A 57,671-nucleotide genomic window follows, 5' to 3' on the forward strand; every position below is an offset into this window, starting at 1 on the left:
AATTAGGCTCAATATTTGGTTCATTTGAACGGATATTTGGTCTAAGAACTGCCGCAAGGATAGATAGTTTTAAGGTATGTCGCCAGAACCAAGAATCCCCACGCCTTTACGCTGGGGAGTGTCAATTGATACTTGGTTTATTGCGAGGAAAGACATGGCAGCAGAATACCCCGATGACTTGAAATACCTAGACACCCACGAATATATCCGACTCGAAGATTCCACAGCCACCATCGGCATTAGTGCCTTTGCTGTTGACCAACTCGGCGATATCGTGTTTCTAGATTTGCCCGAAGTCGGTGCAGGGTTGGAAAAAGGGGAAGCTTTCGGTACAGTCGAGTCAGTTAAAGCGGTTGAAGACTTGAAAGCGCCCGTTACGGGTACAGTCGTAGAACGCAATGATGACATTGTAGAGTCTCCCGAAATTTTGGCCGACGACCCCTATGGCGCTGGGTGGCTGCTGAAAGTGCGCGTTGACAATCCCAGCGAAGTCGATGACGCTTTATCGGCCGCGGAGTACAGCAAAATGGTGGAAGGCGAGTAGGGGAGGGAAAGTAGGGGAGAGTGGGGGAGGGGGAGAATGGGAAAAATCTTTCCTCTTCCCTCGAATCTCGAACCTCAACATCAATCAGCTAAATCGGTTAAATCCTTTCAATCCCGTACATTGCTCCTTGCCGAACTTTCTTCTTGCTTAGCAAAATGTTACAAACAAAGAAGAAAAGTCAATTCAGGAGAATCAGCCTTGGTACTCTACAGCCCTCAAGTTGAACCCAACGAGCAGCAAAACCTTTCCCCCATCGATGGTTTTGCGGCCCGGCACATTGGCCCGACACCCAGCGAAATCAAGCAAATGCTCGATGTTTTGGGGATTTCTAGCCTTGATGAGTTGATTGACAAAACGGTTCCAGCAGCGATTCGCATTTCTGGACCCCTAGTACTTCCCGCAGCGCAAAGCGAGTACAGCGCTTTGGCAGAATTGAAAGAAATTGCTGCAAAAAATCAGGTATTTCGATCGTACATCGGCACTGGATATCACGGCTGCATAACTCCCCCCGTCATCCAGCGGAATATCCTAGAAAATCCCGGCTGGTATACAGCTTACACTCCCTACCAAGCCGAAATTGCTCAAGGGCGATTGGAAGCTTTACTGAACTTCCAAACCATGATAATTGACCTCACGGGTTTGGAAATTGCCAACGCTTCTTTGCTGGATGAAGGGACAGCGGCGGCGGAAGCGATGGCGGTGAGTTACGGCGCCAGCAAAAAGGGGGCAAAAGCGTTTTTTGTTTCCCAAGATTGCCACCCTCAAACTGTGGAAGTGGTGCAAACTCGCGCTAAGCCGTTGGGAATTGAGGTAATTGTCGGCGACCATCAAAGCTTTGAGTTCGATCGTACAATCTTCGGCGCTCTCCTGCAATACCCCGCCACAGACGGCGCAATTTACGACTATAGGGATTTTATTCGATCGGCACACGAAGTCGGCGCATTAGTCACAGTAGCCGCCGACATTTTGAGCCTTTGCTTGCTCACACCCCCCGGCGAATTCGGCGCGGATATAGCCGTAGGAAGCACTCAGCGCTTCGGAGTGCCGATGGGCTTCGGAGGACCCCACGCCGCCTATTTCGCCACGCGAGAAGAGTTTAAACGGCAAGTTCCTGGCAGAATCGTCGGCGTTTCTAAAGATGCCAACGGCAAATCTGCTTTGCGTTTGGCCTTGCAAACTCGCGAACAGCACATCCGCCGCGAAAAAGCCACCAGCAATATTTGTACTGCTCAAGTTTTGCTGGCAGTGATGGCGAGTATGTATGCTGTTTATCACGGCCCGTCTGGACTGAAAGACATTGCTGAGAAAGTAAGGAGTTTAACAGCACTTTTGGCATCCGGTTTAAGAAGTTTCGGATACAAAATTGGTTCTCAACCTTTCTTCGATACTTTGCGGGTAGAATTGGGAGACAAACCGCTCTCAGAACTTCTAGAAGCTGCTAAAGAGCGCCAAATTAATCTCCGAGTTTTTGATGATTCGACAGTGGGAATCACTTTAGATGAAACTGTCACCGCTGAAGATGTGCAAGAGTTGTGGAAAATTTTTGCACAGGATAAGGATTATATCAGGGCTGACGGGCAGAATGCTCTCAACATTCCGCTGGATGCAGACGCATTGAGTTCCTATTTGACCTTACCAGATTTTTGCGATCGCACCAGCAGCTATCTCGCCCATCCAGTTTTCAACAGCTACCACTCAGAAACTGAACTTTTGCGCTATTTGCACCGTTTAGAAGCCAAGGACTTATCGCTAAATACATCGATGATTCCCTTGGGTTCTTGCACGATGAAATTGAATGCAACAGCAGAGATGATGCCGGTGACTTGGGCGGAATTTGGCAATATCCATCCTTTTGCACCCCCCGATCAAACTCGCGGCTATCAAAAGATGTTCGTGCAACTAGAACAGTGGCTGGCAGAAATCACAGGTTTTGCGGGAATTTCTTTGCAGCCCAACGCCGGTTCCCAAGGCGAATACGCGGGCTTGTTAGTTATTCGCCAATACCACGAACACCGACGCGAATCTCACCGAAATATCTGTTTGATTCCCCAGTCAGCCCACGGTACAAATCCGGCTAGCGCAGTGATGGCGGGGATGAAAGTAGTAGCTGTAGAGTGCGATTCCCAGGGCAATATTGATGTCGCAGATTTACAGAAAAAAGCAGAGAAACACAAAAAAGAACTGGCGGCTTTGATGGTGACATATCCATCTACGCACGGTGTTTTTGAGGAAGAAATTAAAGAGATTTGCGAGATTGTTCACAACTGCGGCGGACAAGTTTATATGGACGGCGCAAATATGAATGCTCAAGTGGGTTTGTGCCGCCCCGGTGATTTTGGTGCTGATGTTTGTCACTTAAACTTGCACAAGACTTTCTGTATTCCCCACGGCGGCGGCGGGCCGGGAATGGGACCGATTGGGGTAATGTCTCATTTAGTGGAATTTTTGCCCAGTAATTCTATTCTTAACAGTCAACAGTCAACAGTCAACAGTCAAAAAAAATCTGTTGGTGCTGTTTCCGCAGCGCCTTGGGGAAGTGCTAGCATTTTGACTATTTCTTGGATGTACATTCGGATGATGGGAGGAGTGGCTTTAGCTGAGGCGACAAAAGTAGCAATTCTTAATGCTAATTACATGGCGCATCGGTTAGAATCTTACTATCCGGTTTTGTACAAAGGGAAAGCTGGTTTAGTGGCGCACGAGTGTATTCTGGATTTGCGATCGCTCAAAAAGTCTGCAGCTATTGAAGTCGAAGATATCGCTAAACGGTTGATGGATTACGGCTATCACGCGCCGACGGTTTCTTGGCCGGTTGCTGGTACGGTAATGGTGGAACCGACGGAAAGCGAATCAAAGCAGGAATTAGACCGTTTTTGCGATGCGATGATTGCGATTCGAGGCGAAATTGCGGAGATTGAAAAAGGTAATGTTGATGCGCAAAATAATGTATTGAAAAATGCGCCGCACACCGCAGAATCTCTGATGGTTGATGAGTGGAATCGTCCTTATACTCGCGCGCAAGCGGCTTATCCGACACCTTGGACTCGCGAACATAAGTTTTGGCCGGCGGTGGGCCGCATAGATAATGCGTTTGGCGATCGCAATTTTGTGTGTTCTTGTTTGCCAATGGAGGCTTACACTTAAGATTGTAATCCATGTAAATCTCGTTTATATCTGAGTCTAGATCCCCCTAAATCCCCCTTAAGAAGGGGGACTTTGATTACTTCGGGTCCCCCCCTTCTTAAGGGGGGCTAGGGGGGATCTCCGGGTTTGATAGATGCCAAAATCCACCTCACCCAAAGCCCCAAGAAACCGGGTTTTTTCAACAATTAACTACCACCCACAAACTCCGCAAAAACCCGGTTTCTCAACCTCACGCGATAACTCAACAAAAATTCCCCCGTTTCAGCTACAATCAAAACCATCATCCCCACATCCTCACCACCCACCATGAGGCACTGGCCCCCCGGACAACAACTGCACCAAGGCAAATACCTAATCGAACAAATCCTCGGCTGCGCCGGATTCGGTGTCACCTACCGCGCCCAAAACCTCAAAGAAGGTAAAGCCGTCGCCATCAAAACCCTAAATGCCAACGTTCAAGGTAAGCCAAACTTTCGCGAATTACAAACCAAATTTGTCAACGAAGCTTTATCTTTAGCCAAGTGCAGCCATCCCCACGTCGTGCAAGTTTACGAAGTATTTCCCGAAATGGCAGGAAATATCGAATTGTGGTGCATGGTGATGGAATTAATCGACGGAATTGACTTAGCCAGCCATCTAGAAGATAACGGCATTTTGCCCGAAGAAAAAGCTTTGCCAATTATTCAACAAGTGGGAAGCGCGCTGAGTTTTGTTCACAAGCAAGGATTTACTCACCTCGATGTGAAACCCCAAAATATTATGCTCAGGCAGCGGGGTCTTGAAGCCGTTTTGATTGATTTTGGCATAGCGCGACAGGTGACAGCGCCGGGGAAATTGCGGACAAATAGCAATTCCGGTACAGAGTGTTACGCACCAATCGAATTATTAGAAAAACGCGCCGAACTCGGTGCTTGTACAGATGTTTATTCTCTAGCAGCAACGCTTTATGTAATGTTGACTGGTGAGTTGCCCTTTCCCTCGCAATTCAGGAAGCAAAATATTCCTTTAACTCCGCCAAAGCAATTCAATTCAGAGATTAGTGACAGGGTAAATGCGGCGATTATGAAAGGGATGGAGTTGGAACCGCAAAATCGCCCGCAGTCGGTGCAGGAATGGTTGGATTTGCTGATACCCAAACCAGCGGCCGCTGAAACTACGCGCGTAGTTTCAGCCGTGGGAATGGATTATATAAACTTGCGGAATTTATTGGCGGCAAAAAAGTGGAAGGAAGCCGATGAAGAAACGGCGAGAGTGATGTGTAAGGTGGCGAATAGGGAGGAAGAAGGATGGCTGGATAGAGAAAGTATTGAAAAATTACCCTGCGAGGACTTACTTACTATTGACCAACTTTGGGTACACTACACTAATGGGCACTTCGGCTTTTCGGTGCAGAAGCGCATTTATGAGAGTCTCCCAAAAAATTATAAAATATGGGAAGCTTTTGGCGATCAGGTAGGCTGGAGGATAAAAAATAAATCCGACATCTATCACTCATGGTTAGAAATGAGCCCATCTCCAAAGGGGTGGAGTTTGGAGGCACCTCCAGGGAACCTCCCGAAGCTAAGTACATCGAGGAGATATCTTAACGGTTTATCTTACCTGTGCGCGCTCAACCCAGCCCATGATGGGTGGAGGAGGCTTCTCGAAAGACTTGTAGACTGTAACATCTAAGAGTTTCAGGATTTCATAAAGATTTATAATAAAGCCCAAAACCACGAAACCATGCCCTGTCTAGGTTTCCGACGGGGTTGTCGGGACATAACGAGCAAATAATCAAAGTAAAATCAATCTCAGAAATCGGGTTTCTGCGATAATTTATGTATCATCACCCAGATTCACGAAGAAACCCGGTTTCTACCTCCCCACCAACAGCCTCTAAACTCCATAAGCACCGCGCAAAATCTAAGAAACCGGGTTTCTACGAGTATCTAAACATCCTCACGCCCGATTTAGGAAGAAACCCGGTTTCTGAGCACCATGCTACATCCAAGAAACCGGGTTTTTACTGAAGCTGTTGGTGGGAACGAAATATTGTCGTAAAAAACCCGGTTTCTGAGCACCATGTTACATCCAAGAAACCGGGTTTTTACTGAAGCTGTTGGTGGGAACGAAATATTGTCGTAAAAAACCCGGTTTCTGAGCACCATGCTACATCCAAGAAACTGGTTTTTTACTGAAGCTGTCGGTGGGAACGAAATATTGTCGTAAAAAACCCGGTTTCTGAGCTTACGCACTTCGACTAAAGAAAGCAGTTTTTACTTGATCTGTCGGTGGGAACGAAAGATTGTCCTAAAAAACCCGGTTTCTGAGTCAATCTCAAGGAGTAAGCTGTTGTGCATTTAAATCGTCCTCAGCATCCGAGTGTGTTAGCGGACAAATACAACTCTCCTGTCCCAGCCACTGCGATCCTACTTGATGCAGGGCTGCCATCACCGGTTGAATTTGGCGACCCTTGGGCGTGAGGGAATATTCGACACGGGGCGGAATCTCCGCATAAACACGCCGCTCGACTAACCCTTGAGATTCCAACTCTCGTAGGCGTTGGGTGAGGGTTTTGGTGCTGATGCCAGGAAGTGCCGCGAGTAATTCGTGGGTCCGCCTCGCCCCTCCAAACAGTTCGCGTAGAACTAAAATTGACCATTTATTGTCCAACAAATCCAGCACAAATTGAATCGGACATTTAACCTCTATGCACGGACTTGCTTCCACCATAAACTCTCTTCACAATGGATATTCCAGGGGTAGATAACTGCGCGATCGCAATCTCAAGCTGGGTTGGACTTCTAAAATCTTTGTAACGTTTTTTTGATTTGAAAAACCCGAAAATTAATATTTCTTTAGAAATGGCTCAAGCGTCCTGTTTGCTTCAATGCTTTACCTAAAGTAACTATAGGATACCAGTGGTAACTGACTTGTGGGCGATCGCGGATTAAGGCAATGTGGTTCACAGTCATCAATTCCGAAAAATCTACTCTCCACTCCTATGGTCAGTTCAATTAATAAATCGGAGTCTGCTGGTCTGCCATCCGGCATTAAAGCACCTGTTCAAGAAACCCTGTTAACACCCCGCTTTTACACCACCAATTTTGATGCCGTTGCCGAAATGGATCTGTCCGGGCAACAAGCGGAGTTAGAAGCAGTTGTAGCAGAATTGCGAGCGGACTATAACCGCCACCATTTTGTCCGCAATCAAGAGTTTGAGCAATGCTGGGACAACATTGATGGCGAAACGCGCAAGGCATTTATTGACTTTCTAGAGCGCTCCTGTACCTCAGAATTTTCTGGCTTTCTGTTGTTCAAAGAACTTTCCCGCAAACTTAAGAATCGCCAACCGTTGTTATCGGAAGCCTTTAGCTTACTGGCCAGGGATGAAGCGCGTCATGCTGGTTTCTTGAACAAGGCAATGACGGATTTTGGCTTGTCTCTCGATCTGGGCTATTTAACAAAAAATCGTACCTACACATTCTTCCCTCCAGAATGGGTAATTTATACTGTTTATCTGTCGGAAAAAATTGGCTACTGGCGCTATATTTTGGTGTATCGCCATCTCGAACAACATCCCGAACATCAAATTTATCCCCTGTTTCGCTACTTCGAGAATTGGTGCCAGGACGAAAATCGCCATGGGGATTTCTTTAAGGCATTGTTGCGATCGCAGCCTAAGCTTTGGAATAACTGGAAGGCAAGACTCTGGGCGCGCTTTTTCCTGCTGACGGTGTTTGCCACCCACACAATGACGGTGTTGGAACGCTCCACATTTTATGATTCGATCGGCATCGACCCCCAGGAATATAACAAGCAGGTGATTCATCACACCAATGAAACGGCAAAACGGGCGTTTCCCACTATTTTAGATACCCACCATCCAGAATTCTTTGCCCGTTTGGAGCGATGCGCGATCGCCAATCAGAAGCTAGCAGAAATCTCAAGTAACCAGCGCCCTGCCGCCATCCAATTTTGGCAAAAATTACCCTGGATTGGTGCGATAGTGTGGCAGTTGTTGCGCCTTTATTTACTGCCCTCGATTAATGCTGAATCGTCCAGAACCGCTATTAATTAGGAGATATTGCCATGACTAATCTATCGACACGCCTCCGAGAAGGCACGATGCAATCCCACACCACAGCCGAAAATACGGCATTTATGAAATGCTTTATGAAAGGCATTGTGGAACGGGAACCTTTGCGTAAACTATTTGCCGATTTGTACTTTGTCTACAGCGCCCTAGAAACGGCTTTGCAGAGCCATGTCAACCACCCGATAATCGGGACTCTCTATTTCCCTGAGTTAAATCGCACTGAGAATCTGGCTTGCGATCTAGCTTTTTATTACGGTGAAAATTGGCGGGAGGAAATTACGGCTTCGCCAGCGGGTTGTGTGTATCGCGATCGCATTCAAACCCTCTCAAAAACCGATCCAGTCCTGCTGATTGCCCATGCCTACACCCGCTACATGGGTGATTTATCCGGCGGACAAAGCTTGAAAAACGTAATTCGATTGGCGTTGTCTATGCCGCCGGATCGAGGAACAAATTTCTATGAATTTTCCCAAATCTCGACACCAGAAGCCAGGCGAGTATTTAAGGAACGCTATCGCCACACCCTGGATGAGTTTTCGGTGGATGCTGACACGATCGAGCGAATTGTCGCAGAAGCAAATGCGGCATTTGCCCTCAACCGGGATGTGATGCACGAACTCGAAGCCGATGTAAAAGCGGCGATTGGAGAACATACCTTTGATTTGCTGACTCGGCAAGATCGCCCCGGCAGCACAGAAAGCCGCAGCCGAGGGGCTAAGCGAGAATCTGTAGCGACATAGATCGCCCAAGGAAAACAAGAGCGATCGTATCTCTAAAATATGCCGGGAATCTGAACTTACACACTACCAAGAGGATAAATCGGTTAATGAAACAATTATCACAAACGGTTGAATTTGATGCTGCATTGTTGAATAAATACAACCAGCCTTTACCCCGCTATACCAGCTATCCACCCGCCACAGAATTAAGCACTGACTTCGATCGCAACGCATTTAGAACCGCGATCGCCGTCGGCAATCACAAACAAACCCCCTTATCGCTTTACTGCCACATCCCCTTTTGTGAAACGCCCTGTTATTTCTGCGGCTGCAATACCATCATTACCCAGCGTAAAGAGGTGGTAGAACCCTATTTACGCTATCTCGATCGCCAAATTCGCCAAGTTGCCAGTTTGGTGGATGCCGATCGGCTGGTGCATCAGTTGCACTGGGGCGGCGGCACGCCCAACTATCTCGATCGAAGTCAGGTAGAGTGTCTCTGGAACCAGTTAAATCGATATTTTCGGTTCGATGACGCAGCAGAAATATCGATCGAAGTCAATCCTAACTATATCGATCGCGAATACATTCTCTTTTTGCGACAATTAGGATTCAATCGGATTAGCTTTGGCATTCAAGACTTTAATCCCACCGTGCAGGAAGCGATCAATCGGGTGCAGCCCGAAGCGATGTTGTTTGATGTGATGGATTGGATGCGGGAAGCTGGGTTTGAAAGTGTCAATGTGGATTTGATTTACGGCTTACCTTTCCAGACACAAGCAACATTCCAGGAAACGGTACAGAAGACATTGCAATTAAATCCCGATCGCATTGCCGTATTTAATTTTGCCTATGTTCCATGGCTCAAACCGGTTCAGAAACGAATGCCGGAGTCTGCTTTGCCGACTGCGGGCGAAAAGCTGAAAATTCTGCAAAGTACGATCGCCCAACTGACGCAAAATGGCTATGTGTTTATTGGTATGGATCACTTTGCCAAGCCCAATGATGAACTAGCGATCGCGCAACAAGCTGGGCAACTACATCGTAATTTTCAGGGTTATACCACAAAGCCCGAATCGGACCTGTTGGGCTTTGGCATGACTTCCATCAGTATGTTGCAGGATGTCTATACCCAAAACCACAAGCGATTGAAAGACTTTTATCAGGCGATTGATGGGCAGGAATTGCCGATCGAAAAAGGCGTTAGACTGAATCAGGACGATCTGATTCGGCGGACAGTAATCATGGAATTAATGTGTCAATTCCAACTGTCTGTCCAAGATTTGGAAGAAAAATACCATCTCGGCTTCGATCTCGATTTCAATGACTATTTCGCTCAGGTTTTGCCCCAACTTGATGCCTTAGAAGCCGATGGGTTAATCAAACGTTGGGGCGATGGCATTGAAGTAACGACGATCGGGCGCTTGCTAATTCGCAATATTGCATCCGTGTTTGATAGCTATCTCATCCGAAACTCCAGCAAACGGTTTTCCAAGTCCCTATGAATTATCATCAGATTTGTTAACTCAGATTTGTTAACATAGTCAGGGAGGGATAAATATTTTCATAACCGAGTTGTTGCGTAAATTCTAACCAATTCAACAAGGAAAAATTAATGTTCTGTGAACAATGCGAACAAACAGCAAGCGGACAAGGATGCCATCAGTTTGGTGCTTGTGGGAAAAGTCCCCAGGTGAATGCTATCCAAGATCTGTTGATTTATTATCTGCGCGGGTTGGCTCCGATTGCCCTCAAAGCAAAGGAGTTAGATATTGATACCCATGCAGTGGATGTCTTCACCTGCGAAGCGATCTTTGCCACGATGACGAATGTCAACTTTTCCGAAAAGCGGTTTGTTGAGTATCTCCAGAAAGCGATCGCCCATCGCGCCAACCTCAAGGCTCAAGTGCAGCAAGCAACAGACAATCCACCGATCTGGGCTGCAATTTCCGACTTTGAACCCAACTTTGAGGAGAGCCTGGTTGAGCAGGGTGAGCTGATTTCCATCCAGTTCCTGAGTCAGTCTGCCTCGAATGTGGATATTTTCTCGCTCAAACTCACAGTGCTATATGGGGTTAAGGGTCTTGCCTCCTACACCTTCCACGCATACGAAGTGGGACAGGAAGACGAGCGGGTGTATCGTTTCATTTATGAGGCACTGGTCGCCCTCGATAACCAGACCTTGAGCTTGCAGGAGTGGGTGAATTTTGCTCTTGAGGTGGGAGCCATCAATCTGCGATCTATGGAACTATTGGATGCCGGACATACCACTACCTATGGGCACCCAATTCCCACGCCTGTTCCCCTCAATCCACGGCAAGGGAAGGCGATTCTGGTTTCAGGACATGACATCAAACAACTCGAAGGCTTGCTGAAGCAAACAGCAGATACTGGAATTACTGTTTACACCCACGGCGAACTTCTACCAGCCCACGGCTATCCCAAACTAAAACAGCAGTACCCCCATCTCTACGGTCACTACGGCACTGCTTGGCAGAACCAAACCAAGGATTTTGGCAAGTTCCCCGGTGCGATCGTGATTACGACCAACTGCTTAATGCCAACCCATTCCTATTATGAAGACAAACTCTTTAGCGTTGGCCCAGTCGGCTATCCCGGTCTGATTAACTTGAGTGCGATCGACAATGGCACACCCGATTTTACTCCCGTTATTGAGAAAGCACTGGCACTTCCCGGCTTTACTGAAGATGCACCCCCCAGGGAAGTCACAGTTGGTTTTGCCCACAATACAGTTCTAGGGGTGGCAGATAAAATCATTGAGGCTGTGAAACAGCGTAAAATCCGCCATTTCTTCCTGGTGGGGGGCTGTGATGGAGCCAAACCCGATCGCAACTACTACACCGAGTTTGTCGAAAAAGTGCCTGATGATTGTGTCGTGCTCACCCTAGCTTGCGGCAAGTTTCGGTTCTTCGATCGACAAATGGGCGACATTGAGGGACTACCCCGCCTGATGGATGTTGGTCAGTGCAACGATGCCTACTCCGCGATTCAGATTGCTGTAGCCCTAGCCAATGCCTTTGAGGTAGGTGTCAACGATATACCCCTTTCCATGATTCTGTCCTGGTATGAACAAAAGGCAGTAGCCGTCTTGCTAACTCTCTTGCATTTGGGGATTAAAAACATTCGTCTAGGGCCGACATTACCGGCGTTTATTTCTCCCAATGTATTCAAGCTTCTGTCGGAGAACTATAACTTGCAGGCCATTACCACCCCTGATGCGGATCTGGCAGCTTGCTTGAGCTGATCTTGAGTCCTACTATTCACACCTTTGGGGCTTTGTTTTTGTAGCCGCGATCTTTGCCATTGATATCTCTTCTATAGCAATCCTCGCATCAGTTTCAATAACTGGTTGCCAGGCTAAACGCCTGGGAATCAATGTCCCGAGGCTCTGCCTCGATTTTCGCGAGGCAGAGCCTCCGGATCTGCGTTACCAGGAAGAGCCTGGTAACGAGTAGAATCATTTAGGATTGCTATATAAGTGCAATAGCACCGCATAAGGGGTGCTATTGCACTTATCGAAAACTTGTCGTTCAACCGCTTAGCTCTTAATGACAGGAGTCACTAGGGCGGGTTGAGCTTCTGCTGAAGCTAAATCCAGGGGGAAGTTATGGGCATTGCGCTCGTGCATGACCTCAATCCCTAGATTGGCACGGTTGAGGATATCTGCCCAGGTGGCAATCGGTCGTCCCTGGCTGTCTAGGATGGAATTATTGAAATTGAGTCCATTCAGGTTGAAAGACATGGTGCTAATTCCCAGTGCCGCAAACCAAATTCCGACTACGGGCCAGGCACCCAGGAAAAAGTGCAAAGCGCGGGAATTATTGAAACTGGCATACTGGAAGATCAGCCGTCCAAAGTAGCCGTGGGCTGCATTAATGTTGTAGGTTTCCTCCTCTTGACCAAATTTATAGCCATAGTTTGGAGACTCTTGTTCGGTCGTTTCGCGCACCAGACTAGAAGTTACTAAAGACCCGTGCATGGCACTAAACAACGCACCGCCAAACACGCCGATTACACCCAACATATGGAAGGGATGCATGAGAATATTGTGCTCGGCAGAGAACACAATCATGAAGTTAAAGGTTCCAGAAATTCCCAGCATTAGACCGTCTGAGAAACTGCCCTGTCCGATCGGGTAGATCAATAACACCGATGTTGCTGCAGCCACAGGAGCAGAGTAGGCAACTGCAATCCAGGGACGCATTCCTAAGCGATAGCTCAGTTCCCATTGCCGACCCATGTAGGCATAGATCGCAATCAGAAAATGGAACACGATTAGTTGCCAGGGACCGCCATTATAGAGCCATTCATCCAGGGAAGCGGCTTCCCAAATTGGGTAAATGTGCAAGCCAATGGCATTCGAGCTAGGAACCACCGTCGCCGTGATGATGTTGTTACCGTAGAGCAGCGAACCGGATACAGGTTCCCGCAAGCCGTCGATATCCACGGGGGGAGCCGCAATCATGGCGAGGACAAAGACAATGGCTGCGGTTAGGGCTGTCGGAATTAAGAGGACTCCAAACCAGCCAATATACATTCGATTGTCTGTACTGGCGATCCAGTTGCAGAATCGCTCCCAAACATTAGCGCGATCGCGCTGTTTTAAGATTGCTGTCATGATTTCAAAAAAATGAGGACAAGTGATATTGCAATCTGGCTCAGAAACAAGAATTAAATAACATCGATTTTGGGAAGCTATTTATTTCGCGCTCCTTCAAAAACATTTTTAATTGAATCCTCAATAGTCTACAAGTCAGTTACCGCTGCTGTCTCATAGTTGCTTGGGGTAAAGCATTGGCTCAAATGCTGAAGTTGAGACAATTATAAAAAAAATATTACGAGGTTGTTTTTCCCCGAACGAAAGAACGCTAGAACATTAGACCGCATCAGCAACTCGGTAGTGCATCCAAATCAGTATTGAATGGGTTAATAAGTCATTGCGCTCGTGCTAGGGAAGATTTAACATTTTTTTCAGAATGTCTTTAATCTATTAGCCGTCCCCAATCTTTTACTCGCCGTAACTATAGGGGCTTGAACGTAACTATCTTGTCAGCAAAATTGAGAGATGTAAGATTGTTGATTATCTGGTGGTGGAACTGAACCTGAGTTAAGCTCATCCCACGCATGAAGGCGGTTATGACCCGTTTAAGGATCCTGTATTGCTAGACTGGCGAATCTTGCGTGGATATCTCCGTTACCTGCTCAATTCTCATCACCATCCTGACTTCTTTGAACAACGATCGCCCATCAGAAAATAGTTTTTTCGTATTCACAACCGACCCGATGAACCAACTCAAAAGTAAAAAAAATTCGACTCTCTCAAGGAGGAGCGTCATGTTTAATAATGTCGGTATGCTCGATCGCCTCATCCGCTTTGGTTTAACAGGCGTACTACTTTACCTCGGCTTTGGTGTTTATGGAGGTTCGGCATTAGGAATCGGATTAGGAATTATTTCAATTATTCCTGCCCTGACAGGTTTAATTGGAACTTGTCCACTCTATAGCTTGCTAGGCATTGATACTAAAAGCCAGCATCCCCAAAAACATTAAGTCTGCACCCGGAGATGAGAAATGGAAGAAAGTATCCCACTCGAAAATCCTTTAATGTCCAGAAGGCAACTACTCAACTTTCTCGCAGGAGCCGCTGTCGCCACCACAGCTACTGCAGCTCTTTATCCTGCCGCCAAATTCTTTGTTCCGCCAGCAGAGGGGAGTGAAGATGGTTCCCTCCTCGCTAAAGATATTCATGGGAATCTGATTCCGGCTAGCCAGATTTTAGCAGCACCCCCTGGAACTCGCGCCTTAGTTGCCGGATTGGCTGGGGAACCTACCTACCTCACCGTCAGAGAAGATGGTACGCTCCATCCTTGGGGGATTGTCGATAACTGCACCCACTTGGGCTGTACTTTCCCTTGGAATCCCAATGACAATCAATTTCAATGTCCCTGTCACGGTTCTCGATATGACCCAGAGGGCACAGTAGTACGCGGTCCAGCACCTCTTCCCCTTAAACTCGTCCGCGTGGCTGTCGCAGAAGATGCGATTTGGATTTCTCCGTGGAAAGAAACCGATCCCCGCACGGGACAAAAACCCTGGTGGGTTTAGCTATGAATGATATCCAAACAATTCTGATTGAAACCGACGAACAGACGCAGATGGCGTTGCGGGTGGCGTTGCGCTCGCCCAAGGCGCGCTTTCAGCGATTGCAGATTGCGATCGAAGTAGCAAGTCAAGCCACAAACGAACAGGCTGAGTCTTGCTGGAATCGATCGAGGTTGAGTTTTTCTAAATGTTTATTTCCAGTCTTGCTGGCGATGGATGTACCCATCTGCGTAATTTGTTGTTTTGTGAGGTAATTGATGACCGCTAAACTGTTGCCAACAACTCCGACTCGATATCCGCTAGATTGGACTGCGGTCTTCTTTTTCACGACTATTCATGCCCTGGCGCTCTTAGCCCCCTGGTGCTTCTCCTGGTCTGCCCTGGGTATGACCCTCTTTTTGCACTGGTTATTTGGCAGTATTGGCATTTGTTTGGGCTATCACCGCCTATTGAGCCATCGCAGTTTTCAGGTTCCTAAATGGCTGGAATATGCGATCGCCCTGATCGGTACCTTTGCTCTACAAGGAGGACCAATTTTCTGGGTGGCGGGTCATAGGCTACACCACGCCTATACCGAGGATATCGATAAAGATCCCTACTCAGCCCGTCGGGGGTTCTGGTGGAGCCATATGCTGTGGATTTTTTACCCGCATTCAGAATTTTTCGATTATCAACAGTACCAGCGGTTTGCCCCCGATCTGACACGCGATCGATTTTATTGTTGGCTGAATCGAAACTTTTTGCTGCTGCAAATCCCCTTGGGGCTACTGCTGTATGCACTGGGGGGATGGTCATTTGTGATCTGGGGTATGTTTGTCCGAGCCGTTTTACTCTGGCATAGCACTTGGTTGATTAACTCGGTCACTCACCTGTGGGGATACCGTACCTTTGACACAAACGACAACTCCCGCAATCTTTGGTGGGCGGCTATTCTCACCTATGGCGAAGGTTGGCACAACAACCACCACGCCCATCCTAACGTTGCCAAAGCAGGCTGGCGCTGGTGGGAGTACGATCCGACCTGGTGGGCAATTTGGCTGTTAAAGAGATTGGGTATCGCCCGAAAAGTGGTGATGCCACCGACTCAAAATGGCACACCTTAGAATCACCCACAGCATTTACGCATGAGAGACCAAAAACCCGGTTTCTGCGTCAATATCTCAAAGGAATATCGACGATTTTTCAGAGAAACCGGGTTTTTTGCGTAAGTCCTAATAAAAATATAGGAAATCGAGCTGAAGCCATGTCTACTGTCACTAAACCCTTCACTTCTGTTTACGGCCCAGTGCAATCCTGGCGCTTTGGGCGATCGCTAGGAATCGATCCGATCGGGCCAGATTCTAGTTGCTCGTTTAACTGTGTGTATTGCCAGTTAGGTGAGATTGAGTACCAGAGTTGCAACCGCCAGATTTTTGTCCCGACTCGGAAAATTCAACAGGATCTGCAATCCTTCCCTGTCGGCGATGCGAACACCATCACCCTCAGCGGTAGCGGTGAGCCAACTCTGGCACTGAATTTAGGCGAAATTCTGGTTGTGGCGAAGCAGATGACTAGGAAGCCCGTTGGGGTATTGACCAACGGCAGTTTGCTGGGCGATCGCGGGGTGTGTAACGAACTGGCGATCGGCGATTGGGTAGCTGTCAAAGTTGATGCCATTGCTGCTGACTCATTCCGTCGCATCAATCGCCCCATGCCAACCATCAACCTCCAGGACATTTGGGCCAGTCTCCTCCAATTTCGCCAACTCTATTCAGGACACCTGGCAATTCAGACGATGCTACTCACCGAGTGGAACGAACAGGATCGGGCAGAGTACATCCGGCGGATGCAAGCATTACTGCCGGACGAAATCCAACTCAACACGCCGACGCGACTTTGCCCCCTCACGCATCAGCTAGAAGCACGAGGGAACGAGCCGCCCAATGCCTGTTTATATCCGACAAGGCAACTCAAGCAAGTCAAGGCTGATGTGCTACAGGTTTTTGCCGATCGCATTGAACGTGTCACAGGAATTCCAGTGCGTTACCCATCATTAAAACCAGAGGCAGAGAACCGATGAAACCTCAGAAAACAAACCCATATTTTCAGCTTTTAGAAATTCCCCCTGGCTATCTCAACATCATGGGATATGTAGACGAGTCGGAAGTGAATGGGCCGGGTTGTCGAGCCGTGATCTGGGTGCAAGGATGCCTGCGGGAGTGCCCAGGCTGCTTTAATCCGGCTTCTTGGTCCTTTGAGATTAATCAATTAATTGCGGTTGATGTTCTTGCTCAGCAGATTCTCCGCAATCCTCGCAATCGGGGTGTCACTTTTTCGGGCGGAGAACCCTTCTGGCAAGCTCCTGCTTTGGCAGATTTGGCACGCCAAGTGAAAGCAGCGGGATTAAATGTTATGTCCTTTACTGGCTTCACGTTAGAACAATTGCGATCGAAACAGAGGCCCGCCGGTGTTGAGGAGTTGCTGGAACAACTCGATATTTTAATCGATGGGTCCTATGTGCAGTCTTTGGCAGTCCACTCACCCGATTCTCTCGTTTCTTCCAGCAACCAGCGCGTACATCTTTTCAATCCAGCTTTTCACGATCGACTCACTTGGGCCAGCGATCAGATCGAAATTCATATTCTGAAAGATGGCAGTCGGATTTTCACAGGCTACCGGGGTCAAATGAATCTGGCTGAGTCGGAGTTATAAACCCGATCGCATTAAGCATCGACCATCCAAGCAATACAGTGTTGCATTTGCTCGCGCATGGTTTGTCGATCGGCATTATACCTGCGGCCGTGTCCCGGCAACACCCATTCAAAGTCATAATTAGCCAAATTCTGCATAGATTTGATTTGTTCTGGCCAAGAATACCAACAGACTTCGCGAAAGCCAACTAGCTGCTGCAAACTTTCCGACCAAGCAAGATGATCGCCGCTGAACAAAAACTTGTTATTGTAAAGCAAAACTGTGTGACCTTTCGTGTGGCCGGGAACAGGTATAATCAACAAATCATCAGCTATTTGATACGGTTCGCGGCGTGACAATTGAATTTCTACACTGCGAGTACCCGCGTTAATTTCGTCAGCATGGAGAATGCGATCGCACCCAAAATAATCGCGGTATTGTTGATGATCTGCCACATCATCGCGGTGAGTCAAGTACATATAGCGAATGCCGCCCATTGCTTCTATGTTTTTGACTAGCGGCGGCACAAAACGGGGAGAATCAACTAAAATGTTTCCTTCGGGGCGGACAATTAAATAGCTGGCTGCGGCGTAGGATTTCTCTGAGTGGTAGCCGCAGTGATAGACATTTTCTGCTACGAGTGCGGGCAAACTTTGCTGAACTTCTTTGATGTTTTTCGGTTTTTCAACAGTGCCGATCGAACTTGTGGGACAAGACAAAAGAGCCGCCAGCGCTCGCCTTTCTTCCATCTCGTTAGTTGGCTGGTGGTAAACCGCAGACTGTTCTCCCTCTTGAGTAAATACTTCAGGTGCCATCCACCGACAAGTATCGCAGTCAATGCAGGTAGTGTCTACATAAAAGTTACCGCTGATATTTTCAGTACGCCTCCGATTAATGTTAGCCATTTTTCTACCTCTTAATAACCCATATAAATTATCGTAACTTAGTATAATTACTACGACATCCCGCCGGGGGCTTAAACCCGTCTCACAGCACAATTCGGTTAAAACAGACTAATAATTACTCCCTATTTATTGACAGTACCTTAGTATCAGTCCTATGCAAGAAGACTGATACTAAGAGGCAGGAGTTTAAACCCCTGCCGGACTCTTGCTTCTGCGTGCAAGATCTAACTTTCAACCAACAATTCTACTACTGCTTCTGGGCCGCTGGAAAAACACCCGCTTTCACCGCCACAGTAACAGGTTGCCCGCTGCGGCTCAATTCAAGCTGCAGATCGCTGCCCACTGTACTTTTCTCGACAATTTGCTGTACGCTGTTAGCATCGCTGACTTCTGCACCGTTGATTTTCTTGATCACATCGGCAACGCGAACTCCAGCTTGTGCCGCCGGAGAATCTTTGGCAATTCCCAAAACTAACACGCCTTTATCTTCAGTCAGCCTCAATTTGGGGTTGGGATTTTTATTGAATTCTGCTTTGACTTCGGGAGTAATGCTCAACATCCGAACGCCGAGATAAGCATGTTCGGCTTTTCCGGTTGTTACTAATTGGCTGGCAATTTGTTGTGCTCGATCGATCGGAATAGCAAAACCCAATCCTTGAGCGCCTTGAATAATCGCCGTATTCATGCCGATAACTTGACCGCGCTGGTTCAGCAGCGGACCGCCAGAATTGCCGGGATTGATTGCAGCGTCGGTTTGAATAAAGGTGACGCGCTTGTCGGGAACGCCGACATCGGCGCTAGAACGGCCTGTAGCGCTAATAATGCCCACAGTCACAGTATTGTCCAAACCGAGGGGATTGCCGATCGCGATCGCCCATTCTCCCGGCTGTAACTCTTCAGATTTGCCCAAACTTACCACAGGCAAATTATTAGCTTCAATTTTAACAACAGCCACATCAGTAACTGTATCTACGCCTAAAACTTTGCCGACAAAATCGCGGCCATCCTTCAGTTTTACCCTCACCGTATCCGCGCCATCAACAACGTGAGCGTTAGTCAAAATGCGGCCGTCGGAACCAAAAACAAAACCCGAACCGGAGCCCCTTTCTACCCGATTTCCCGGTTGAATGGGAGATTCCGAACCGAAGAAGCGGCGGAATTGCTCGGGGATCTCATCTGGAACTTGGTTCGTCACCGTGCGAGATGAATTGATCCGCACCACTGCCGGGCCGACTTCCTGCACAACTTTAGTGACAAAATTAGAGTCTTGAGAGGGCAGTATGTTTCCAGGCAATGCTGAAATTGGCGCTGCACTTGCCGGTTCAGCTTTGATAGCGTTAGAACTTCCAGGAACTTGAGAAGTTAGGGCGTTGCAACCAACTGTTGCGGTGGAGCCGAGCAAAACAAGGGATAAAAAAGCGAGTTTTTTCGGCAAGGAAAAGCGGCGAGAACGCACAGTTGTAGCAGGCATATTTTGGGTTGACATAGTATTGATTTGGTGGGAGTTAGAGCGAGAGTTATAATTAGGGTTTTGCATTTTTAGCACTTACTGGAATTAAGTTAGAACTACAGGATCTTTAATTTTTATTCAAGCATTTGTGATATCTGCTTGACTGGTGGGGTTTACCCTACCTGGTGGGGTAGAAACCCGACACTCACAGGTCTATTGTGGATTCCAGCTTTTGAGTGCGATCGAACTGGGTCTGTACAGACGAATTGCCGCCTGAGTGCGATAATACAAACTACGGTAGCCTGCGCGGATATTCCGCATTTTCCGCTAAATTTTCACAGGATTGATATCCGAAGTCAACAACTAAGATTCCAGACTTATTGTTACATAAATCAGCAGCAGCCCCAAACTTTCGCGATCGGGAGCGTTTTGGGATGAATTTTGGGGGTCTGACAAGTAAGTCCGGCACAAAGGCAATATCTAATCAACTTTAGATGACTGAAAATATATCTTACTCTTATTCTTTCGTGTTCTCAAACATTAACAAAAACCAAAGTCGTCTACTATGAATTTTAAGTTTGGCAAATCTTTTCTGGCAACCGCCCTCGCCCTGGGTGAGCTATTATCCGGCATTGCGGGCACTGCGGGAATGCCTGCAATCCAAGCTGCTACCAGGAAACCCGCAACTAAGACATCAGTTAAAACAACCCCCAAGCATCAAGCTAAAGTAGCAACTAAAGCAACCCCCAAGCATCAAGCTAAAAGAGCAACTAAAGCTAAGTCAAAGTAGACAGCCAGAACTCCGTTCAAATCTAAGATTTGAACGGAGTTTGCAATTTTATTGCTCTGTAGGTTCAATGGAACTAACCGGATCAATTTCCTTGGAATTGTTGCTCAAAGTTTCCAAAGTGTCAACAGTATTCTTAATAAAACCTGCCATCGGCACAGCAACTATCAAACCTGCTACTCCCGCCACCTTAGCTCCCACCAACAGCGACACTAAAATCCACACGGGATTGAGACCAATAAAACCGCCTAATAAGCGAGGAGCGACCCCGCTTTCAATTACTTGCTCAATTACTGTAGCGACAGCTAAAACTGTCACGCCGAGCCAAAAGTTGTTTAATGTGATCAGCAAACTGACAATGCAAATACTGAAAGGTGCCCCGAAGGGAATCATAGTCATTACACCCACACCCAAACCGAACAGCAGTCCGAAGGGAACTCGCAAAATTAAAAAAGCAACAGTTATCGACAGTCCCATCAAACCCGCCAAAGTTGCTTGCCCGACGAAGTAGTTGTGGAAGCTTCGCGCCAGCAACTCTCGCAATTGAAGGTTCAGCTTGGAGGGAAACCACTTAAACAAGCCTTCCCATACGCGATCGCCGTGCAAGAGCAAGTAGAATGTCACGACTATTGTCAGGAGAAAATTCAACAGACTGTCTGCAGCACCCAAGCCAAATTTGAGAATTTCGCCAGTGAGAGACTGCAAAGGAGCTGAAAGTCGATCGCTCAATTGGGTAGTCAAACCCCTGACATCAATGCGGAGATTGCGATTTTCCGCCCACTTGTGGAACGCTTCAATCTGTTCTGTGCCAGAAACTATCCAAGTCGGCAGTCGGGTGGCGAGTTCAGTGATTTGGTTTAGCAGAATCGGAGCCAGAGTCAGACCTAAAACCACCAATACCAGTAAAGTTAAAAACAATACGCACAAAACTGCTCGATCGCGCTTCAGCCCGTATCTGCGCAGAAAGCGAACTGGATAATCTAGCAAAAAAGACAGCACTGTAGCCACTACCAACACTGTGATCAGGGCGCGAAAATATTCAAAGACTAGGAGGGCTAACCAGCAGTTGAGTACCGCTAGGGGAAATACCAGTCCGTAAGTCCACCACTGCGGAAGTTGAGTGAAACGTCTCATCTAAGTTAACCGAGTTAAAATTTGAGATGCAAGATGTGAGATTGACAATGCTATTCGCCCTTCTCCGTCAACCATTTTATGTGGCATTTATTTATACCCGACTGCTTAAAATTCCCAATTGCTCGACCAGCAGGGGAAATTGGGTAGCTGGCAGGCAGTGCCTGCCACAACCATGTTATATTGTTTCCGCTGGTATGGATATATTACCTGCGAAATTAATTTTTTTTCGGTTGACACGGCAGCGGTTTGCAGCTCGCGATTCAACCTTTTTCCCCGTGGCGTTCGAGAGCTAATTGAATTAAACGGTCTACTAATTCGGGGAAAAAAATGCCATCGGCTGCCCACATTTGCGGATACATACTGGTAGCTGTAAATCCCGGCAAAGTGTTGATTTCGTTAATCAAAACTTCTCCGGTTGATTCAATGTAGAAAAAGTCTACTCGCGCTAAACCGGCTGCATCTACAGCCAAAAATGCTTGCACTGCCATTTCTTGGATTTGCGAGGCGATCGCACCGCTGACTTTTGCCGGAATTGACCAGTCGGCTTGTCCCTGGGTATATTTAGTTTCGTAGTCGTAGAAATCGCTTTGAAAAATAATTTCTCCCACCGTTGAAGCTTTGGGATTATCGTTTCCTAAAACTGCACATTCTAATTCTCTAGCAACCACACCCGCTTCAACAATTATCCGCCTGTCGTAGCTGGCGGCGCTATCGAGAGCTGCTTCTAACTCAGCGCGCGATCGAGCTTTAGAAATTCCCACAGACGAACCCAAATTCGCCGGTTTAACAAAGCAAGGATAGCCCAAAGCCGCTTCAATTTTGTCGCACAGTTTGGGGAAAACGCAAGGATTAGACCAGATTTCGGAACGATTGACAGCGATGTATTTTACCTGCGGCAAACCAGCGTGAGCAAAAGCCATTTTCATCGCAATTTTATCCATTCCCAGGGCCGAACCTAAAACCCCCGAACCGACAAAAGGAAGTTGCATTAATTTCAGCAACCCTTGCACAGTACCGTCTTCGCCATTTGGTCCGTGCAAAATAGGGAACCAAACATCTACGGCATTAAAATTAGGAAACTGTCCAGACGCGGGAGAGTCATCTTGTCCGGGTTGTTCCTCTATTTCCAGAGGTTTTCCGGTGGCCAAGACTTGTTGAGGTAATGTTCCCGACAGCCAGCGGCCGTTTTTTTGGATATAAAAGGGCAGAACTTCGTATTTAGAGGCATTTTCCTCAGCAGCGAGGGCGCGGGCGATCGCCCGCGCCGAACTAATTGAGACTTCGTGTTCGCCCGATCGCCCCCCGAACAATAGCCCGATCCGCATCTTTGTCATTTTTCAATACTCCTAGGACTTTTCGACAAATATACACGCAGTTAGCGCAGCTAACGCAGAGACGAACCGTTTTAAGACTATTATCTCCTCTGTCCACTCGGACTCTGTGTCAAGAGCGCTCTCTGCGGTTAAAATCCCCGTCTCGCCTGTCAAAAGCCTCAATTCCCCCCCCGATCGTTTTCAGTTAAACCGTCGCCAGAATCCGCAGCAAACAGCCACAGTTAGTCAAAAATTGCATCCCCCAAACAGCTTAAAATCCCATCATTTCCCTCAGCCTTCGATTCCAGATTTCTTGCCCTCATTTGAAACAGTTTATTTCCTTCCTCGTCCTTCAGCGCAGCCAGATATAGCAATCCTAAATCATTTGTGAATTTCTTACTCCCTCCCCTTAGAAAGGGGAGGGCTGGGGTGGGGTAAAAAATTTACGACTCCTGCAAGGTTTGCTATATTGCCGGAGTCAACAGAAACGCTCAATACTCCAGTCATCCTCAGTTGTCGGAATAGTTGTTAGCAGCAAAAGGCGAATTGGTTTCTTCAGAATTTGCGCCCCATATTAAATTGCTTCTTTCCACAAATCTAGTTGCGATTTGACCAGCCTACAATTTTTGTTTTGAGTATTGAGTTTGCCAACATTATTTTTGGTAATTTAACTCAAGACTCAAAACTCAAAACTATTCCAGCATTTCTCCCGTCAAACTAAAAGCGCGAATATCTGTAATTTTAACCTGCACAATTTTACCCGCCAATTCAGCAATATCGCCCTTAAAAAATGTGAGACGATTACCGCGAGTGCGTCCCATCACCTGAGTTGAATCTTTGAGATTTTGGACTTCCACCAAAACCTCTTCAGTGCGTCCGAAATAGCGCTGCGATCGTTCCATAGCCGTTGTTGTCACTACATGATTGATTCGTTGCAGGCGATCGGCTTTCACCTCTTCACTCAACTGATTTTCCCACAAAGCCGCCGGCGTCCCAGGGCGAGGGGAGTAAGCAGCAGTATTCACCAAATCAAAACCAACATCTTCGATCAACTTCAAAGTCTTCTCAAACTGCGCTTCCGTCTCCCCCGGAAAACCCACAATCGCGTCTGCAGTAATCGAAGCATCCGGCATATAACGGCGAATTGTATCAATAATCCGGCGGTATTTTTCCTGAGTATAACCGCGCGACATCGCCTTCAAAATATCGTTATCTCCCGACTGAAAAGGAATGTGAAAATGTTCGCAAACCTGCGGTAATTCCGCACAAGCCTTAATCAATCTTTCCGTAAAATAGCGCGGGTGGCTAGTAGCAAATCTGAGGCGATCGACACCAGGCACATCCTGCACAAAATAAAGCAAATCCGTCAAAGTATGCTGGTTGCTGCCGTCTGGTTTTGTCCCCGGCAAATCGCGGCCGTAAGCATCAATATTTTGCCCCAACAAAGTTACTTCTTTGTAACCTTGACGGCCCAAATCCTCCATTTCCGCCCGAATTGCCTCCGGCATTCGCGACTGTTCAACCCCGCGAACATTCGGGACAACACAATAAGTGCAGCGTTCATTGCAGCCATAAATTACATTCACCCAAGCAGTCACCTTGCTATCGCGGCGCGGCTTAGTAATATCCTCCATAATCTCAACAGCTTCTGTCGCCACAACTTGATTGCCCTCAAAAACTTGTTCCAGCAAATCTTCAAGTCGGTTAGCGTGTTGCGGGCCCATTACTAAGTCTAATTCCGGCACTCTGCGCAGCAGCGCTTCACCTTCTTGCTGCGCCACGCATCCAGCTACAATTAAAGTTAAACCCGGTTCTTGGCGCTTGCGATGAGCTTGCCTTCCCAGGTTAGAATAAACTCTTTGTTCGGCATTGTCGCGAATTGTGCAAGTATTGTAGAGAATCAAGCTAGCTTCGTTCGGGTCTTCCGAAAACTCAAAGCCCATATTTTCCAGAATGCCGGCCATCCGTTCCGAGTCGGCTTTATTCATCTGGCATCCGAAAGTAGTGATGTGATAGCGGCGGGATTTAACGGTCATGGCGAATTGCAGGCAATAAAAAATATAGGTTTTCAACCTTAACAATTTATTATAACACTTCTGTGTTAAACGAGATATGTCTGGTAATTGGGAATTTTAGTAATTGTAGGGTGCGCAATGCGCACCTTATTTTAGTAATTCTAGGGTGCGCAATGACCACTTTACCGCTACTGGAGATTTTAGTAATTTTAGGGTACGCAATGCCCACCTTACCGCTACAAAGAGTTTTAGATACCCGGTAACTTCTGCGAGGTCGGGTAGCTGACTATTTGTTTTTTTAGTTATATAAAAACTGTAAAATTGTTTTGGCAATACCTTGTGCAGCCAAATAAGGAACCCCATTTCCAACAGTTTTAAACATATTACTCAATGTCATCTTAGCCGGCAATGCAAACTCTTTTGGCAGTGACTGAACAGCCAGTGTTTCTGCAACAGAAAGCCTGCGAACTTTGTAAGGGTGCAAGTGAACTTCGTTATTGCCGTAACAAGCTGTCGGCGAATAACGCCATCGGTGCAATCGCTTGAAAGATTTTTTTGAATCGTCTCCTTCATCAACGGAAGCAAACCGCTGAAGACCTGCTTTGGGTTTGAAATAGTGTTTGGCATTGGGATGGTTGAGAACGTGATTTTTTTGGAACCAAAACTCAACAGTTAATTCTTGGGGAATACCATCAGGACAAGGCAAGAAACCATCGCCTGCAAAGGCATTCCTCTCAGGCCAAGGATTAGAAAAAACTTCGGATTTGGGATATAATATCTGACTCTGCCAAGAGAATAAACTTTCGGGTAAAAATGGGCTTTTTCGATCTAGACAAATGCCCATATTTTTGAGAATAAATTTTCTAAAGCCAATCAAAATAATTCTTTCTCTATCTTGGGGCACACCGTATTCTATCGCATTAATTAAACGCTCTACAAAAACGTATCCCGAATCAGCCAACTGATGTTTAAGTTCGTTGTAAAAAGCTTTATGTTTTTTTGTTCTCCACAAACCTTTGACATTCTCAAATAAAAAAAAATCCGGCTGCTGCTGGCAAATTAATTCAATGTATGAAGCTGAAAGCTGACCTTTATCTCCTTCCCCACCTCGGTTTTTGCCACCAATAGAAAAGTCAGGACAAGGCGGCCCCGCGATAAATCCCACAATATCGTGATGCTTGCGGGCATCCTGCATCAATTCCCGCAGGCGCAAAGCTGGTTCTCCCCCTACAAGCCGAGTTACATCTGCTTCCTCTCCTTCGCAATATCCGTATTCTGGTAGCGGCAAATTCAGGCACTGCCGAGAATAGCGGTATGCTTGCATGAAAGGTGGGAAAATTTCATTGACATACGCTACATTAAAGCCGATCGACTCAAAACCCAGATCGAGCAAGCCTGAACCAGAAAAAAATGAGAATATACAAGGAGGATGGTGCATTGAAGGATGCCGGCAATTTTGAGCTTAGCTTACTATAAATTATGTCTGGTGCCGAGGGAGCGGTGCACCTTACTATAAATTCTGTTGGGCATGGGGAATTGGGAATTGGGAATTGTTAGAATGGCCGGGGCGGGTTTATGAGATTATTGGTTTGAAGCGATTGTTGGTAAAAACCGCCCCTACAGGTATTATTACAACCATTGCCCGCCTCGGAAACGCCAGTAGGGGAAGAAAATCCGCATCAGTGTTTGCGACGCCAGATAAATAGCCAGCCACACTAAACTATAATGCAAAGCAAAAACGCCTAAGTCAAAATCTTGTGCAGGTATCCCGGGCAAACCGATAATTTTGATTAAAAATAACAGAAAAAGCGCTTCCCAAATCCCAGCGAGCAATTGAAACGCGCCGGGCCAATCTCGATCCCAGCGGAACTGCTGGATCGCAATATATAAAGCATCCCAGCCGATGCCAAAAATCGCTACATACCCTAAAATCCAGAAAAAAATTGAGCCTGATTGGGAGGTAATTAAACCCATAAAAAAGGGCAGGGTTACTAAAACGCCTACGGTTGAAAATAGCAGTAACCGAGTTTGCCAGCGGCCGAATAAGGTGGGAGTCATGCGATTTTAGATTTTAGATTTTAGATTTTAGATTGAATGGGAAGGGTGTTCGATTTGAGATTGGGGATTTGAGATTTGAGATTGCAGGGGAAGGTTGTTTGATTTGAGATTGGGGATTTGAGATTTGAGATTTGAGATTGCAGGGGAAGGTTGTTCGATTTGAGATTGGGGATTTGAGATTTGAGATTGCAGGGGAAGGTTGTTCGATTTGAGATTGGGGATTTGAGATTTGAGATTTGAGATTGCAGGGGAAGGTTGTTTGATTTGAGATTGGGGATTTGAGATTTGAGATTGCAGGGGAAGGTTGTTTGATTTGAGATTGGGGATTTGAGATTTTAGATTGAACGCGAAGCTTGTTTAGATCCATTAAATCCCGTACATTGCTCGTTGCCGAACTTGGTTCTTCAAGTTAGTCGGGAGATTTATTTAAAATCCACTTCCACCACTGCAGGAACGATCGCCAAACGCTCAATTTCCGGACACCCGAATCTCGGTTGGCGGCCAGACTTTCAACCGAACGCAAGGCGGCGTATTGCAAGCCCAAAAAACTGTCTACGGGCGCGTAAGGCCCTCCCAAAGTAATCGCGCCGGCTGCGTATACCCGACCTTCTCCGTTGCTAGCAGAAGTGTTGCGCAATTCGGGCACTTCAAAATCATTGTTAACGCTCAGCCGCCCGAAACCGTTGAGGGGAAGATTGTATTGAGCTACCAAATCATTTAATAGGGGACTTGTTTTTACTTTAGCGTCCAAACCCGTAGCATCAATAATAAAATCAGCCTCTAACTTAATTTGCCCCTTGAGTTCCTTCTCCTGAATGTAAGTCACCGTGCGGTTTTGACTGTCGCGCTCGACTCGCTCGACTTCCCCGAAGGTAATTTGATACCATCCTTGACTTAAACCTTCTTTGACAATCCGCCGCCAGTCCCGGCGCTTGGCTGTAGTAGTGCCGCCCCAGTCTGTGAGCAACTGCGGGCGAAATTCGGGGGCGGCTTGTTCCAAAAGTACGCGGAGTTCCCCGCCCCAGCAAGCTTTGGGCCAGTTGAAAGGTTGAAATTCGTAGTGATTTTCAACGCTGCGCTGAGCGAGGTTAAATTTGTTGCCCTGGGGTTTGGGCGATCGCATCAAATGCAATACTTGAATGTTACTGTTCCGCTGCCGCGCTTCGTAAATTCGCTGCACGACTCGGGAAGCCACAATTCCCCGGCCTCTAATTAACACGCTGCCGCCGCTGGCCTCCAATTTTTCGTAAACGCCGTCGTGGCTTTCGTAAGCGTTGACAACCGACTCAAAATCCTGGGTTTTTTCGCGGTAAGCTTGCAAGTCGGGCAGAAATTGAATGGCGGGATAGCCGGTGGCTAAGTGTACGTATTTGGCGACTAAAAAAGCGTGGTCGCGGCGATCCGCATTCGATCGAGAATAAGCGATCGCGTACCTGCCGTCATCTGTTTTGCGAATTCCCCGCACTCTACCGTAGCGAAACATTTGATTCCACCCAATTCTTTCGACTTCCCTGTCAATCGAATCAAACACATTCACCGCGCGAGGCGTATAAGTTTCGGCAAAAGTCGGTTCAGCAAACACCTGCCACATCAACATCAGCGATACTCCCAAACGCCCTTTGCGCAATTCCTGCCAAGCTTCCCGCAAAGCATAAGGAGGCCAGCCCCAAATGTTGTCTGGACAAGAGTCAGAATTCGATCGCAGGCGTTCCCGCAGCGGAATTTGAGAATTCAGGCACAGACGCAGGTAGCGGGCGTAAGGCTGGTTTTCCATGCCCAAAACCGCAATTCGATCGGTTTTCACGCCGCAAATTCTCAGCAAATCCACCCAAATAAAGCTGCCCAAACCGCCGCCAACGGCAGCCCAATCAACTTCTGTCACAGGGAGTCCCATAGATTCGAGCGATCGCATTTTCATTTTAGAAGCGTGCAAAAATGCGATCGGCGGAAATTCTCCCCTACTACTTGTTTGAGAAACCTGCGACACCATTTGCGGTCCCAATGCCGGATCTGGCCCATTGGTCTGCGGGTTAAAGAAAATGTGAGAATTGACAGACGGCGTTTCTGGGGAATTAACAGCAAAAGAAATGCCGATCGCGTAGGGCCCTACTTGCAGCATATCCCCGTTTGCCAGCACGCACCGGGTTTGGCGAACGCCGTTGACAAAAGTACCGTTGCGGCTACCCGTGTCAGTGAGTACGATACTGTCACCTTCGGTGCCAATCACTGCGTGAAAGCGAGAAACTTGACTGCTGCTGAGCGCAATTCGAGAAACTCGTTCCCCGTTGATTGTGGCCGGCATAGCTTCAAAAATTCGTCCCAAAGCGATGGGTAAGTCGAGTATAGGGGATCGACAATCCCCCGTAGCTGTATCTGTCCAAGTCAGTCGCAGGCGCAAGGGTTGAGAATTCATGATTATTTTTTAAACATCAGCCGTCGGCTTTGAGCTTTCTGCAAAAAAGATTTTTTAATTTGAGAGTATTTAGCGAATACCCGGATTTTCCCTTTTTCAAACTTTCAGGGAGACAGCATCACACTCGCCGCCGCCGCCAAAGAAGTACCGCACCACGGACACCCCGCATTCAACTGCGCGTAAGGCGAAATTCGGCTGCACTTGGGACACTGCAAGCCATATTTTGAAGGCCCCGTAGGCCCAGAGTTACCCAGTGCAGGAGGCCCCAGCAAAACTGTCTGCGGCGCGGCTACCTGCACCTCTGTCACCTTCACCACCTCGATTTCCACTTCGCCTAAATGGATGTGGCTTCCCAATCTCAATTTTGCTTCGCCTCGGGGGAGAATTTTTCCGTCTACCAGCGGCGGATTGCTTTCGCGCAAATTTCGCACAGCATACTCGTGCAATTCGTGATTAAAAAATATTTCAACGTGTAGACCCGATACGCTGGGATGCGACAATACTATATCGCACTTCGCCGGATCGCGCCCGAGCCTGACGCTTCCGGGATTTTTGCTCGGCTGTCCGTTGTGAATTGTCTGAGTTTGACGCACCCCAGCTTCTGTCCATGCTAAAGTGAGCTGGTTTGTCATGATTGTATAGTTTTCTCAAAAATATAAAAAAATATTAGCTGATTTATTTTGAGGACGGACTTCCTCACCAAAAAACTTAATTAGAATTATTGACGCGGACTCGATCTTGCCTTCGGAAAATATTATCTACAGCTAAACAAAAAAGCCCCTAAGTCTGGGCTTTTACTGATCGTAGGCTCTTTTTTTGAGAGACTGATATCAAATCCGTTAGCATCGGAATAGTAAATTCGAGTTCACTGTTGACTCTCAACTGTCAACCCTCAACCGTCAACATCACGGACGGTGTAACCGTCCATGATATGACTCGCGCTGGCGAGCTTTTCTTTCCCGCCAAATTATTGACCCCAGTGCAGCTTGGTTAAAAATTTGCTGTTCCCGATTCGCCAGCGATTGCTAAAAACTAATTGCTGTGGGGTTTTCAGATTAGCGAAGCTTGGGTGCGCCAGTGACGAATTTTGGAGGTGAAACGATCGAACTACCTCGGGAAATTCGATCGCCCCACCTCCTCAAACGCTCAGTGTCCTAGTGCTATGTCTGAAACTGCAACCGTGTAATCTTTCGTTGCAGAGCCAGCCTTGAGAGACTTATTCGCTCTTGCGGCTTTTCCGACCGCCTTCGCGACCAATTTGAGCCATGTGTTCGCGATTTCTGCTGACAGCTTCGCCGCCTTTTTGGCCAGCTTGTCTGGCTTCTTCAGGGGTGAATTCGTGTGCAGTTCCTTTCTCGTGTGCAGCTTTTCCGCCTTTGCTAGCAATTGCGCGCTGTTTTTCTGCATCCATAGAAGCGAATCCGCGTTTGCTTTTCTCAGCCATGACTGTCTCCTTGTTTTTTTTTCTGATTTTTTAGCTCGATCGCGCCTTCGCCTCCCACTGTCGTGGGTATTCCCACTCAGCGGTGAGATATCCGACGGTAAATTATGAGACCTCATCAGACGAATCTAAGCTTTTGGTCTAACTCGCAGGATGACTCTTTCATAATTTACAAATGTGAACTAAAAATAGTTCACGCCCGGGCACTATAGCTAGAGCCGCCAATGTTTAGCAGGTTACTGTCTTTCAATCATTCTATAAACCCCCCCAACTTTTATACCTCTTTCTCAGGTATAGTCATTCTTTAGTTCGCTGGAAGGATGGAAGCCAAAGCTGATTGGGGGTAGACTCAGAGGATTTTTCGACTTCACGGCGAGACCTCAAAAATTAAAAGTCTAAAGAGGGTTGCGTTTTTGTCTTTTTACTTTTTTTTTTTTGAGGCATTCGGCGCTTGCCTGCTATCCCGATGTTAGTTGGTCTGCCGATCGAGTGGTTTCTGGTAAGCGATATTTTGGGGCGCAGCGCAGGACATACTCGATCGCACTTATCAAGTTTACCTTATGACCGATCGAAACATAAATCGGTTTTACTCCTGTTTGCGTCCTCAGCGCTGCCCCTACTGTTGATCCCTCCAGCAGCAAGGGTTGCCAACTGCCCCGGTCGAGTCCGACTTCTGAATGTTCTCCCATAAATCGATTTTTGGCAACTCCGATCGTGGCAATTCCTGTCAAAACCCCCAAATGGCAGGCCAGACCGAACCTGCGGGGATGGGCTAGTCCTTGACCGTCGCACAAGATCAAGTCTGGCCTCAAACTGATATTTTCCAAAGCCTCAAGGACTGCGGGTACTTCTCGAAAAGACAAGAAACCGGGAATGTAAGGAAAAGTTGTAGGACTGCGAACCACTGCTTGCTGCTGCAACTGCAAGTCGGGAAAGCTCAGAACTGTTACAGCGGCCCGGGATACGTCTTGTGCACTGTCGTAGCCGACATCTACGCCTGCGACGTACCGAACTGTCTCGAGTTGATTTTCGGTAATTACCTCTGGCCGAAGCTGTTCTTGAATGGCGATCGCCTCTTCAATTGTCTGCGGCCAAGGGTGTCGCTGCAACATTAGACATCTTCATTTAACCGTTCTCATCTAACCTTAACTTATTTTCTGGCATTTTTAAACTCAGATTTTTATCCTTTTACGCTATAAATTCACAACTTGCGTAAGGAGTCTTTCTTTATACTCTGGAGGTTTGACTGAGGCGGGTCGAGGCTCATTCTACACATAGAGTCTGTACATCCGAGAGTGAAATTCTCTCTTTCGCGACTTGCGCCAACCTGTAAAGATTGCACCGCTGCTCACCTCCAATTTTTTACTGAAAATTTACAAAAAATACCTATTTGATGCTAATTTTTTAGCTTTCTAGAAAGCTTTCTCTTTCCGAGCCCCATGCTCTAGCTTGTCCCAGAGCGATCGAGCTATCTATTTACTTATTCTTTATCTAAAATCCTCCTCATTGTCAAGATAATTGAAACATTTATTCATCAATAATTTCAGCTAGGTACAAGTGCCATTGTTCGTACCAGAGCCTCAATGTAACGGCAATCTAATATTTTTTTGATTTAAGAGGCTTTCCGACCCTCACAGTCCTATGACTTTTATGAAAAAATAAAGAAATTTATGAGTTGTTGCACCATTAACAGGAAGTTATAATCTTAGATAAGAGCGAATAGATAACTAACATCCAGTAACACAACCTCGCTGACTTAACATATGAAAACAATGCAAAGTGTTCGGTACAACCTAGCACTCTACATCGTCGGTGGCATCGTCTTCATCATCGCCGCCTTAAATTTAAAACCTTTTGCCATCGTCGGCGCAGGGGAACGCGGCGTCATGATGCGCTTCGGCAAAGTTCAAGACGCGATCTTAGATGAAGGCATCCACCCGATTTTACCCATCGTCACCTCTGTAAAAACTCTGAGCGTGCGGGTACAAAAAACTGATATGAATGCAGATGCAGCATCCAAAGACTTGCAAAAAATTACTACAGATTTGGCAGTCAACTGGAATGTTGACCCCGCAAAAGTTAATCAAGTTTTCCAACAAGTAGGAGACGAAGAACAAATTGTTACCAGCATTCTGAGTCCGGCTATTTCGGAGGTTCTCAAAGCGGCAACTTCTAAAAAAACAGCAGAAGAAATTATCACTAAGCGCACGGAGCTCAAAACAGAAATCGACAACAGTCTCAAAAAGCGTTTGCAACCTTACGGGGTCATCGTCAGAGATGTTTCGTTAATAAATTTTGGCTTTTCGCCAGAATTTAGCAAAGCCATCGAAGCCAAACAAATAGCAGAACAAGAAGCAAAACAGGCAGAATTTGCAGTTCAAAAAGCAACCCAAGAGGCTCAAGCCGAAATTAACCGCGCTAAAGGTCAAGCCGAAGCTCAGCGCTTGCAGCGACAAACTTTAACTCCCGAAATTTTGCAGCAGAAAGCGATTGAAAAATGGAATGGCCAGTTTCCGACAGTAATGGGAGGAGGCGGAACTTTGCCTTTAATTAATATTGCGCCGCCGAGCTCTCAAGCTGCAACTGGTGTTAAATAAGCTGCTGCAAATCGTAATTGCTAGGGCGCCGGGAGAAGGGGAGAAGGGAAAAGGGGGAGAAGGGGTGAGGGTTCCAGGGCATGAGGGGAACAGAAATTAAGGGTTTTTCACGGAGGAACTGAAGATGTGCTTTTTTAAAGGTTCAACAGCAAGCGTAGACAATACCACTAACAACTAAGGTTAAATCCCGCTTACTTAAATACCAAGATAGAATTTACGTGGCGCGAATCCTGAAAAACGTTAAAGTAAGAAGCAACTAGGAAATTGTAAAGGTTTGCTTGAAAGTTCGGCTGATGGGAGATCGGGAGAACCAGTCAATTTCTAATTTAGGTGAAGTGGGGGGTGCAGGCGATCGCCATTCTGCATCAGAAGCACTGTGGCTGCGCGATCGAGCCTTGGCAGCTACTAGCATTGGCATTGTCATTGCTGACGCCAATGCACCCGATTGTCCCATAATTTATTGCAATCCGGCCTTTGAACGGATAACAGGTTACTGCGCCAGTGAAATCTTGGGGCGCAATTGCCGATTTTTGCAAGGCCCCGATACCGATCGAACTACCGTAGCTAAGATCCGCGAAGCCTTGCGCCAAGGTCGAGAAATCCAGACAACAATCAAAAATTACCGCAAAGATGGAACTCCTTTTTGGAGCAAATTGTCTGTATCTCCCGTGCGAGACAACAACGCTAATTTGACTCACTTCGTAGGAGCTCAGTCGGACTTGTCCGAAGGCATATCTGAAGTGCAGGAAGCATTGCAGCAAGCTAACGACCAACTGCAAACGATTTTGGAAGCAGTTCCGGGAACAGTATCTTGGATCAGCTCGGATTTGCGCTATTTGGGGGTTAACCAGCACTTAGCCAAACTGCACGGTTTGCCGCCGTCGGCTTTTGTCGGTCAAGATATCGGTTTTCTGGGCGCTAGCTCGGATTTTCACTCTTTTTTGGTGGAGTTTTTTGCCGGCGACGCTACGGAAACGGTTAAAGAAGTCAGCGCTAAGGTGAAAACCGACGGCGGACAGTCGGCGGGATGCTATTTGATTGTGGCTCAAAAGTACGATCGGGGCAAAGCAGCTTGTCTGGTAGGGATAGACATTACCGAGCGCAAGCGGGCAGAAGAAGCTCTGGTGCTGACTCGCAAGGCGGTGGAAAGTTCGAGCGACGCGATCGGCATCAGCGATGCCAACGGCACTCACATCTATCAAAATCAAGCGTTTTCTCAGCTATTTGAATGGGAGACGGCAGAGGAATTTAAGCTAGCCGGAGGTATTTCGGCAGTTTTTGCTGACCCCGCAGTCGCACGCGAGGTACTCGACACCATCGCCCAGGGTTATTCTTGGTCAGGTGAAATTACCAACCGCACTAAAAGCGGCCAAATTTTGCAAGTGCTGCTGCGGGCCGATGCTATTAAAGACCGCACAGGGAAAATTGTCGGTCGGATTTACATGAATACCGATATTACCGATCGCAAGCGCACGGAACAAGAGCTGCGGCAAAGCGAGAAGCGCTTTCGATCGTTGATTGAAAATGCTAGAGACATTATTGTGATTCTCGACGAGAAAGGCTTTTGCCGCTATGTCTCTCCTTCCCAAGAGCGGATTTTGGGCTACCCGACGGCGGAAGTGCTGGGCCGGTCTGTATTTGACTTGATTCACCCTGATGAATTGCCGATGGTGAATCAAGTGTTTAAAGGTGTCATCCAAATGCCGAAAGTTAGCCTGGGATTGGCGGAATACCGAGTGCAGCACAAGGACGGTTCCTGGTGCATCTTAGAAGCGGTGGCGACGAATTTGCTCGACGAACCTTCGGTGCGGGGAATTGTGGTCAACTGTCACGACGTGACTGAACGCAAGGTGGCTGAAGACCAATTGTTGCACGATGCTTTGCACGATGCGCTGACGGAGTTGCCGAACCGCGCTTTGTTGACTGACAGGTTGGGGCAAGCTTTTGCCCGCGCCCAACGGCATCCCAGCTATCAGTTTGCCGTGCTGTTTCTGGATTTGGACAGGTTTAAGGTGATTAATGACAGCCAGGGACACCGCACTGGCGATCGGCTGTTGGTGGCTGTGGCGCGCCGTCTCTTGACTTGTTTGCGGCCTGGCGATACGGCGGCGCGCCTGGGGGGAGATGAGTTTGTGATTTTGCTGGAGGAAATTAAAGATGTTGATGAGGCGATCGCCCAAGCAAAGGAAATTCTCAAGGCGATCGAACGACCGCTTTATTTGGAAGGTAATAAAGTTTTAATTACTGCTAGCATCGGCATTGCTTTGAATACCGACAAATATCAGTGGCCGGGAGATATTTTGCGCGATGCTGATATTGCGATGTACCGCGCCAAAGCTCTCGGTAAAGCTCGCTACGAAGTGTTTACGAGTTCGATGCACACTCAGGCTGTGGCTTTGATGAACTTGGAAAACGATTTGCGGGAGTCGGTTGAAGAGCTTAATTTGAAGTATTCGATAGTCAATTTGGCAGGTGGGGCGGTGGAGGAAAACTCGCCGCAGGGCGAAATAGATCCGAAGTTGGAGCGTCCGAAATTGCAATTGGATACTTTTAAATTGGAATGTCCTTTTACTGTTTATTATCAGCCGATCGTTTGTTTGAAAACAGGTTCAGTTGTCGGGTTTGAGTCGCTGGTGCGCTGGATGCACCCGGAACGGGGTTTAGTTTCCCCGATGGAATTTATTGCGATGGCGGAGGAAACTGGGTTAATTATGCCTTTGGGCTTGTGGGTTTTGAACGAAAGCTGCCGCCAAATTATCAAGTGGCAGAGTTTGAATTTACCTGTGGGAAATTCGCGGTTGACAGTAGCAGTAAATCTTTCTGGGAGGCAGTTTTCGGAACCGGAGTCGATCGAGCAAATTAAGCAAGTTTTGCTGGAAACGGGTGTTGACACTCGCTGTTTGAAGTTGGAGATTACTGAGACTGTGGTGATGGAAGATGGGGAAGCGGCGGCGGCGATGCTTTCGCAGTTGAGAGACTTGGGGATTGAACTGTGCATTGATGATTTCGGCACTGGTTATTCGTCTCTGAGTTATTTGCACAAGTTCCCGATTAATATTTTGAAGGTCGATCGCTCTTTTGTCAGCCGCGTCGGTGAAACTGGCGAAAATTTGGAAATCGTGCGGGCGATCGTGATGCTGGCCCGCAGTTTGGGGATGGAGGTAGTGGCAGAAGGTGTCGAAACCGCTGTCCAATTGGCTCAAATGCGGGCGATCGGCTGCGAGTACGGTCAGGGGTACTTTTTCTCTAAACCTCTCGACAGTGAGGCAGCTACAGCCTTGTTGAGGCGATCGCCCAAATGGTGAACTGAACCAAATATTTAGTTTGTATTTTGAAAAATATTAAAACTCTTGCGGGGTGCGCTTATTGGAGATGCAATAAGGGCGATCGATCTTTTCGTAATCAATGCCTAGAGTGTTAAAATTACAATTTAGTATAATAATAGCAAACTATCGAGATAGGTAAAAATATATGTCTCAATCTGTTGTGCCAGCAGTCGAAGAAAAACAGCTCGATACTTCGCCTACATTAACTTTTGAAGAATACAGAGTTTATCAAAGCAAGGACGATGTAAAATACGAACTGTACACAGGCAAATTAATACCGCTAGCAACAGCAACAGTTTTACACATAAAAGTTTGCGAATATTTTGTTTACAAATTGCAGCGTTACCTAGCTGAAAACAATCTTGACTTAGTAGTAAAAACAGGCTTAGGAGTGAGAACAGAAGAAAATTCCTCCCGTATTCCTGATGTAGTTGTTTGCACTAAAAGTCTTTTGGAGCAAGCTGGTGCTAGACCCGGAGGGGGCATCCTTGACTTGGATGAAACAGCGTTATTAGTAATAGAAGTAGTTAGCCAAGATCGGCGAACCGACTATATAACTAAACTAGGAGAGTACCAACTAGCTAACGTACCGGAATATGTAATTGTTGACCCGACAGAAAAAAAACAGCGGGTGCGAGTGATGGCATTTCTCGAAGGTGATGACATTTATACAGAGGTAAATTACTTGCCCGGTGAGGAAATGGAATCGGTAGTATTTCCCAATCTGAGATTATCAGTCAATGAAATTTTAGATCCGCCATTAGTGGAAGGGTTAATTAAGGCCGAACAAGCGCGATTGCATGAACTTAGGCACCAAACTGCAACGCAGCGTGAACGAACTGATGATGAGCATCAACGTACTGAAAGATTGGCGGCGAAGTTGCGGGAATTGGGCGTAGATCCTGATACTCTGTAGGAAATTGGATAAAGTAAGCGGGGCAAAGCTATCCCGTAGGGAATCGCCCTTGACATCTCAATCCTCTAGCGGCAAGTCGCGCAGGAAATAAAAGCGATCGCTTTGCCAATTGTCTCCTTTAATTCGCCCTGCATAACCTGTCAGCGGAGAAGAAAGTTCTACTAACATTTCGTGCAACTCTTCGGGGGACAACTTCTTGGGTGGGTTAGACATTGAATACGCACCCCTAAGAGCATCAACACTTGCTCGTTCATGACCAGTATTTTCCTGATACGTTTTCAGAATATGCAGAAGATGCGATCGCACTTTAATTTCTTGTTCAACTTGCTCAATATATTTAGCCACTTCATCATCAGATTGTCCCGGTTTTAAGTATTCTTTCAGTTTAAATAAGTCCACCGAGTTAGGATAGTTGCTTTGAAGTTTAACCAATTTTTCCAGCGTCTCCGGGTTCATAATTGCCATACCGTGTACTTTTGCTGCATCCATAAGTTGAGTAGTTGGAATGCCAGGGCCAATAATCAACTTAGTTGCTTTTGCGAGTGTTTCTTTATCTTTGAGCCGTAGCGTTCCTAAATTCAGCAATTGAACTGCTGTATCGTTAGGGATTTTTTTACCTGCTTTGCACTCGCCAACTAACGGGTAAGGTTTTGAGCATAATAAATCTAAGCCGCCAGCACCACCTTTGTGAGCATAATCTATTGTAAATCCCAAAAACTCAAGGCTATCGCGCACTACAATTTCAAAGTCTGTTCCTGCTTGATAGTTGCTTTTGTCTTTATCTAGTTCTTTGGTGCGATTTCCCAAAGCTGCTATAGTCTTTATCCAAGCTAAATCCGGTTTGATTGGTTTTACAGGCTTATCGCTACTCCAACCTAGAAATATTTTGATTTCTGCGTCTAGTTGTTTGGCTTTTGAATTGGTGGTGGATAAATGCACTAATGCACTTTGCAACTCTTCCAATTCTGGATGTTCTGGCGACTCTCGGTTTACCAGCTTTTGACGGCGTTTGGCAAAGATAGACTCGCTCAACACAGGCGTTGAATCAGTAACATTTAGAGACTTTGGCAAAGATACAAAATTGCCGCTGGGATGCACAGGCATTTCGAGCGGCTGAGGCAGCAAATAAACCCGCAGGTAAGCTAAATAAATAAAAGGACGCTGCTGGAGAATTTGCTGTAATGCCTCTGTTTTCCAGACTGTTAACCGCGACAAAGCCTCTAATGATTCCGACTCATTCACCATTTGGCACAATTCGCACCTAGCCCAAGCTTTGATCGAAACTTTATCTGAATCTAACTGAGCAAGTGCCTTTTGAGCAGCGGGTAAAAAGCTCGATCGATAATATTGATCGTAGGGCAAGTTACCTAAAACAGTGCCTGGATAGAGTGCATATTGTTCTCCCGGATTAAACGTTCGCCACACTAGAGCTGCAATCATTCGCCCTTGGATTAAACCTTCTACGTCTGGGGCCGGCAAACGGATAGCCCTGTCAATATTGACTAATGACATGAGAGTATTTGTCCCAATATGAAGTTGATAGTTTAGGAAGCCTTAATTAAACTCGCTCAGTAAATTGTCGCACGACTTATCTAATTCTTCTGACTCCGATAAGTCATCCATAATAGACTCCGCTACAGTTACGGGTTCATCTTCAATAAGATCGGTAGGAACCTGATAGGACGGATCGCTAAGAATCTCTTTAAGCAAGGGGTTACTAGCCCCTAGCATTTTCTCAGCACCTTTTTCGGCAATAAAATTGAAAATCTGCTCCTCACTCACCCCATAATCTACTTCGCGCTTCTGATGAACAGCCCGAATAGCTAACAGCGGTTTGATTTCATCTTCTTTCAGTGGGACATATTCTCCACCTTGTTGTTTAATGAGCGGTACAAGATACTTTTGCTCCATGTATGAAGTAATCTTTTTGCTCTGGGAACGAACCAAACAACCGCGAGTTAAATTAAAAGTTTGGTAATCATTTAACCTTTTTAAACCCGATCCTAACCCTTTTCCACCAGCATACTGAAGCACTGCTACTCCAATGATTACATCTTTTCCGTTGTCTTTGCCAATTACTTTGAAATTGATGTAATCATCCTTGCCTCCACGTTTCTTAACTTTATCTGTGGCTTCCTGAACTGTTACCCTTTCCACTGTCTGACCAATCAAACTCTGAAAGCCAAATAAAATAGCATCAGCAAGCAGATAATTATCTTCTAAATAAATTCCTATGTCTTCCTCTAGCTCTTTGATGAAAGCAAGTTCAACGGGATTAGAAATATCGGAATTTTTAGGGCTTTCACCCGTAGAAATAGGAGGATTACAATTTTCTTTACACCACTTCAAAACCTCTCTAGCAGTGGGTTTTCCTTTGCCAAGCTCGCTAAGTTGAATTTGAGTGAATGGATAAATTGGCTCAGGAGGAATTAAGTTTTGCCGTTCATAATATTTGTCTAACCAAAAGCTAACTAAGTTAACAATTGATTCTGCATCCATGTATTTCAAGTCAATCGGATTTCCCTGAACCGAAACCTTAGTGAACACTCCACCAGGTAGCTTCTTTATTTTATCGATCCATTGAGGAGGCATCATTACACTCAGTATCAAACCCCGGTTTAGATTTTGGAACAAATCTTTGATTAGTCCTGCAACAATCTGACTGATATGTAAACCACTAATATCGTCGTAGGCATCAGGCGTGTCTAACTCATCAAAGCAAATGACCAGTTCCTTGTACTCACTAATCAAATCTAAGATTTGCAAAACCGCCTCAAAAGATTGGCATTGACTCGGGAGTTCCAACTCATCGGCTTTGTATTTAGCAAGTTCTTGACCCTCTAACCATTTGATTGCATAAAGTGATTGCTCGTCGGAGAGTGTCCAAAAAATTGCCTTGACAATATCAGGATCGTTAACACTTTTCGCTTGCAGAAATGCTTTTGTTAGATCCTTAACCCACTTCTTTAGTTGCTTGGGCGTGCCTGCCTTAAATTTTTCCAATAATTCTTGAGGATAATAAACTTTAGCATTGGGTTTGGAAACCTTTAAAGCATTGTTAGCCATTGCCGTTGCTAGTTCTTGCCACTGTCTCACCCCATCTCTACCAATCTTTCCGAGGCTCTCAGCCAATATTCGCTGAAATCCTTGCTTAATTTGATTGATATTACCATATTTATTAGCGTAGACAAACAAGCCCCCGCCATGCTCATGCAGGCGATGGCGAATGCGGCTAATAATGTGAGTTTTGCCTGTTCCATCCTGAGCAGTTATAGCGATGGAAGTTGTCTTGTAGTGACCAGCACGAATTTGAGCGAGTGCCTGAAATACAGCATCAGAGGCGTGGGCATTTATTGTGTCAACATCGAAGAATTCCTGGCCCCAAACATCACCAGCATTGAGAAAAGGAGGTTTAGCAAATGGATTTTGACTTAAAAGAGCGGCGTTCAGGTCTTCAATGGAAGAAAAAGAAGAATTAGTCATGGTTTTTTGTGTGAGGTTAACGAATTTACAAAAGGATTTAGGGCAATTTTAGGAATTTAGCCGTTTGACATAGTAACGGAGTGCACCCAGTGCAGTTTTGATAGAATCTTCAGCTTTATCGGGCGTGATGTCTGTCATCTCGCCACCTATTAGCTGGAAAATGTCATTAGCCTGCATTTCCAACAGCCACTCGTTGAAGTTCGATCGCCCTACCCTTTCCCCGATCGCCCGACGCATCCGATAAATCGGCACTAAATCGTCTAAGTTATAATCCCGGTTCAACCTGTCATACACATCCAGCGCCACAGCCTTAAAATCCTCATAGGATGCGATCGCCCCTACATCGGCCTTCCCTTTCTCAACCGCAACACTCGCCGCACCATCCTGATGCCGAATCCACTTCAACAAAGAATTTCCCAACCGAGTACCAATTTGAGAACCATCAAACTCAAACAGAGAATCCCGGCTTTTGATCCCCTGCGCTAAAACTTCTTTCCCCTTCGCGCTCAATTCCACCATCGTCACCCGATTTACCAGCGAATATTCGATCGCCCCAGATTCCTGCAACTCGCCGAGCACTCCCACATATCTCTGACTCGTCTCATTAGTGCGAACAATCCGCTTAGTCAAATCCCCCTTTTTTACCCTCATCTTCCCGCCGCCCAAATCCCACAAATTCAGCAGTACCCGAACTTTCGCCTTAGCATCCCAAACCGCTTGCTCTTCAGGTGTCAAAGTTTGAGCCACCGCAATTTCATCTTTCTCCGACATATCCATACCTTTAAATACTTGTTGTTACTATCAAATTTTACCAGAAACCTTGCTGGGAAACATTTAAACTTTTCCGCAAGCGCGCCCAGGAACCTGCGAATAACTTATGCAAATTTCATTCTTAAATAAATTTGTCACTCATCACCACAGTAAAATTCGATTATAAAAAATATGATGATTGACTAAAAGCTTGTGAATAGATATAATATAATGTTGGATAAATTATCCCACTTCAAATTATCCGCAGCAAATACGAGCGATCGCACTTTTCAATCAAAACAATCGCGATCGGGATCAGACACGAGTTAGCAAACTCAACAAATATAGCGATCCCAACCTTAGTCAACCATCCGCAACCCAGCTTAACTGCGACTTTAGTTCAATGCCCGATTCAGTCTTTAGAAAGACGAATTAAACCTACACATCTTGTTACATTGCAATAGCAATCAAAACATTCAACAACGCTTTACCAATGAAAAATATTCCTGACCAAATTGCCGACATCAAAGAAAAACTTCCAGACATTACTCCCACCCCTCCCGGTTTAAAAGCTCAAGCATCTAGCCACGACCTCAAAGCCCGTTTAGATTGGGGCGAACCCGGACTCACAATCATCGACGCTCGTGATTTGGAAAGCTTCGGCAAAAGCCACATTAAGGGCGCCGTAATGATGCCAATGGAAGACTTAGTAGAGCGAGCAAAAGCCAGCCTAGAACCCGTCCGCGACATCTACATCTACGGCGAAAACGACCAACAAACCGCCGAAGCTGCCAATCTTCTCCGCGCAGCAGGCTTTCAAAAAGTAGCCGAACTAAAAGGCGGAATTCCTGGTTGGAAAGCCATTGACGGCCCCATCGACGGCTCTGGCGAACACGATACTCCCGGCCCCGACGCCTACAACGTTGTCTCTCGCTTGCAACACCACGCCGATACCCAGAAAGCTAAGAAATAACCTCAGATTGGCTGCAGAATTCGCCCACACAATCTGACACTTAAAAAACCCGGTATCGCAAAAGTTACCGGGTTTTACTATCCGAACTTATACCAAATCCGTCTTATAGCAATCCTAAATGATTCTACTCGTTACTAGGCTCTGCCTGGTAACGCAGATCCGGAGGAAGAGCCTCGATTGTAGCAGGCGAGGCAGAGCAAGAGTGACATTGATTCCCAGGCAGAGCTTGGGAAGCAGTTAATAGTAAATTCGAGTTCACTGTTGACGGTTGACGGTTGACGGTTGACGCCGTGAACAGTCAACCGTCAACCGTCAACATCATTCCGGTGTAACCGGAAATGATATAACTTCCTGCTATCCAAATATGCCTTAACTTCCCCGAACATTAGGCGGTTAGCATCAAAAGTAATCAGCTTAACAGCTTCCTCAAAAGAAACCCAAGCAGAATTTTGGATTTCTTCCACTTGCAAAACTACCTCCCTCGAATTGACAAAGCCTAAAAAGTATGTCACCGTTTTTTCAATCAGCTCCCCATCTTTAACAAAAGAATAATGTTCTGTAAAACTAGGCTCATCCAGCATATGAAAATCCGATATCCCAGTTTCCTCCTGAAATTCCCGCCTAGCCGTTTCCGCTGGAGATTCCCCCGGATCCGCGTGACCTTTGGGAAACGCCCAATGTCCGGCTTGATGTTGAATTAACAAAAACAAAGGGTCAGCTTCAGTCGAAAAAATCGGCACAATTCCAAAACATTCATCTTTCATTTTTCTGATATTCCTGATTAACTATAGGAATCCTAAATCATTTGTGAATTTCTTATTCCCGGACCGCGACTTCGGGGAGGGTTGGGGTGGGGTAAAAAATTTACGACTCCTGCAAGGATTGCTATATTATGTTTGTCTAGCCCGCGCAGCATCCGGACTTCCTTTGTGTAGATGCGATTTCAATCGCCGAGTCTCTGCAACTCCCACCCCAACCGAGTCGGCTGTTCATAAACCCGCTTCAAAGTATTAACATCCCTCGCAGAAATAGGCGGAGGATTTCTCACCTGAGAAAAATAAAGCACATCAGTTTCCATCAAACTGTGGCCCCAAATTCCCAAAGCGTGACCCAACTCGTGCCGCGCCGTCGCCGGAACATACTTACCCACTTGATTCGGATTCAAATAAACCGAAAACCGATGAGATAAAACAGTTTTATCCCCATCCCGACGGGCGTACAACTCATAGGTAGCCTCTCCAGACCGCGATCGCAACACCCCTTGACGCAAAGGCGGAGCCCGACGTAAAATCCTAATATCAGCCACCTCCGAACTATCCACCACTTCCAAAGGCAAATAAACCCCCCATTCCCGGACAACATCCAACACAGCCGCCACCCATTCTTCAGACTTATTAGCATCAACGGGACGCTCAACATAAACCTGAATCGGAAACTTCGACCACAACAAATGACCGAACCTCGGTGGCTTAACCTGGTCAAAATAATCACCGCTATCCGTGGAATCTTGCCAATTGGCCAGCGTTGGCGGCAAAGGGTGAACCTGTGGATCCGGCAAACTATTCGCCAGAGGAGAAAGACTTGCAGCCCGAGTATTAACCTGACTAAAAATTATCAGGCAAAAACAACATAAAGCCAATCCCAAACCAGCCAGCAATCGAGATTTTACCGTAACTTTCCACAACCGCATTTTTGCAACCGCAGATAGACGAAAATAAACGCAGATGAACTTAAGATTATCTGCGTCTATCTGCGTTCATCTGCGGTTAAAAATCCGACTCTTATAACTTAGGGGTCAACCAACCAGCACTCAAAATCACAGTCAAACCCATAAAAACAATAGACAGACCCCAAGTAATGCGGTTCAGACTCGTTTCTGCACTCTTGGCGCTGGTAAACAATTGAGCTTGTCCGCCAATCCCTCCAATGCCATCGCCTTTAGGACTGTGCAGCAACACAAAAACCACAAGTCCTAAAGCAGACAAAGACCAGATAACTTGTAAAACAGAAACAATATTCATAATCTGGGTAATTGGTAATTAGTAATCGGTAACTTATTATCATATCAAATCCGGTCGATCGCAAAAATACTCGCTGAGGGGCACGGCAGTACCCATTGTTGTCAAATTAAGCTGTTAGTCCGCCAGTCCGCCAGGGAATGAATTCCCTGTCTCAAAGCCCAAGTCCTCTGAAGAGGACTCATGAGTTTACAAATTGTTCTTCTCAGTCCTCTTGAGAGGACTTTCGCTATGAGGCAGGGGTTTCAACCCCTGTCGGACTATGGATTATACCTTAAATTGACAACTATGGACACGGCGCCGTGCCCCAACCTGTAACTAGATTTCGCCCAGCCTTGCTACAATCGGACTCGCACCGGAGTGCGATTGGCGCGAACTTCAAAATCAGCCGATCGAATCATAGAACGTCCCGTCATCTCCGGCGGCTGAGGCAACCTCAAAAGCTCCAGAATCGTCGGCGCAATATCAGCCAAACAACCGTCCGCCCTCAGAGGAACATCCGTTCCGTGACCTGGAATCTTCAGACCTTCGCCTTCTACCAGAATAAACGGAACCGGATTAGTAGTGTGAGCCGTCCAAGGATTCCCGTTCTCGTCGAACATCAGCTCAGCATTTCCGTGGTCAGCAATAATAATTGCCGTTCCCCCAACTTTACTAATAGCCTCCAACAGCCGCCCCAAACATTTATCCACAGTTTCGATCGCGATTATCGTCGCATCCATCATCCCCGTATGACCAACCATATCCGGGTTAGCGTAATTAATCACCACCAACGAATAAATCCGCTTTTCCAAACCCGCCACAGCCACATCCGTCACCACGGCCGCCGACATCTCCGGCGCCTCATCGTAAGTCGCCACCATCGGGCTCTGCACCAACTCGCGGTGTTCCCCTATAAAAGGCTGTTCCAGACCCCCATTAAAAAAATAAGTCACATGAGCGTACTTTTCAGTTTCCGCCGTCCGCAACTGCTGCAAACCGTGGTTAGAAATTACCTCGCCCAGAATATTGTTCAAATTCTGCGGTTCAAAAGCCACCATTACCGAGGACAACTTCGGGTCGTACTGAGTAAAACTCCCAAAAGTCAGCGGCTCAATTAACTGCCGTTCAAACCCCTTAAAATCCGGCGCCACAAAAGCCTGAGTCAATTCTCTAGCCCTGTCCGGGCGAAAATTAAAGAAAATTACCCCATCCCCGGATGCCACCGCCCCCGGAGCAATCCGAGTCGGCATAGCAAACTCGTCCGTCACTCCTTCAGCATAAGATGCCCGCAAGACATCAACAGCCGATCGACCGTCAGGCGCACCCTCAGTCGTCATCACCTCGTAAGCGCGCTGCACCCGATCCCAGCGCTTGTCCCTGTCCATCGCGTAGTAGCGGCCGCTGATGGTCGCAATCCGACCGACCCCTACCTTTTCTATATAACTTTCAATTTTTGCTAAAGCTTCTACACCCTCTTTCGGAGTAGTATCGCGGCCGTCTGTAATCGCGTGAATGCAAACCTCAGAAATTCCCTGTGCTTTTGCTAATTCCAGCAAACCCAAAATGTGACTCAGATGCGAGTGAACCCCGCCCTCGGAACAAAGACCAGTCAGGTGCAACTTGCCGCCTCGAAGGCGCACTTCCTCGCAAAGCTGAACCAGCGCCCGATTTTGCAGCAAAGAACCGTCTTCGACGGCATCCGAGATCCGCACCAACTCTTGAGGAACCACGCGGCCGGCGCCCAGATTCAAGTGACCGACCTCTGAGTTGCCCATTTGCCCGTCAGGAAGGCCTACCGCCCGGCCGGATGTGTGAATCAGAGTTCTCGGATAAGCGGCCCAGAGACTGTCCATCACGGGTGTTTTCGCAGTGGCGATCGCATTTCCGTCTTGTTCTTCACGATAACCCCAGCCGTCTAGAATAATCAGCACTACAGGAGATACAGACGCTTGTGCCATGCGAATACCTTATTTACAATAATTAATTTCTCGATTTTCATGACTTCCGATTTTGCGGACATCTTCCGCTCATCAGTTTACATATTTTCTACGCTCCGGCTGAACAAAGCCAACCCAAATTCCCTCAGCCACAGCATTTTGGGAACTAATTTCGACGTGAGGATCGCGAATTGTTTAATGGATTGCCTTGCCTTGTACTGTGAATCCACAGTCGGAGACTGTTACGGTTCTCACCAGCAGCGACCGTGCTTTTGTTGCCGCATTTTCACGAATTGTTCAACGGTCGGTGGCTATTGAAACAGTAAGAAGAATACCACACATGGCGGACTTTTGCTACTGCCTCAAGAAATAAATTAAACAGCTTTGACTCGGCTGCGAATAACTTTAAACGAGTTGAGCAAAAATCCGTTTCCGAATCGGCTCACTTTCAGCGGACATAAAATTCTACAACATCTTTTTTAATTTTGACATCGTAATTGCCAAAGAAATCGTGACCGAGCAGACCAATTTGCATTTTTTGGGCGATCGCCACTTCGACATTTTGGATCACAGCACCCCCAACCCCAATCGATCGCACGATACCCAGCGGGAACTCGACAACGCTACCGTCAGCGATCCCCGCTCTCGCGGTACGCACCGGCCTCACTCCCAGTAGACTCGCCATCCGCTGAGTAATCAAAGTGCCGCTCGCCCCAGTATCGACAATCATCTCAAAAGTCTTGTTGCCGTTGAATACCACATCAATCACCGGCGTCCCAGCATCGCGGCGCTTTATTTTAGCTTGAAATACCTTTTGATTCCCCGGTCGCGAGGCCGGAGGTCGGGTACCCGGATTTGACGGGGCCCGGCGAAACTGAGAGTACAAATTGCCTTTTGCGGCTCCCGAGTCTGCTGTTAAAGTGCGATTCCCTTCGGGATAGCTCCGCCGCGCGTGCTGCTGGGAACTCACATCGGGCACCAATGTCATCACCTTGGTTTCAGGCCGATGGGAATGAGAATGCACCTCGCCGCCCTCCACGGAGCCAAATGCAGCCAAAACGGCCACAGAAACAATGCCGGCTCGCCAAATCCGCTTGAGAATAACTTTTTTCATTATATTAATGCCTTGATTGATTCAATATTTTGAAGAACCACCATTGATATCCTAACCTGCTCCCGAAAACAGATCGCCAGATCCCACATTCGATCGTCAGGAAAACTTGGCAATTTTCAAGCGATCGCATACCATCAAACACAGGTAAACTTAAAGCGGCAAATGGCAGCAACTGCACTTGCCATTTGGATCACTTAAAAGTCAGGCGTTTGGGAACGATCGGCAATGCGTAAACTTTTATATTTTGCAACTATAGGAATGCTGGCTTTCTCGATCGGGGGATGCGGCGGGGACGGGGGCGGCAACACGGCCAGTCCCACTCCTAGTCCTACTCTCAGTCCCGGTGCAGCATCTCCCTCACCGGTCGCGGGCTCTCCCGGAACACCAGGCGCCGCGGCCAGTCCCACCCCAGGAGCTCAGACATTCCCCTCCCCCGTAGTAGCGGCCCAGCCCCCCGGCTTGATCAGATCCACAAACCCCGACGAACGAGCAAGACAAGCTCAAGCAGGAATCGACGCGAAAAAGACAGCACCGGACTTAAACGGGACAGCAATTCTACAGACCCCCATCCCCGGCCAAGCAAACGATCCATTCTCCATCCTTCCCCCTCAACCGGTCAGAACAGACGGCGGGACACGGGGCAACGAACTCCCCAAGCTGCCAACCCGACAAGTGCCAAAGCTGCCCAACTTGCCAGAGGAGAGCAACCCCCCTGAGTGGAGCCCTGGACAGCGCCGCGACGAAACCCAAAGCCCCGTACAGGTGTCGAGTCTTCCCAATCTGCCCTTAACCCCCATACCCCGATGGAGGTCGCCAGGCTTCCCAGACATAGCAGGAGATCCTGCATCTATACCTGGACTGCCCACCCTACCGCGCTTCCCAAGAGGCACCCCCGGACGGCAGCCAGCCCGCCCCGGACGCCCCGGATCCACACCGGCCGGCTCCCCAGATATAGCAGGATCTCCCGCACCATCGATACCCGGAGTACCATCTATACCGGGCTTCCCAAGAGGCACCACCCCAAGTCCCCAAGCAAGACCGGGACGACCGGGAGCAACACCGGGACGACCGGGAGCAACACCGGGACGACCGGGAGCAACACCGGGACGACCGGGAGCAACACCGGGAGGATCCCCAGCGATCGCTGCTCGCCCCCCCAGGCCTCCGAGCCCCCCTAGAATTCCCAACACCGCCACCAGAGAAGTGCCTGATCTGCCCAAGCTGCCAGAATTAACGCCCCCGCCCTCTTGGCAAGACCCCAACCCGCCACCCCCCCCAGCGGCTCCGCCACCCCCACCGCCTCCGCCTTCGACAGAGAATGCCAAAGGAGTTGAAGTTAGTGGCGTAGTCAGAGTTGGTAATGACATACTGGTAATTGTGAAAGCACGTAACGAGCCAACAAGTCGATATATCAAAGTAGGACAGCGGATTGCCAGTGGGCAGGTGCTGATCAAACGGGTTGATTTCCAATCAGGAGCCGATCCGATTGTGATTTTAGAAGAAAACGGTGTAGAGGTTTCCAAAATTGTGGGAGAAAAATCTCCCCAAGTTGCCCAAAACCCAGTTTAATGAAAAATTAACCTCAATCCTTGGAACGAAAATTGAGAACAGTCATGCTTCGCTCAATTCAAAAACTCGGAATACTGATGTTGGTTAGTTCGGGGGTAGGATACCTCTCACTGCTAGCCAACAGTCAGCCTTCATTGGCCCAGACGCCAGACTCCACCCAAAAGCGCCCTCCCGTTTGCGAAGGCTCTCCCCCCAACGGTAGAGTCAAGTGCAATTACGAGAATGGCGACAATTATGTAGGAAATTTCGTCAACGGCAGACCTCAGGGACAAGGAATATACGTATACTCCAAGGGCGATCGCTATGAAGGACAGTTCCGCAACGGCGTGCCCAACGGTCAAGGTGTATTTCTGTTCGCCAACGATGACCGCATGGTGGGAGAGTTCCGCAACGGTCTGATCGTTAGGGGAGAAGCTATTTTTGGTAATGGCGATCGCTACCGGGGAACATTTGAAATTGTTCAACTTAATAACGGGCCTGCTAGCAGTCAGCCGCACGGCCAAGGGCAATTTATCTTTGCTAGCGGCGATCGCTACGCCGGGCAGTTTTTCGCAGGAGCCCCCTTTGGTCGGGGAGTGTTCACCCGCGCTGACGGCACGCGCTGCGACGGTCAGTTTTTCAACGAACAGCTAGACGGCAAAGGTAGTTGCAGCTTCCCAAACGGCATTCGCTACCAAGGCGAATGGCGCAAGGGAGTGCCTCACGGTAGAGGAGTAATTACAGACGCTAAAGGCAGACGGTTTTCCGGAGAGTTTCGCGCAGGCAAGCGCGTTCAACCGTGAATGTAGCCTCTAAAATTTAACATCTCACATCAGTGGAGGCGTTGTGACATGACGACAAATGCTGCTTCTAGTTCTTGGCGCGCCAGCCAATTTCCTTTTGACTTTGCCCCGCAGCGGACTCAAGATGCGGATTTGTTGCGACAACTCGATTTTGTGCCCGGTTTGAAGGAAGTCTTGACTTTGCGCCAAGTTCATGCTTTGGAACACGCTACGGTTTGGGTACTCAGCCAATCTGGCCCTGCTGCAACAGCAAGAGCCGATAATGATTTATTGGGCGGGATGTCCACCGACCAAGGATTTTATCTTTACGGTCGCGTTAACATTGCACAGTTGCGTCAGGCAGTGCGCGAGGCTTTGCAGCGGATTGCAAGCGGAGAGTGGGATTTAGCTGTACATCCCCGCTGCGGAACGAACCTGTCGGTGGGAATGCTACTGACTGCTGGACTTGCTGTCGGCATCAATTTAGCCCTGCCTCGGGGGCCCCTTCTGCAACTTTTAGGTTTGGGAGTGGCGGCGGCGGCGGCGGCTCAGTTAGCTCCTGATGTGGGAGCTCTGGCTCAGCGTTACGTCACAACTGCTATTCCGTTTAATTTAGGTGTTGTGGATATTTCTGTAACTCACGACTTCTGGGGACGCGAAGCTCATTTTGTTCGGGTGCGTTGGGTTGAATAACTGCTGCCGGAGGATCCGAGTGTGCGATGGGGAGAGTTGGGAAAATCTTCCTTCTTGCTTCTTCCTTCGTTTAATTAATGCTTTGAAGTCAGGGCGATTCCCTTCGGGATAGCTTCGCTCGCGCGTACTTCATCCAACAAAAAAAATGTGCAAATTATCGATCTACAAAACCTGGGTGGCAAGTTTACTAGCTGTCAGCTTAGCTGTAGCAGGCAACAGCTTTTTGCCTTTCACAAACAAGGCGAGTTTTGCTGGCGAAATATCCCAAACTAACGAACCAGAAAGGGCTCCTGACGGCAAGATAGTTCCCGTTAATGGCAAAGTCAATGTTAGATTAACCAATAAAACCAACGATCGACTATTTTATCAGGTAGTTGGACAGACTAACCGCCGCAGTTTAGCCGAAAATTCAACAGTCGCGCTGCAAGCATTGATACTACCGGCCTCAATTTTATTTAGGCGACCAGATGGCGCATTATTGAAACCGAGGGTGAAACCTGTTGGCGAAGGAACAGTAGAACTAATATTAGACGAGACAAATGATTTAGGTTTGGATAAAAGATCTTTAACGATTCGGAATGACGGCGCACTTTTTCTCAGATAGAAAACTGCCAAATTTAAAGAATTAACCTTCAGTGACATACCTACACTCCGTCGTGAGTGAGTGTAGGCTTCTCAGGGACTCTTCAATGAAGACATTTCCTGAGCTTTGAGACCGTGTGCCCCACGGTTCTTTATATTTATCGATGCATTTAAGTCCCGGCACAATGAGATGCGGCAAACGGGACAATTATGCATCCGTTGAGAAAGTGGCTTTTTGACTTTGTGACCAAAAATTTCAAAGGTGGTACCCGCCACGTGATTTATCCGTGGAATCAATCCCAAATCTCAAATCGAAAATCCTCAAACCCCCGCATTTATCCGTGGGGTCAATCTAAAATCTAAAATCTAAAATCTAAAATCGATTGACCGCAGTTTGAGCACTCTTGAGATGTACCGTTTGGATTCACAGCAATAACTTTCTCTCCCAGCGTTTTCGGCTTTGTTAGTCAGTATTGTAATGAATTGACCCCATCCAGCATCATTCACACTCTTTGATAACCAAGTCTTAGTTATCCCTTTTATATTTAATTTCTCAACAGCAACAACGTCATAAGTCTTGAGTAAATTGTTGGCTGTTTTGAAGTGAAAGTCTTTACGCGTGTCGGCTACTTTTTTGTGTTGCTTGCCTAATTTGGTAATATCTTTTTTGCGTCTGTTGCTTCCCTTCTTTTTTCGAGAGACTTTACGCTGTAATGATTTAAGTTTTCTTTCTGCCTTTCTTAAGAATTTAGGAGCAACAATCTTGGTGTTATCAGATGCAACGTAAAAATCAATTAAGCCAACATCAATTCCTACAATATTGTCAGGATTGAAGTCGGGTTTGATTGTCGGAGCCGTTTTGTCATCAAGGCTTAAAGTGACATAATAACCGTTAGATTTTTTGGTGATTGAGACTGTTTTAATCTCAAAACCTTCTGGTATTTGGCGGTGTACAATCACTTTCACCTCACCAATCTTCGACAGCGTAATTTTATTACCACTGAAGTGATGTTGCTTGAATTGTGGGTAAGTGAAAGTTTTGTATTGACCTATGGCTTTGAATCTAGGTCTACCAGATTTTTTGCCATTTGAATCACCAGCCAACCATTTATCAAAAGCGATTTCAACACGCTTTGGCACTTCCTGTAGCACTTGAGAGTGAATCTCTTTGTACCACGGTCTGTCTTTCTTGAGTTGAGTCAAAGATGCTTGTTGGCTAAAACGATTAGGTTTTTCGCTCAGTTCCGGAAGATAACAAACATAAAGTGAACACCTATCAATAAGACATCTATTCTGTTCGTACCATCTGAATCTTTGACCTAGCTGATAGTTGTACTGACATCGCAACATATCTAAGGTGTTGTCAATGAACGCTGACTGAGCCTTGGTTGGTTTTAGTCGGTATTGATAAGATATTCTTACGCTGTTTCGTCCCTTGTCTGAATCAGTGTTATTTTTTAGTATACACCAACTTATGAAAAAGTGCCAGAAATACTATCGAATAGTTGTTCATTTCCTCCACATCTGGTTCCTCCGTACTTCGTACATCAGGAACCAGATTGTCGTAAACTCACGCGCATTCATCCCGACACTCCGTCGCGAGTGAGTGTGGGACTTCTGCTGTTTCAGTTAAATATCTGTCTGCGTTAATCTGTGTGCATCTGCGGTTAAAACGTCCAATCGCCCTTGCCCCAGCAATTGTCAGGCAACAGTGGAATCATCTAAAATCAACTGGGCGATCGCCCCGACAACTCGACCTCACCCTTGCATACACCATCCGAGTTCTTATGTCAATCAAAAAAATTCTTTCTATAGCGCTGTTAATTTTCATCCCCATTTCCATCGCGGCTGAGTATTTGCACTGGGGATCCCTCTGGGTTTTCATCACATCCGCTTTAGGCATTATACCTCTGGCTATTTGGTTGAGCACAGCAACAGAAGAAGTGGCGATCGTTACAGGCCCCTCAATAGGCGGTTTATTAAATGCAGTCTTCGGCAATGCTACGGAATTAATTATTGCCATAGTGGCCCTGAAAGCCGGCTTAATTGACATTGTGAAAGCCAGCATAACGGGCACAATTATCAGTAACTTACTCTTAGTCATGGGATTTTCCATGCTGTTAGGAGGAATACGCTACAAAGAACAAGAATTTAAGCCAATTATCGCGCGGGTGAACGGTTCCACAATGACTCTAGCAGTGATTGCAATTCTGCTGCCGACAATGGTAATTTACACCTCTAATGGAGTGGAACCCTCAGCCATTCAGAATCTTTCCTTAATAACTGCGATCGTCCTAATCGCAGTTTATGCTTTAACTCTGCTATTTTCTTTAAAAACTCACAGCTATCTTTACGAAGTCGGCTTACTAGAACTAGAGTCAGAAAATCCGGAAAATACCACAGAGGAATCTACTACGCACAAACCAAATTTGTGGCTGTGGATAGGGGTGCTAGTTGCCTCAACTGTTGCCGTTGCTTTTGAATCAGAAATTTTCGTGGGTGTTGTCGAAGAAACTACCAAAGGATTGGGATTGACGCCGCTGTTTACAGGGGTAATTCTGTTGCCGATTGTGGGCGGCGCCGCCGAATATGTAACTGCGGTGGGAGTTGCGATGAAAAACAATATGGATTTGTCAGTTTCTGTGGCGATGGGTTCGAGTTTGCTAGTTGCTTTGCTGGTAGCGCCGGTGTTGGTGATTATCGGATTAGTGATTCATCAGCCGATGGATTTAAACTTCAATCCGTTTGAAGTAGTTGCAGTTGCCATTGCCGTGACAATTGCTAATCTAATTAGTCTCGACGGGCGCTCTAATTGGCTCGAAGGAGTGCTGCTTTTAGCAACATACATCGTGTTAGGATCGGCATTCTACTTTCACCCCATTACTTAAACCAACAATTTTATTGGAGGGGCAATCCCCGTATTTGCCCCTATTAACTTGAAAAAAACCTATCTTTTCTCTGGTTTTTTCTGCCTCTGTGTCCTCTGCGGTTAATTAACGAAAAAAATTTTATTAGGCAGGAAGTAGTTACGGACAGCCACACTGTTGAACAGGAAAACACTCTTGTCTGCAACTTCTTTTTCTGCCTTTACGGTCGCGACAATCAGAAGTATCCTGACATTCTATCTTATCTTGACAAATTTGCTGACGGGGAAAAATACCTAAGCTTTGTATAGAAACTTCAGCCGTAAGCGCACCCTCTTCTATAACTTTGTCATTTTCTTTAATTTCATAGATAAACTTATTTTCTCCTTCTAAAACCGAAAAAGTTCTTGTTTTGTGACTGTTACCCAACTTAAATCGAAAATCCTCAGAAAACTCACCTTTGTCGTAACCTCTGTCTGTGTAGGGATAGGGGTTAGTTTCCATGCCATCAGTCACATTTTTAATCATCACCCTCCTGTTAGGGCCCGGAGGAGTCTTGCTGGAGACAAATCGAGCGCTTTGCGAATCAGGAGTAATCGCATTACCGGGACACACGCCTACATATTCAACGCGCTTAAATTGAATCAAATTAATATTAAAAGCGTTTTCGTTTTTGACCCTAAATTGTGCTTCGTTAGTCTGCTGGGCGCTGACTGTAAAAGCTGCTAGAATCAAAAAAAAGACTCCCACCAAAATAGCGAGGAATTTGATTGTTCTATTCCCGGCAAAATATCTGGCGTGTTTCATCTCTCTATACCTCTAGTATCAATAGATAGCATTTTCTTTGGGAGTTATTTTAACTTGAGAGCAGATGTGTTGTCAAAGTCTAGCGAATAGGTTTCTAGTGAGGGCTTGAGTCTTTGATGCTGAGTTGCGAAAGGAAGGACGGAAGTTCTGACTGTGAACTTTGTAGAGTCAGGAAGGGAGTCCTGACTAAGAAATTAGCTACCAAGTTACTCGATCGCGCCATTTTTCTAAGACTTTTTCCCCAACTCCCTGCACTCGTTCTGCATCCTCCAAAGAGGTAAAAGGTTGATGTTGCCGCGCTGCAATAATTCTCTCGGCTAACTTGGGACCAACCCCAGGCAAAGTTTCTAATTCTTCCTGACTCGCTGCATTCAAATTAACTAACTTTTTACCCGCAGCAATTTGAGGTTTAGCACTCGCAGATTTGGATGCTGCTTGTAGTGAATCGCACTCTTTTTTCTGGGCGTCAATTCTCTGTTTGATGCGGGCGGGAATTCCCAAGATTGCACCTTTGTAAAGCCGATCGAACTCCCGCTCAAAATGGGCCCCAACTGTGGGACTCTCGATCGCCAGCAGCGTCTCGTCATTTCCGTGATTTGCCGCCTCACTCCAGTTGTGAGAACCTGTAAGCACCGTTAGGCCGTCCACAACGCCGAATTTGTGGTGCAGGCGATCGCCCATTGGTAACAGCGGCACTCCCACCGTAGTTAGCGGCTTTCTCCAAGGGCGATTGTCAGCTTCTAACTTGCAATCTTGGATGAAAGTCGCACCCATCATATCCAAACCTTCACTGTAAGAGCGATAAATAAAATTAGAGTCAATTAAAGCTCGCACCGCAACTCCTCGCCTAGCTTCTATTTCCAGAGTATTTGACAACCGCTGAGCAGAAAATACAAACAGTGCCAAATCAACCGACTTTTTCGCACTACCCAAAGTTTGATTTATAAAACCGTTGACGCTTTTTTCCCAAGGCAAAGTCGCAGTTGTCGGCGAAAATTGCACCGCAACTGTCGCATTCCCTACTCTCACTTTTTGCACTTGACGAAACGGCTTTTTGATGCCAAATTTGCTGTCCGGTTTGCCTCCGGGCCCGTCGCCCCACATCAGGTTAAATTCTTGAGTAAATAATTGCGCTAATTGAGCATTTTCAATTTTCAGCAAATTGTTCGCATTGCCGCGACTTGCTGCTGTTTTGAAATCGCCGTGTATATCGCTTGTGGTAAAATTAGCAGAAGTGACGATTAGGGTTTTGCCGTCAATTACCACAAATTTGTGGTGCATCAAACCGCTGCCTTTACTGCCGTCAGCGGTATCATCAATGATAGGAATTCCCGCATCTTTGACAATTACCAAAGCATCGTTGTGCTTGATTTCATCGGCCGTCAATTTACCGTCTTTATTGGTATCGGCAATTTGCACAAATTCGCTATAACGATCGCGCTCTCTTTCGGGTAATTTCGCCAACTCCTGGGCTGTAAAATCGCTCCAAGGGCGACTATACAGATGTTCGACAATTAATCTCACTTTAATTCCCGATCGCTGTCGATCGGCCAAAACCCTCGCAATACCGGGCAACCGAAACTCTTGAACCGCTACATCAACCGTAGATCCAGCACTAGCAACCGCCACATCGATCAACTTTTCCAAATCATCTCCAAATCTAGTTTGCTGGCGGTAAGGCTCTGTATAACTCGAAGCGATCGACTGATTGAAGTATACTTGCAACAAGGGGTCTTGAGGCAGCGGAGCCAGACTGGGAGGTAAATTCTGCACGTCTTGCTTAATTTGTCCGCAAGCCACAAGATCGATCGCCAGCAGCCCAGCACAACACAAACCGAGTAAATGATAATAAAATACAGCCACAAAGTTTTAATAAATAAATAGCAGTTCGATCGCGTGGTGAGGTATGCCCAATGCCCTATGCCCTATGCCTGATGCCAGATATAGCAATCCTGAATGATTATACTCGTTACCAGGAAGAGCCTGGTAACGCATATCCGGAGGCTCTGCCTCCATTGTCGGAGCCGAGGCAGAGCATCTGGACATCGGTTCCCAGGAAGAGCCTGGAACTTAAATGCCCTATGCCCTATGCCCTATGCCCTATGCCTTATGCCAGATAGTACTTCATGTTACTGAGAAAGGCTATAGAGGTTATTAGCGTTCCCACAGTTCAAAGCTATAGGAGCAACTAAAGTTAAAACTTATTAAATTTATGCAAGGGAAGAGATTTTGCGTCTTGTAGAACTGCCTCGATGCCGGAAGCATCACTGGTAGGGTAGCAGCAATCAGGGGCGTGGGTCAAACCCGATACCCCTGCTTTATGGCTAAAAGAAAAAGAATTTTTCCGTGCGGTCACAAAGGATATGGTAAAGCGTGCCATCGCTGCACGCAAGAGTTGGTAGCGCAGCAGCATTACGTTGAAGCCCTGGCAGAAAAACAAACCAAAAAACAACGGAGGGAAGCATCATTTGCTAGAGATATCATCGATCTTAGAGGTCTACCCGA

Annotated in this window: 49 protein-coding genes and 1 pseudogene (1 of these 50 running past the window's edge); 24 read left to right on the forward strand and 26 right to left on the reverse strand. The window is 46.9% G+C overall.

The window, feature by feature from the left end; all coding sequences use genetic code 11:
• Positions 1–154: 154 nt before the first annotated feature.
• The 3 genes from gcvH (at position 155) to QUB56_RS19580 (ending at position 5,359) form a co-directional block, all read left to right on the forward strand.
• On the forward strand, positions 155–544 hold the full coding sequence (gene gcvH, locus QUB56_RS19570) for a glycine cleavage system protein GcvH (RefSeq protein ID WP_332957415.1): 390 nt from the start codon (positions 155–157) through the stop codon (positions 542–544).
• 198 nt (positions 545–742) lie between these two features.
• Positions 743–3,688, forward strand: coding sequence for an aminomethyl-transferring glycine dehydrogenase (gcvP, locus tag QUB56_RS19575; RefSeq protein ID WP_332957495.1), 2,946 nt, complete (start codon positions 743–745; stop codon positions 3,686–3,688).
• A gap of 306 nt (positions 3,689–3,994) precedes the next feature.
• Positions 3,995–5,359 carry a serine/threonine-protein kinase gene (locus tag QUB56_RS19580; RefSeq protein WP_332957416.1) on the forward strand — a complete coding sequence of 455 codons (1,365 nt, stop codon included), beginning with the start codon at positions 3,995–3,997 and terminating at the stop codon, positions 5,357–5,359.
• A gap of 645 nt (positions 5,360–6,004) precedes the next feature.
• Here QUB56_RS19580 and QUB56_RS19585 read toward each other — a convergent pair.
• A complete protein-coding gene (locus QUB56_RS19585; RefSeq protein WP_332957417.1) occupies positions 6,005–6,400 on the reverse strand; it encodes a helix-turn-helix domain-containing protein in 396 nt (131 codons plus the stop codon).
• A 271-nt stretch (positions 6,401–6,671) separates the two neighbouring features.
• Between QUB56_RS19585 and acsF the strand changes: the two genes are divergently transcribed.
• The 4 genes from acsF (at position 6,672) to hcp (ending at position 11,750) form a co-directional block, all read left to right on the forward strand.
• On the forward strand, positions 6,672–7,748 hold the full coding sequence (acsF, locus tag QUB56_RS19590; protein ID WP_332957418.1) for a magnesium-protoporphyrin IX monomethyl ester (oxidative) cyclase: 1,077 nt from the start codon (positions 6,672–6,674) through the stop codon (positions 7,746–7,748).
• Between the two features lie 11 nt (positions 7,749–7,759).
• Positions 7,760–8,506, forward strand: a complete 747-nt coding sequence (locus tag QUB56_RS19595; RefSeq protein WP_332957420.1) for a heme oxygenase (biliverdin-producing) — start codon at positions 7,760–7,762, stop codon at positions 8,504–8,506.
• A gap of 86 nt (positions 8,507–8,592) precedes the next feature.
• The gene (gene hemN, locus QUB56_RS19600; protein ID WP_332957422.1) at positions 8,593–9,990 is read left to right on the forward strand and encodes an oxygen-independent coproporphyrinogen III oxidase; all 1,398 of its coding nucleotides are present in this window, start codon (positions 8,593–8,595) and stop codon (positions 9,988–9,990) included.
• Positions 9,991–10,100: 110 nt separating this feature from the next.
• The gene (hcp, locus tag QUB56_RS19605) at positions 10,101–11,750 is read left to right on the forward strand and encodes a hydroxylamine reductase (RefSeq protein ID WP_332957423.1); all 1,650 of its coding nucleotides are present in this window, start codon (positions 10,101–10,103) and stop codon (positions 11,748–11,750) included.
• Positions 11,751–12,044: 294 nt separating this feature from the next.
• Here the strand turns inward: hcp and psbA are convergent, their stop codons facing one another.
• Positions 12,045–13,124 (reverse strand): photosystem II q(b) protein, encoded by a 1,080-nt coding sequence (gene psbA / locus QUB56_RS19610; protein WP_332957424.1) that lies wholly within the window; start codon positions 13,122–13,124, stop codon positions 12,045–12,047.
• Between the two features lie 563 nt (positions 13,125–13,687).
• Here psbA and QUB56_RS19615 point away from each other — a divergent pair.
• The 6 genes from QUB56_RS19615 (at position 13,688) to QUB56_RS19640 (ending at position 17,299) form a co-directional block, all read left to right on the forward strand.
• On the forward strand, positions 13,688–14,056 hold the full coding sequence (locus QUB56_RS19615; RefSeq protein WP_332957425.1) for a DUF2892 domain-containing protein: 369 nt from the start codon (positions 13,688–13,690) through the stop codon (positions 14,054–14,056).
• A gap of 21 nt (positions 14,057–14,077) precedes the next feature.
• Positions 14,078–14,611, forward strand: coding sequence for a cytochrome b6-f complex iron-sulfur subunit (petC, locus tag QUB56_RS19620; protein ID WP_332957427.1), 534 nt, complete (start codon positions 14,078–14,080; stop codon positions 14,609–14,611).
• Between the two features lie 2 nt (positions 14,612–14,613).
• Positions 14,614–14,862: a hypothetical protein gene (locus QUB56_RS19625; RefSeq protein ID WP_332957429.1), complete on the forward strand. Its 249-nt coding sequence runs from the start codon at positions 14,614–14,616 to the stop codon at positions 14,860–14,862.
• 3 nt (positions 14,863–14,865) lie between these two features.
• The gene (locus QUB56_RS19630) at positions 14,866–15,711 is read left to right on the forward strand and encodes a fatty acid desaturase (protein WP_332957430.1); all 846 of its coding nucleotides are present in this window, start codon (positions 14,866–14,868) and stop codon (positions 15,709–15,711) included.
• Between the two features lie 140 nt (positions 15,712–15,851).
• Positions 15,852–16,667, forward strand: a complete 816-nt coding sequence (locus tag QUB56_RS19635; RefSeq protein ID WP_332957432.1) for a radical SAM protein — start codon at positions 15,852–15,854, stop codon at positions 16,665–16,667.
• The gene (locus QUB56_RS19640; protein WP_332957434.1) at positions 16,664–17,299 is read left to right on the forward strand and encodes a 4Fe-4S single cluster domain-containing protein; all 636 of its coding nucleotides are present in this window, start codon (positions 16,664–16,666) and stop codon (positions 17,297–17,299) included. Before QUB56_RS19635 ends, QUB56_RS19640 begins: the two co-directional genes overlap by 4 nt.
• Before the next feature lie 11 nt (positions 17,300–17,310).
• On the opposite strand, the gene QUB56_RS19645 is transcribed toward QUB56_RS19640, so the two are convergent.
• Complete coding sequence (locus QUB56_RS19645; RefSeq protein WP_332957435.1) at positions 17,311–18,183, reverse strand: MBL fold metallo-hydrolase; 873 nt, start codon at positions 18,181–18,183, stop codon at positions 17,311–17,313.
• 247 nt (positions 18,184–18,430) lie between these two features.
• Complete coding sequence (locus QUB56_RS19650; protein WP_332957436.1) at positions 18,431–19,669, reverse strand: HhoA/HhoB/HtrA family serine endopeptidase; 1,239 nt, start codon at positions 19,667–19,669, stop codon at positions 18,431–18,433.
• 529 nt (positions 19,670–20,198) lie between these two features.
• Here QUB56_RS19650 and QUB56_RS19655 point away from each other — a divergent pair.
• Positions 20,199–20,423 carry a hypothetical protein gene (locus tag QUB56_RS19655; protein ID WP_332957437.1) on the forward strand — a complete coding sequence of 75 codons (225 nt, stop codon included), beginning with the start codon at positions 20,199–20,201 and terminating at the stop codon, positions 20,421–20,423.
• Between the two features lie 48 nt (positions 20,424–20,471).
• On the opposite strand, the gene QUB56_RS19660 is transcribed toward QUB56_RS19655, so the two are convergent.
• The 9 genes from QUB56_RS19660 to nfi all read right to left on the reverse strand — a co-directional run bounded on the left by QUB56_RS19660 (position 20,472) and on the right by nfi (position 31,906).
• Positions 20,472–21,554: an AI-2E family transporter gene (locus QUB56_RS19660; protein ID WP_332957438.1), complete on the reverse strand. Its 1,083-nt coding sequence runs from the start codon at positions 21,552–21,554 to the stop codon at positions 20,472–20,474.
• Between the two features lie 260 nt (positions 21,555–21,814).
• Positions 21,815–22,888, reverse strand: coding sequence for a D-alanine--D-alanine ligase family protein (locus tag QUB56_RS19665; RefSeq protein WP_332957439.1), 1,074 nt, complete (start codon positions 22,886–22,888; stop codon positions 21,815–21,817).
• 671 nt (positions 22,889–23,559) lie between these two features.
• A complete protein-coding gene (gene miaB / locus QUB56_RS19670) occupies positions 23,560–24,903 on the reverse strand; it encodes a tRNA (N6-isopentenyl adenosine(37)-C2)-methylthiotransferase MiaB (RefSeq protein ID WP_332957440.1) in 1,344 nt (447 codons plus the stop codon).
• A gap of 277 nt (positions 24,904–25,180) precedes the next feature.
• On the reverse strand, positions 25,181–26,320 hold the full coding sequence (locus QUB56_RS19675; protein ID WP_332957441.1) for a DNA cytosine methyltransferase: 1,140 nt from the start codon (positions 26,318–26,320) through the stop codon (positions 25,181–25,183).
• 191 nt (positions 26,321–26,511) lie between these two features.
• Positions 26,512–26,940 (reverse strand): hypothetical protein, encoded by a 429-nt coding sequence (locus tag QUB56_RS19680; protein WP_332957444.1) that lies wholly within the window; start codon positions 26,938–26,940, stop codon positions 26,512–26,514.
• A 409-nt stretch (positions 26,941–27,349) separates the two neighbouring features.
• Entirely contained in the window at positions 27,350–29,353 is a 2,004-nt protein-coding gene (locus QUB56_RS19685) for an FHA domain-containing protein (RefSeq protein WP_332957445.1), read from the reverse strand.
• 104 nt (positions 29,354–29,457) lie between these two features.
• Positions 29,458–29,985 carry an FHA domain-containing protein gene (locus QUB56_RS19690; RefSeq protein ID WP_332957446.1) on the reverse strand — a complete coding sequence of 176 codons (528 nt, stop codon included), beginning with the start codon at positions 29,983–29,985 and terminating at the stop codon, positions 29,458–29,460.
• Positions 29,986–30,569: 584 nt separating this feature from the next.
• Positions 30,570–30,797 carry a KGG domain-containing protein gene (locus tag QUB56_RS19695; protein ID WP_190739808.1) on the reverse strand — a complete coding sequence of 76 codons (228 nt, stop codon included), beginning with the start codon at positions 30,795–30,797 and terminating at the stop codon, positions 30,570–30,572.
• A 455-nt stretch (positions 30,798–31,252) separates the two neighbouring features.
• On the reverse strand, positions 31,253–31,906 hold the full coding sequence (nfi, locus tag QUB56_RS19700; protein ID WP_332957448.1) for a deoxyribonuclease V: 654 nt from the start codon (positions 31,904–31,906) through the stop codon (positions 31,253–31,255).
• Between the two features lie 660 nt (positions 31,907–32,566).
• On the opposite strand from nfi, the gene QUB56_RS19705 reads away from it, so the two are divergent.
• The 3 genes from QUB56_RS19705 to QUB56_RS19715 all read left to right on the forward strand — a co-directional run bounded on the left by QUB56_RS19705 (position 32,567) and on the right by QUB56_RS19715 (position 37,633).
• Positions 32,567–33,391, forward strand: coding sequence for a prohibitin family protein (locus QUB56_RS19705; protein ID WP_332957449.1), 825 nt, complete (start codon positions 32,567–32,569; stop codon positions 33,389–33,391).
• Between the two features lie 293 nt (positions 33,392–33,684).
• A complete protein-coding gene (locus tag QUB56_RS19710) occupies positions 33,685–36,696 on the forward strand; it encodes an EAL domain-containing protein (protein WP_332957450.1) in 3,012 nt (1,003 codons plus the stop codon).
• Between the two features lie 166 nt (positions 36,697–36,862).
• Positions 36,863–37,633, forward strand: coding sequence for a Uma2 family endonuclease (locus tag QUB56_RS19715; protein WP_332957451.1), 771 nt, complete (start codon positions 36,863–36,865; stop codon positions 37,631–37,633).
• A 57-nt stretch (positions 37,634–37,690) separates the two neighbouring features.
• Here QUB56_RS19715 and QUB56_RS19720 read toward each other — a convergent pair whose 3' ends face one another.
• Genes QUB56_RS19720 through QUB56_RS19730 form a run of 3 tightly spaced genes read right to left on the reverse strand, consistent with a single transcriptional unit; the run spans position 37,691 to position 41,887 of the window.
• Entirely contained in the window at positions 37,691–39,145 is a 1,455-nt protein-coding gene (locus QUB56_RS19720; protein ID WP_332957453.1) for a DUF1802 family protein, read from the reverse strand.
• Between the two features lie 42 nt (positions 39,146–39,187).
• Positions 39,188–41,116: a P-loop NTPase fold protein gene (locus QUB56_RS19725; RefSeq protein WP_332957455.1), complete on the reverse strand. Its 1,929-nt coding sequence runs from the start codon at positions 41,114–41,116 to the stop codon at positions 39,188–39,190.
• A 48-nt stretch (positions 41,117–41,164) separates the two neighbouring features.
• Positions 41,165–41,887 (reverse strand): hypothetical protein, encoded by a 723-nt coding sequence (locus tag QUB56_RS19730; RefSeq protein ID WP_332957456.1) that lies wholly within the window; start codon positions 41,885–41,887, stop codon positions 41,165–41,167.
• 472 nt (positions 41,888–42,359) lie between these two features.
• On the opposite strand from QUB56_RS19730, the gene QUB56_RS19735 reads away from it, so the two are divergent.
• Positions 42,360–42,839 (forward strand): rhodanese-like domain-containing protein, encoded by a 480-nt coding sequence (locus QUB56_RS19735; RefSeq protein ID WP_332957457.1) that lies wholly within the window; start codon positions 42,360–42,362, stop codon positions 42,837–42,839.
• Between the two features lie 305 nt (positions 42,840–43,144).
• Here the strand turns inward: QUB56_RS19735 and QUB56_RS19740 are convergent, their stop codons facing one another.
• From QUB56_RS19740 to QUB56_RS19760, 5 genes are all read right to left on the reverse strand, one after another.
• Positions 43,145–43,603 (reverse strand): NUDIX domain-containing protein, encoded by a 459-nt coding sequence (locus QUB56_RS19740; RefSeq protein WP_332957458.1) that lies wholly within the window; start codon positions 43,601–43,603, stop codon positions 43,145–43,147.
• A 179-nt stretch (positions 43,604–43,782) separates the two neighbouring features.
• A complete protein-coding gene (locus QUB56_RS19745; RefSeq protein ID WP_332957459.1) occupies positions 43,783–44,529 on the reverse strand; it encodes a peptidase in 747 nt (248 codons plus the stop codon).
• 91 nt (positions 44,530–44,620) lie between these two features.
• A complete protein-coding gene (gene secG / locus QUB56_RS19750) occupies positions 44,621–44,860 on the reverse strand; it encodes a preprotein translocase subunit SecG (protein ID WP_332957461.1) in 240 nt (79 codons plus the stop codon).
• A 335-nt stretch (positions 44,861–45,195) separates the two neighbouring features.
• The gene (gene gpmI / locus QUB56_RS19755; protein ID WP_332957462.1) at positions 45,196–46,797 is read right to left on the reverse strand and encodes a 2,3-bisphosphoglycerate-independent phosphoglycerate mutase; all 1,602 of its coding nucleotides are present in this window, start codon (positions 46,795–46,797) and stop codon (positions 45,196–45,198) included.
• 427 nt (positions 46,798–47,224) lie between these two features.
• Complete coding sequence (locus QUB56_RS19760; protein ID WP_332957463.1) at positions 47,225–47,890, reverse strand: retropepsin-like aspartic protease; 666 nt, start codon at positions 47,888–47,890, stop codon at positions 47,225–47,227.
• A gap of 225 nt (positions 47,891–48,115) precedes the next feature.
• Here QUB56_RS19760 and QUB56_RS19765 point away from each other — a divergent pair, with 225 nt between their 5' ends.
• The 4 genes from QUB56_RS19765 (at position 48,116) to QUB56_RS19780 (ending at position 51,517) form a co-directional block, all read left to right on the forward strand.
• Positions 48,116–49,459: a hypothetical protein gene (locus QUB56_RS19765; RefSeq protein WP_332957464.1), complete on the forward strand. Its 1,344-nt coding sequence runs from the start codon at positions 48,116–48,118 to the stop codon at positions 49,457–49,459.
• Between the two features lie 44 nt (positions 49,460–49,503).
• On the forward strand, positions 49,504–50,241 hold the full coding sequence (locus QUB56_RS19770) for an MORN motif-containing protein (protein ID WP_332957465.1): 738 nt from the start codon (positions 49,504–49,506) through the stop codon (positions 50,239–50,241).
• A 48-nt stretch (positions 50,242–50,289) separates the two neighbouring features.
• Positions 50,290–50,913 (forward strand): DUF6391 domain-containing protein, encoded by a 624-nt coding sequence (locus QUB56_RS19775; protein ID WP_332957466.1) that lies wholly within the window; start codon positions 50,290–50,292, stop codon positions 50,911–50,913.
• Positions 50,914–51,058: 145 nt separating this feature from the next.
• A complete protein-coding gene (locus QUB56_RS19780; RefSeq protein WP_332957468.1) occupies positions 51,059–51,517 on the forward strand; it encodes a hypothetical protein in 459 nt (152 codons plus the stop codon).
• 337 nt (positions 51,518–51,854) lie between these two features.
• Here QUB56_RS19780 and QUB56_RS37335 read toward each other — a convergent pair whose 3' ends face one another.
• Together QUB56_RS37335 and QUB56_RS19785 are read right to left on the reverse strand one after the other, a co-directional pair.
• Positions 51,855–51,923, reverse strand: a complete 69-nt coding sequence (locus QUB56_RS37335) for a hypothetical protein (protein WP_445243375.1) — start codon at positions 51,921–51,923, stop codon at positions 51,855–51,857.
• 70 nt (positions 51,924–51,993) lie between these two features.
• Positions 51,994–52,971: pseudogene (locus tag QUB56_RS19785) on the reverse strand (RNA-guided endonuclease InsQ/TnpB family protein); the annotation flags it as partial.
• 311 nt (positions 52,972–53,282) lie between these two features.
• Here QUB56_RS19785 and cax point away from each other — a divergent pair.
• Positions 53,283–54,383 carry a calcium/proton exchanger gene (gene cax / locus QUB56_RS19790; RefSeq protein ID WP_332957469.1) on the forward strand — a complete coding sequence of 367 codons (1,101 nt, stop codon included), beginning with the start codon at positions 53,283–53,285 and terminating at the stop codon, positions 54,381–54,383.
• Positions 54,384–54,521: 138 nt separating this feature from the next.
• Here cax and QUB56_RS19795 read toward each other — a convergent pair whose 3' ends face one another.
• The 3 genes from QUB56_RS19795 to QUB56_RS19805 form a co-directional block, all read right to left on the reverse strand.
• Complete coding sequence (locus QUB56_RS19795) at positions 54,522–55,166, reverse strand: hypothetical protein (protein WP_332957470.1); 645 nt, start codon at positions 55,164–55,166, stop codon at positions 54,522–54,524.
• A 198-nt stretch (positions 55,167–55,364) separates the two neighbouring features.
• Positions 55,365–57,029, reverse strand: a complete 1,665-nt coding sequence (locus tag QUB56_RS19800) for a phospholipase D-like domain-containing protein (RefSeq protein WP_332957471.1) — start codon at positions 57,027–57,029, stop codon at positions 55,365–55,367.
• A gap of 6 nt (positions 57,030–57,035) precedes the next feature.
• Positions 57,036–57,212, reverse strand: a complete 177-nt coding sequence (locus QUB56_RS19805; RefSeq protein WP_332957472.1) for a hypothetical protein — start codon at positions 57,210–57,212, stop codon at positions 57,036–57,038.
• A gap of 274 nt (positions 57,213–57,486) precedes the next feature.
• Between QUB56_RS19805 and QUB56_RS19810 the strand changes: the two genes are divergently transcribed.
• On the forward strand, positions 57,487–57,671 hold the 5' portion of the coding sequence (locus tag QUB56_RS19810) for a DUF7682 family zinc-binding protein (RefSeq protein ID WP_332957473.1). It continues 217 nt past the right edge of the window; 185 of the gene's 402 nt are visible here — the first part of the coding sequence; the start codon lies at positions 57,487–57,489; its stop codon lies beyond the right edge, outside the window.

Source organism: Microcoleus sp. AR_TQ3_B6 (assembly GCF_036702785.1).
Lineage (GTDB): Bacteria > Cyanobacteriota > Cyanobacteriia > Cyanobacteriales > Microcoleaceae > Microcoleus.

Bases quoted from the DNA above. Each gene is read 5' to 3' on its own strand.
- QUB56_RS19730 (WP_332957456.1), bottom strand. From the start codon at position 41,887: ATGTCGGAGAAAGATGAAATTGCGGTGGCTCAAACTTTGACACCTGAA.
- secG (WP_332957461.1), bottom strand. From the start codon at position 44,860: ATGAATATTGTTTCTGTTTTACAAGTTATCTGGTCTTTGTCTGCTTTA.
- QUB56_RS19765 (WP_332957464.1), top strand. From the start codon at position 48,116: ATGCGTAAACTTTTATATTTTGCAACTATAGGAATGCTGGCTTTCTCG.
- QUB56_RS19710 (WP_332957450.1), top strand. From the start codon at position 33,685: ATGGGAGATCGGGAGAACCAGTCAATTTCTAATTTAGGTGAAGTGGGG.
- QUB56_RS19780 (WP_332957468.1), top strand. From the start codon at position 51,059: ATGTGCAAATTATCGATCTACAAAACCTGGGTGGCAAGTTTACTAGCT.
- QUB56_RS19735 (WP_332957457.1), top strand. From the start codon at position 42,360: ATGAAAAATATTCCTGACCAAATTGCCGACATCAAAGAAAAACTTCCA.
- hcp (WP_332957423.1), top strand. From the start codon at position 10,101: ATGTTCTGTGAACAATGCGAACAAACAGCAAGCGGACAAGGATGCCAT.
- hemN (WP_332957422.1), top strand. From the start codon at position 8,593: ATGAAACAATTATCACAAACGGTTGAATTTGATGCTGCATTGTTGAAT.
- QUB56_RS19650 (WP_332957436.1), bottom strand. From the start codon at position 19,669: ATGTCAACCCAAAATATGCCTGCTACAACTGTGCGTTCTCGCCGCTTT.
- QUB56_RS19690 (WP_332957446.1), bottom strand. From the start codon at position 29,985: ATGACAAACCAGCTCACTTTAGCATGGACAGAAGCTGGGGTGCGTCAA.
- QUB56_RS19695 (WP_190739808.1), bottom strand. From the start codon at position 30,797: ATGGCTGAGAAAAGCAAACGCGGATTCGCTTCTATGGATGCAGAAAAA.
- QUB56_RS19635 (WP_332957432.1), top strand. From the start codon at position 15,852: ATGTCTACTGTCACTAAACCCTTCACTTCTGTTTACGGCCCAGTGCAA.
- QUB56_RS19640 (WP_332957434.1), top strand. From the start codon at position 16,664: ATGAAACCTCAGAAAACAAACCCATATTTTCAGCTTTTAGAAATTCCC.
- QUB56_RS19720 (WP_332957453.1), bottom strand. From the start codon at position 39,145: ATGTCATTAGTCAATATTGACAGGGCTATCCGTTTGCCGGCCCCAGAC.
- gpmI (WP_332957462.1), bottom strand. From the start codon at position 46,797: ATGGCACAAGCGTCTGTATCTCCTGTAGTGCTGATTATTCTAGACGGC.
- QUB56_RS19805 (WP_332957472.1), bottom strand. From the start codon at position 57,212: ATGTCCAGATGCTCTGCCTCGGCTCCGACAATGGAGGCAGAGCCTCCG.
- QUB56_RS19665 (WP_332957439.1), bottom strand. From the start codon at position 22,888: ATGACAAAGATGCGGATCGGGCTATTGTTCGGGGGGCGATCGGGCGAA.
- QUB56_RS19775 (WP_332957466.1), top strand. From the start codon at position 50,290: ATGACGACAAATGCTGCTTCTAGTTCTTGGCGCGCCAGCCAATTTCCT.
- QUB56_RS19745 (WP_332957459.1), bottom strand. From the start codon at position 44,529: ATGCGGTTGTGGAAAGTTACGGTAAAATCTCGATTGCTGGCTGGTTTG.
- QUB56_RS19660 (WP_332957438.1), bottom strand. From the start codon at position 21,554: ATGAGACGTTTCACTCAACTTCCGCAGTGGTGGACTTACGGACTGGTA.
- QUB56_RS19795 (WP_332957470.1), bottom strand. From the start codon at position 55,166: ATGAAACACGCCAGATATTTTGCCGGGAATAGAACAATCAAATTCCTC.
- QUB56_RS19655 (WP_332957437.1), top strand. From the start codon at position 20,199: ATGAATTTTAAGTTTGGCAAATCTTTTCTGGCAACCGCCCTCGCCCTG.
- QUB56_RS19685 (WP_332957445.1), bottom strand. From the start codon at position 29,353: ATGAATTCTCAACCCTTGCGCCTGCGACTGACTTGGACAGATACAGCT.
- QUB56_RS19770 (WP_332957465.1), top strand. From the start codon at position 49,504: ATGCTTCGCTCAATTCAAAAACTCGGAATACTGATGTTGGTTAGTTCG.
- miaB (WP_332957440.1), bottom strand. From the start codon at position 24,903: ATGACCGTTAAATCCCGCCGCTATCACATCACTACTTTCGGATGCCAG.
- QUB56_RS19760 (WP_332957463.1), bottom strand. From the start codon at position 47,890: ATGAAAAAAGTTATTCTCAAGCGGATTTGGCGAGCCGGCATTGTTTCT.
- petC (WP_332957427.1), top strand. From the start codon at position 14,078: ATGGAAGAAAGTATCCCACTCGAAAATCCTTTAATGTCCAGAAGGCAA.
- gcvH (WP_332957415.1), top strand. From the start codon at position 155: ATGGCAGCAGAATACCCCGATGACTTGAAATACCTAGACACCCACGAA.
- QUB56_RS19625 (WP_332957429.1), top strand. From the start codon at position 14,614: ATGAATGATATCCAAACAATTCTGATTGAAACCGACGAACAGACGCAG.
- psbA (WP_332957424.1), bottom strand. From the start codon at position 13,124: ATGACAGCAATCTTAAAACAGCGCGATCGCGCTAATGTTTGGGAGCGA.
- QUB56_RS19715 (WP_332957451.1), top strand. From the start codon at position 36,863: ATGTCTCAATCTGTTGTGCCAGCAGTCGAAGAAAAACAGCTCGATACT.
- nfi (WP_332957448.1), bottom strand. From the start codon at position 31,906: ATGTTGCAGCGACACCCTTGGCCGCAGACAATTGAAGAGGCGATCGCC.
- QUB56_RS19705 (WP_332957449.1), top strand. From the start codon at position 32,567: ATGCAAAGTGTTCGGTACAACCTAGCACTCTACATCGTCGGTGGCATC.
- QUB56_RS19630 (WP_332957430.1), top strand. From the start codon at position 14,866: ATGACCGCTAAACTGTTGCCAACAACTCCGACTCGATATCCGCTAGAT.
- QUB56_RS19595 (WP_332957420.1), top strand. From the start codon at position 7,760: ATGACTAATCTATCGACACGCCTCCGAGAAGGCACGATGCAATCCCAC.
- acsF (WP_332957418.1), top strand. From the start codon at position 6,672: ATGGTCAGTTCAATTAATAAATCGGAGTCTGCTGGTCTGCCATCCGGC.
- QUB56_RS19725 (WP_332957455.1), bottom strand. From the start codon at position 41,116: ATGACTAATTCTTCTTTTTCTTCCATTGAAGACCTGAACGCCGCTCTT.
- QUB56_RS19580 (WP_332957416.1), top strand. From the start codon at position 3,995: ATGAGGCACTGGCCCCCCGGACAACAACTGCACCAAGGCAAATACCTA.
- QUB56_RS19680 (WP_332957444.1), bottom strand. From the start codon at position 26,940: ATGACTCCCACCTTATTCGGCCGCTGGCAAACTCGGTTACTGCTATTT.
- QUB56_RS19740 (WP_332957458.1), bottom strand. From the start codon at position 43,603: ATGAAAGATGAATGTTTTGGAATTGTGCCGATTTTTTCGACTGAAGCT.
- cax (WP_332957469.1), top strand. From the start codon at position 53,283: ATGTCAATCAAAAAAATTCTTTCTATAGCGCTGTTAATTTTCATCCCC.
- QUB56_RS19585 (WP_332957417.1), bottom strand. From the start codon at position 6,400: ATGGTGGAAGCAAGTCCGTGCATAGAGGTTAAATGTCCGATTCAATTT.
- QUB56_RS19645 (WP_332957435.1), bottom strand. From the start codon at position 18,183: ATGGCTAACATTAATCGGAGGCGTACTGAAAATATCAGCGGTAACTTT.
- QUB56_RS19675 (WP_332957441.1), bottom strand. From the start codon at position 26,320: ATGCACCATCCTCCTTGTATATTCTCATTTTTTTCTGGTTCAGGCTTG.